Annotated in this window: 51 protein-coding genes (1 of these 51 running past the window's edge); 11 read left to right on the top strand and 40 right to left on the bottom strand. The window is 47.4% G+C overall.

The window, feature by feature from the left end:
• The 7 genes from ilvD to DWX32_RS16080 form a co-directional block, all read right to left on the bottom strand.
• Positions 1-1,602 carry the 5' portion of a dihydroxy-acid dehydratase gene (ilvD, locus tag DWX32_RS16110; RefSeq protein WP_118640710.1) on the bottom strand. Its footprint begins 141 nt before the window's first position, so the window shows 1,602 of its 1,743 coding nt (coding positions 1-1,602); the start codon lies at positions 1,600-1,602; the stop codon falls past the left edge of the window.
• 139 nt (positions 1,603-1,741) lie between these two features.
• Entirely contained in the window at positions 1,742-2,635 is an 894-nt protein-coding gene (locus DWX32_RS16105) for an ABC transporter permease (RefSeq protein ID WP_118660581.1), read from the bottom strand.
• Positions 2,632-3,639, bottom strand: coding sequence for an ABC transporter permease (locus DWX32_RS16100; protein WP_118660579.1), 1,008 nt, complete (start codon positions 3,637-3,639; stop codon positions 2,632-2,634). The genes DWX32_RS16105 and DWX32_RS16100 overlap by 4 nt, the downstream gene beginning before the upstream one ends.
• Positions 3,636-4,541, bottom strand: a complete 906-nt coding sequence (locus DWX32_RS16095) for an ATP-binding cassette domain-containing protein (RefSeq protein ID WP_118601275.1) — start codon at positions 4,539-4,541, stop codon at positions 3,636-3,638. Before DWX32_RS16095 ends, DWX32_RS16100 begins: the two co-directional genes overlap by 4 nt.
• A complete protein-coding gene (locus DWX32_RS16090; protein ID WP_118595823.1) occupies positions 4,531-5,547 on the bottom strand; it encodes an ABC transporter ATP-binding protein in 1,017 nt (338 codons plus the stop codon). Before DWX32_RS16090 ends, DWX32_RS16095 begins: the two co-directional genes overlap by 11 nt.
• Before the next feature lie 64 nt (positions 5,548-5,611).
• The gene (locus DWX32_RS16085; RefSeq protein WP_199671283.1) at positions 5,612-7,213 is read right to left on the bottom strand and encodes an ABC transporter substrate-binding protein; all 1,602 of its coding nucleotides are present in this window, start codon (positions 7,211-7,213) and stop codon (positions 5,612-5,614) included.
• A 219-nt stretch (positions 7,214-7,432) separates the two neighbouring features.
• Entirely contained in the window at positions 7,433-7,906 is a 474-nt protein-coding gene (locus tag DWX32_RS16080; protein ID WP_117510953.1) for a hypothetical protein, read from the bottom strand.
• A 225-nt stretch (positions 7,907-8,131) separates the two neighbouring features.
• Here DWX32_RS16080 and DWX32_RS16075 point away from each other — a divergent pair, with 225 nt between their 5' ends.
• The 3 genes from DWX32_RS16075 to DWX32_RS16065 all read left to right on the top strand — a co-directional run bounded on the left by DWX32_RS16075 (position 8,132) and on the right by DWX32_RS16065 (position 9,361).
• On the top strand, positions 8,132-8,314 hold the full coding sequence (locus DWX32_RS16075; protein ID WP_118660577.1) for a FeoA family protein: 183 nt from the start codon (positions 8,132-8,134) through the stop codon (positions 8,312-8,314).
• Positions 8,314-8,856 (top strand): EAL domain-containing protein, encoded by a 543-nt coding sequence (locus tag DWX32_RS16070; RefSeq protein ID WP_117801887.1) that lies wholly within the window; start codon positions 8,314-8,316, stop codon positions 8,854-8,856. The genes DWX32_RS16075 and DWX32_RS16070 overlap by 1 nt, the downstream gene beginning before the upstream one ends.
• A gap of 85 nt (positions 8,857-8,941) precedes the next feature.
• A complete protein-coding gene (locus DWX32_RS16065; RefSeq protein ID WP_330421837.1) occupies positions 8,942-9,361 on the top strand; it encodes a MerR family transcriptional regulator in 420 nt (139 codons plus the stop codon).
• Between the two features lie 107 nt (positions 9,362-9,468).
• Here DWX32_RS16065 and DWX32_RS16060 read toward each other — a convergent pair whose 3' ends face one another.
• The 5 genes from DWX32_RS16060 to DWX32_RS16040 all read right to left on the bottom strand — a co-directional run bounded on the left by DWX32_RS16060 (position 9,469) and on the right by DWX32_RS16040 (position 12,467).
• Positions 9,469-9,669: a hypothetical protein gene (locus DWX32_RS16060; protein WP_118660573.1), complete on the bottom strand. Its 201-nt coding sequence runs from the start codon at positions 9,667-9,669 to the stop codon at positions 9,469-9,471.
• Between the two features lie 62 nt (positions 9,670-9,731).
• Positions 9,732-10,637: an SIR2 family NAD-dependent protein deacylase gene (locus tag DWX32_RS16055; RefSeq protein WP_226906349.1), complete on the bottom strand. Its 906-nt coding sequence runs from the start codon at positions 10,635-10,637 to the stop codon at positions 9,732-9,734.
• A gap of 52 nt (positions 10,638-10,689) precedes the next feature.
• Positions 10,690-11,472, bottom strand: a complete 783-nt coding sequence (locus DWX32_RS16050; RefSeq protein ID WP_117801884.1) for a protein-ADP-ribose hydrolase — start codon at positions 11,470-11,472, stop codon at positions 10,690-10,692.
• Between the two features lie 79 nt (positions 11,473-11,551).
• A complete protein-coding gene (locus tag DWX32_RS16045; protein WP_118660571.1) occupies positions 11,552-12,025 on the bottom strand; it encodes a pyridoxamine 5'-phosphate oxidase family protein in 474 nt (157 codons plus the stop codon).
• Between the two features lie 46 nt (positions 12,026-12,071).
• Positions 12,072-12,467, bottom strand: a complete 396-nt coding sequence (locus tag DWX32_RS16040) for a pyridoxamine 5'-phosphate oxidase family protein (RefSeq protein WP_117801882.1) — start codon at positions 12,465-12,467, stop codon at positions 12,072-12,074.
• A 265-nt stretch (positions 12,468-12,732) separates the two neighbouring features.
• Between DWX32_RS16040 and DWX32_RS16035 the strand changes: the two genes are divergently transcribed.
• Complete coding sequence (locus tag DWX32_RS16035) at positions 12,733-13,101, top strand: winged helix-turn-helix transcriptional regulator (protein WP_118660569.1); 369 nt, start codon at positions 12,733-12,735, stop codon at positions 13,099-13,101.
• Positions 13,102-13,168: 67 nt separating this feature from the next.
• Here DWX32_RS16035 and DWX32_RS16030 read toward each other — a convergent pair whose 3' ends face one another.
• The 16 genes from DWX32_RS16030 to DWX32_RS15955 form a co-directional block, all read right to left on the bottom strand.
• The gene (locus DWX32_RS16030) at positions 13,169-15,214 is read right to left on the bottom strand and encodes a beta-galactosidase (RefSeq protein ID WP_118595793.1); all 2,046 of its coding nucleotides are present in this window, start codon (positions 15,212-15,214) and stop codon (positions 13,169-13,171) included.
• 18 nt (positions 15,215-15,232) lie between these two features.
• Complete coding sequence (locus DWX32_RS16025; protein WP_117801879.1) at positions 15,233-18,271, bottom strand: glycoside hydrolase family 2 TIM barrel-domain containing protein; 3,039 nt, start codon at positions 18,269-18,271, stop codon at positions 15,233-15,235.
• Positions 18,272-18,368: 97 nt separating this feature from the next.
• The gene (locus DWX32_RS16020; protein ID WP_243001871.1) at positions 18,369-19,175 is read right to left on the bottom strand and encodes a carbohydrate ABC transporter permease; all 807 of its coding nucleotides are present in this window, start codon (positions 19,173-19,175) and stop codon (positions 18,369-18,371) included.
• A complete protein-coding gene (locus tag DWX32_RS16015; protein WP_022461293.1) occupies positions 19,175-20,062 on the bottom strand; it encodes a carbohydrate ABC transporter permease in 888 nt (295 codons plus the stop codon). The genes DWX32_RS16020 and DWX32_RS16015 overlap by 1 nt, the downstream gene beginning before the upstream one ends.
• Positions 20,063-20,249: 187 nt before the next feature.
• Positions 20,250-21,626 (bottom strand): ABC transporter substrate-binding protein, encoded by a 1,377-nt coding sequence (locus DWX32_RS16010; RefSeq protein WP_117801878.1) that lies wholly within the window; start codon positions 21,624-21,626, stop codon positions 20,250-20,252.
• 203 nt (positions 21,627-21,829) lie between these two features.
• Positions 21,830-22,771, bottom strand: coding sequence for an AraC family transcriptional regulator (locus DWX32_RS16005; RefSeq protein ID WP_022461295.1), 942 nt, complete (start codon positions 22,769-22,771; stop codon positions 21,830-21,832).
• 12 nt (positions 22,772-22,783) lie between these two features.
• The gene (locus DWX32_RS16000) at positions 22,784-23,083 is read right to left on the bottom strand and encodes a cupin domain-containing protein (RefSeq protein WP_118660567.1); all 300 of its coding nucleotides are present in this window, start codon (positions 23,081-23,083) and stop codon (positions 22,784-22,786) included.
• Positions 23,084-23,236: 153 nt separating this feature from the next.
• Positions 23,237-23,872, bottom strand: coding sequence for an ABC transporter ATP-binding protein (locus tag DWX32_RS15995; protein WP_118660565.1), 636 nt, complete (start codon positions 23,870-23,872; stop codon positions 23,237-23,239).
• 4 nt (positions 23,873-23,876) lie between these two features.
• Complete coding sequence (locus DWX32_RS15990; RefSeq protein WP_118660563.1) at positions 23,877-24,731, bottom strand: hypothetical protein; 855 nt, start codon at positions 24,729-24,731, stop codon at positions 23,877-23,879.
• The gene (locus DWX32_RS15985) at positions 24,724-25,494 is read right to left on the bottom strand and encodes a hypothetical protein (RefSeq protein ID WP_118640702.1); all 771 of its coding nucleotides are present in this window, start codon (positions 25,492-25,494) and stop codon (positions 24,724-24,726) included. Before DWX32_RS15985 ends, DWX32_RS15990 begins: the two co-directional genes overlap by 8 nt.
• Positions 25,495-25,666: 172 nt before the next feature.
• Positions 25,667-26,920, bottom strand: a complete 1,254-nt coding sequence (locus tag DWX32_RS15980; protein WP_118660561.1) for a hypothetical protein — start codon at positions 26,918-26,920, stop codon at positions 25,667-25,669.
• Positions 26,921-27,073: 153 nt separating this feature from the next.
• Positions 27,074-28,390, bottom strand: coding sequence for a sensor histidine kinase (locus DWX32_RS15975; RefSeq protein ID WP_118660559.1), 1,317 nt, complete (start codon positions 28,388-28,390; stop codon positions 27,074-27,076).
• Positions 28,387-29,103, bottom strand: a complete 717-nt coding sequence (locus DWX32_RS15970; protein ID WP_118660557.1) for a LytR/AlgR family response regulator transcription factor — start codon at positions 29,101-29,103, stop codon at positions 28,387-28,389. The genes DWX32_RS15975 and DWX32_RS15970 overlap by 4 nt, the downstream gene beginning before the upstream one ends.
• Before the next feature lie 180 nt (positions 29,104-29,283).
• Positions 29,284-31,137, bottom strand: a complete 1,854-nt coding sequence (locus DWX32_RS15965) for an ABC transporter ATP-binding protein (protein WP_118660555.1) — start codon at positions 31,135-31,137, stop codon at positions 29,284-29,286.
• Positions 31,130-33,448, bottom strand: a complete 2,319-nt coding sequence (locus tag DWX32_RS15960) for an ABC transporter ATP-binding protein (RefSeq protein WP_118660553.1) — start codon at positions 33,446-33,448, stop codon at positions 31,130-31,132. Before DWX32_RS15960 ends, DWX32_RS15965 begins: the two co-directional genes overlap by 8 nt.
• Positions 33,441-33,938, bottom strand: a complete 498-nt coding sequence (locus DWX32_RS15955; protein ID WP_117510074.1) for a MarR family winged helix-turn-helix transcriptional regulator — start codon at positions 33,936-33,938, stop codon at positions 33,441-33,443. Before DWX32_RS15955 ends, DWX32_RS15960 begins: the two co-directional genes overlap by 8 nt.
• A gap of 202 nt (positions 33,939-34,140) precedes the next feature.
• On the opposite strand from DWX32_RS15955, the gene DWX32_RS15950 reads away from it, so the two are divergent.
• Positions 34,141-34,836 carry a hypothetical protein gene (locus tag DWX32_RS15950; protein WP_118660551.1) on the top strand — a complete coding sequence of 232 codons (696 nt, stop codon included), beginning with the start codon at positions 34,141-34,143 and terminating at the stop codon, positions 34,834-34,836.
• A gap of 74 nt (positions 34,837-34,910) precedes the next feature.
• Here DWX32_RS15950 and DWX32_RS15945 read toward each other — a convergent pair whose 3' ends face one another.
• Complete coding sequence (locus DWX32_RS15945) at positions 34,911-35,849, bottom strand: AraC family transcriptional regulator (protein WP_118660549.1); 939 nt, start codon at positions 35,847-35,849, stop codon at positions 34,911-34,913.
• 207 nt (positions 35,850-36,056) lie between these two features.
• Between DWX32_RS15945 and DWX32_RS15940 the strand changes: the two genes are divergently transcribed.
• The gene (locus DWX32_RS15940) at positions 36,057-37,241 is read left to right on the top strand and encodes an MFS transporter (protein WP_118660547.1); all 1,185 of its coding nucleotides are present in this window, start codon (positions 36,057-36,059) and stop codon (positions 37,239-37,241) included.
• Between the two features lie 62 nt (positions 37,242-37,303).
• Here DWX32_RS15940 and DWX32_RS15935 read toward each other — a convergent pair whose 3' ends face one another.
• The 9 genes from DWX32_RS15935 to DWX32_RS15895 all read right to left on the bottom strand — a co-directional run bounded on the left by DWX32_RS15935 (position 37,304) and on the right by DWX32_RS15895 (position 47,345).
• Positions 37,304-38,758, bottom strand: coding sequence for a serpin family protein (locus tag DWX32_RS15935; protein WP_118660545.1), 1,455 nt, complete (start codon positions 38,756-38,758; stop codon positions 37,304-37,306).
• Entirely contained in the window at positions 38,755-39,315 is a 561-nt protein-coding gene (locus tag DWX32_RS15930) for an RNA polymerase sigma factor (RefSeq protein ID WP_118595764.1), read from the bottom strand. Before DWX32_RS15930 ends, DWX32_RS15935 begins: the two co-directional genes overlap by 4 nt.
• A 123-nt stretch (positions 39,316-39,438) precedes the next feature.
• Positions 39,439-41,121, bottom strand: coding sequence for a phospho-sugar mutase (locus tag DWX32_RS15925; protein WP_055218946.1), 1,683 nt, complete (start codon positions 41,119-41,121; stop codon positions 39,439-39,441).
• Positions 41,122-41,340: 219 nt separating this feature from the next.
• The gene (locus DWX32_RS15920) at positions 41,341-42,009 is read right to left on the bottom strand and encodes an SGNH/GDSL hydrolase family protein (protein ID WP_117761871.1); all 669 of its coding nucleotides are present in this window, start codon (positions 42,007-42,009) and stop codon (positions 41,341-41,343) included.
• A 176-nt stretch (positions 42,010-42,185) separates the two neighbouring features.
• A complete protein-coding gene (locus DWX32_RS15915) occupies positions 42,186-43,217 on the bottom strand; it encodes a TRAP transporter substrate-binding protein (protein ID WP_243037610.1) in 1,032 nt (343 codons plus the stop codon).
• Between the two features lie 16 nt (positions 43,218-43,233).
• Positions 43,234-44,523, bottom strand: coding sequence for a TRAP transporter large permease (locus tag DWX32_RS15910; RefSeq protein WP_118660543.1), 1,290 nt, complete (start codon positions 44,521-44,523; stop codon positions 43,234-43,236).
• Entirely contained in the window at positions 44,523-45,155 is a 633-nt protein-coding gene (locus DWX32_RS15905) for a TRAP transporter small permease (RefSeq protein ID WP_118660541.1), read from the bottom strand. Before DWX32_RS15905 ends, DWX32_RS15910 begins: the two co-directional genes overlap by 1 nt.
• A gap of 104 nt (positions 45,156-45,259) precedes the next feature.
• On the bottom strand, positions 45,260-46,021 hold the full coding sequence (gene aroD, locus DWX32_RS15900; protein ID WP_055226275.1) for a type I 3-dehydroquinate dehydratase: 762 nt from the start codon (positions 46,019-46,021) through the stop codon (positions 45,260-45,262).
• Between the two features lie 109 nt (positions 46,022-46,130).
• Positions 46,131-47,345 (bottom strand): MFS transporter, encoded by a 1,215-nt coding sequence (locus tag DWX32_RS15895; protein ID WP_117510065.1) that lies wholly within the window; start codon positions 47,343-47,345, stop codon positions 46,131-46,133.
• A gap of 281 nt (positions 47,346-47,626) precedes the next feature.
• Between DWX32_RS15895 and DWX32_RS15890 the strand changes: the two genes are divergently transcribed.
• From DWX32_RS15890 to aroE, 4 genes are all read left to right on the top strand, one after another.
• A complete protein-coding gene (locus DWX32_RS15890) occupies positions 47,627-48,574 on the top strand; it encodes a LysR family transcriptional regulator (protein ID WP_118660539.1) in 948 nt (315 codons plus the stop codon).
• A 71-nt stretch (positions 48,575-48,645) separates the two neighbouring features.
• On the top strand, positions 48,646-50,667 hold the full coding sequence (locus tag DWX32_RS15885) for an oxidoreductase (RefSeq protein WP_118660537.1): 2,022 nt from the start codon (positions 48,646-48,648) through the stop codon (positions 50,665-50,667).
• A 102-nt stretch (positions 50,668-50,769) separates the two neighbouring features.
• Complete coding sequence (locus DWX32_RS15880) at positions 50,770-51,660, top strand: quinate/shikimate dehydrogenase (RefSeq protein ID WP_334291836.1); 891 nt, start codon at positions 50,770-50,772, stop codon at positions 51,658-51,660.
• A gap of 201 nt (positions 51,661-51,861) precedes the next feature.
• The gene (gene aroE, locus DWX32_RS15875; RefSeq protein WP_055218962.1) at positions 51,862-52,734 is read left to right on the top strand and encodes a shikimate dehydrogenase; all 873 of its coding nucleotides are present in this window, start codon (positions 51,862-51,864) and stop codon (positions 52,732-52,734) included.
• A 158-nt stretch (positions 52,735-52,892) separates the two neighbouring features.
• Here the strand turns inward: aroE and DWX32_RS15870 are convergent, their stop codons facing one another.
• Positions 52,893-54,680 (bottom strand): ABC transporter ATP-binding protein, encoded by a 1,788-nt coding sequence (locus DWX32_RS15870; protein WP_055267792.1) that lies wholly within the window; start codon positions 54,678-54,680, stop codon positions 52,893-52,895.
• A gap of 11 nt (positions 54,681-54,691) precedes the next feature.
• Positions 54,692-56,479, bottom strand: coding sequence for an ABC transporter ATP-binding protein (locus tag DWX32_RS15865; protein WP_055267790.1), 1,788 nt, complete (start codon positions 56,477-56,479; stop codon positions 54,692-54,694).
• A gap of 201 nt (positions 56,480-56,680) precedes the next feature.
• Between DWX32_RS15865 and DWX32_RS15860 the strand changes: the two genes are divergently transcribed.
• Entirely contained in the window at positions 56,681-57,586 is a 906-nt protein-coding gene (locus tag DWX32_RS15860; protein ID WP_055267788.1) for an AraC family transcriptional regulator, read from the top strand.
• The last annotated feature ends 85 nt before the right edge of the window (positions 57,587-57,671 follow it).

The following is a 57,671-nucleotide window of genomic DNA, read 5'->3' as shown; positions in this document are numbered from 1 at the left end:
CTTGCGCTCACCGGCGATTCCGATGATGTTAAGTTTTCGTTCCTTCACATCAATCTCAATCAAATCCCCTTCCTCGACGAGTGCGATCGGGCCGCCGTCTACAGCTTCGGGACTGCAGTGGCCGATGACCGGGCCGGTGGAGGCGCCGGAAAAACGGCCGTCGGTGATAAGCGCGATGCTCTTTCCAAGCTCTTTGTCGCTGCTGATTGCCTCGGAAGTATAGAACATCTCCGGCATACCGCTGCCTTTCGGGCCTTCGTAGCGGATGAAGACGGCGTCGCCTTTCTGAACCTTATGTTTCAGCACGGCATCGAGGCACTCCTCCTCGCTGTCGAACGGTCGGGCACGGAGGACGGCGTGGAACATTTCTTTCGGGCAGGCCGTGTGCTTGATGACGGCTCCCTCCGGCGCAAGGTTTCCGCGCAGAACAGCGATGCTGCCGTCCGTTCCGATCGCCTTGTCATACGGGCGGATAATATCTTCTTTTATAATCGAAGTTCCATACCGCTCATTGAATTTTGCGAGCCATCCGCTGCACTTCTCATAAAATCCATTTTCACGAAGCTCCGCCAGATTTTCTCCGAGCGTCTTTCCAGTCACCGTCATCACATTGAGATGCAGATGATCTTTGATTTCTTCCATAATCGCCGGAACGCCGCCCGCATAATAGAAGCACTCTGCCGGCCATCTTCCTGCCGGGCGGACATCGAGCAGATACCGCGCATTGCGGTGCAGACGATCGAATGTGTCGCCGGTGATCTCGATGCCGAACTCATGCGCAATGGCCGGGATGTGCAGCAGGCAGTTTGTGCTTCCCGAAATTGCCGCGTGGACAAGAATCGCATTCTCAAAACTCTCTTTCGTCACAAGATCGCTTGGCCGCATATGCTCCATCTGTGCCAGTTTTACCGCCTGGCGGCCTGCCTCCCGTGCATATGCCAGAAGATCCGGGCTTGTCGCCGGCATCAGAGCGCTTCCAGGCAGGGCGAGGCCGAGTGCCTCCGCCATGATCTGCATCGTGGATGCCGTTCCGATAAACGAACAGGCACCGCAGCTCGGGCAGGCATTGCATTTCGCCCAGTCGAGCTTCTCCTCGTCGAGCTCACCGCGCTCAAATTTTGCGCTGTACATGCCAAGCTGCTCCAGTGTCAGCATCTCCGGTCCCGCATTCATCGTTCCGCCCGGCACAACAACCGCCGGAATATCGACACGCGCAAGGCCGATCAGATTGCCCGGCATACCCTTGTCGCAGCTCGACAGATAGACGCCGCCGTCAAACGGTGTCGCATTCGCGTGGATCTCGATCATATTGGTGATCATCTCGCGGCTCGCAAGACTGTAGTTGATGCCGTCCGTTCCCTGGCTCTCGCCGTCACAGATGTCGGTGCAGAAATACCGCGCCCCGAAGCCCCCCGCTTCCGCAACGCCTTTCCGCACTTCCTCGACCAGCAGATTTAAGTGGCCGCTTCCCGGGTGGCTGTCCCCGTACGTACTCTCCACCATAATCTGCGGTTTTTCAAGATCCTCTTTTTTCCATCCTGTTCCAATCCGGAGCGGATCCATCTCCGGTGCAAGTTTCCGCATTTCCTGACTCTTCAGCATTTCCTTCTCCTCCCGCTGTTTTTTAGGTATTAAAAATACTCTTTCTGCTTTTCACTATAGCAATCCCTGTATTTGATTGCAAGACAAAAAAGCTGCAGTCTGCAGGGATTCCCCACAGACCGCAGCCTCTCTGAACAGCTCACAGATTTCTCTGTTTTCTGTTTGCCTGCTTCCGCAGATAATTTCCAATGCTTGTAAAACTAAGCAGCGTCACAATCAGAAAAACACCCGGGATCAGAATGATCCACCATGCCTTTGTCATCAGCGCTTTTTCCGAAAGTGACAGCATGCTGCCCCAGGAAATCACCTCCAGCGGAAGACCGATTCCCATAAAACTCAGTGTGGATTCTGCTACAATCGCACTTCGGATGTTCATAACCACCATAAACATAATAGACGAAAAAAAGTTCGGTGCCAGATGGTGCCATAAAATATAGAAAAAACTGCCTCCCATACAGCGCGACGCAATCACGTATTCACTGTTCCGGATCTGCCGTACTTCGGTCCGCACAACCTTTGCAATGCTTGTCCAGCTTGTCATTCCGATCACGGCAGAAATCGTAATCACATTGGATTTTCCCGCAGCGGCCAGAAGAAAAATGACAAGAAGAAGATTCGGCACCGACAAAAAGATCTCGGTCAGCCGCATCAGAAGCGCGTCCAGCCACGCCGGTGCACATCCGCTGACTGCGCCGAAGAGAACGGCAATCACAGTGGAAATCAGCGTAGAAAGCAGACCGATCGCCAGCGATATTCTGCCGCCGTACCAGATCATCGAGAAAATATCTCTTCCCATCGTATCGGTTCCAAACAGAAATTCCCGGCACGGCATGACGGAACAGTTTTTCAGATCCATATAGGAAGGATCCTTTGTCATGATCAGCTCGCAGAAAAGACAGCCAAGTACAAGAAGGCCCAGAAAAAGCCCTGCTGCCACCGGCCGGTCCTGATACCATTTTTTCTTTTTTTCTGCTTCTGTTTTTTCTGCAGGCCTCTCTCCTGCGAATTGAAATAATTGTGTTTTTTCTGTCACAGCATCATTACCTCCGATGTTTCTGCCGCTTCTTTCTCCCGCATCCGCGGATCAATTCTCTCGTTGATGATCTGTGCCGCCATATTGCACAGAATCACAACGATTCCGGACATCAGGCAAAGCAGCATCAGAAGATTGTAATCTTTGTACCGTGCGCTCTCATACGCCAGCGTTCCGATACCGGGATACGAGAAAACCGTTTCTACAATATAGGTTCCCCCCAGCACATGCGGAACAGAAATGGCCATGATGCCAAGATACGACGGAATCGTATTCCGCAGGCAATGCCGGAACAGAACCGTCTTTCGTTTCAGCCCCTTGGCTCTTGCCAGAAGCACATACTCTTCCCGCACTTCATCCAGAATTTTATTGCGGATCATGTATGCGTAATACCACAAATGACTCAGCACTACGACCGTCATCGGCAGGATCAGATGACAGACACGGTCAGAAAAATCTGCCTGTTTTCCAACAGAGTAGGCACCGGAACTCGGCAGCCATTTGAGCTGCATGGAAAAAACAAGAATCAGAAGCAGCGACAGCCAGAATTCCGGAATACATCCCGTGATGGTTCCCACCTTACAGATGATGCGGTCCAGCCATGTATCTTCCTTCCATGCACAGAGAATTCCAAGAAGCAGCGCGAGGGTGAAAATCAGCAGAAATCCAATGCCGCCAAGCACCAGCGTATTTCCAATTCTTCCCTCGATCACGCGCGTTACATCCATTTTATATTTGTACGAAATTCCGAAATCCCCATGCAGCGCATTGCCTGCCCAGCGGATATACTGTACGGAAATGGGATCCTTCAGTCCCAATTTTTCTTCGGCCCACGCTCTTTCTTCGGGCGTCATTTTTTCCACGCGGTCTCCGTAATATGATACCAGCGGATCTCCCGGCGCAAGCCTTGAAATATAAAATACGAGCACAGACAGCAGCAGAACACTTGCCAGAAATGCCGCTGCTTTTTTTCCATAGTAAAGCACTCTGTTCCGGCTTTTCATCCTGCATCGCCTCCCTCCATCAGCACAAAATGATCTTTTTCCACTTCCCGCAGTGTTCCCGTCCGGGGAAATTCTGTATTGGAAAAATCCGGTACAGCTCGCGCTCTTTCCCTTCGCGGATCCGGAATCGGAATGGCCGCGATCAGTGCTTTCGTATACGGATGCAGCGGATTTTCAAACACGGCTCGCGCCGGGCCGGTCTCCACCAGTTTTCCATGGTACATCACACCTACTCTGTCACACAGAAATTCGACCATATCCAGATCATGCGCAATAAACAGGAACGAAAAACCGTGCTCCTTCTGCAGATGACGGAACAGATTCACAATCTGTGCCTGTATCGACGCGTCCAGCGATGCAATCGGTTCATCCGCCACCAGAAGCTCCGGCTCCATCGTCAGTGCCCGTGCAATCGCAACGCGCTGCCGCTGTCCGCCGGACAATTCTCCCGGATATTTTTTCAGATATTCCGGATCCAGCCCCACGTATTTCATCTGGAATCTGGCTTCCTCCTCATAGCTTCCCCGCAGCGGCCGGATTTTCTGCACGCGCATCGGCTCCTCAATAATGTCGCGGACCTTCATCTTCTGATTCAGACTGGAACCGGAATCCTGAAAAATCATCTGGCGTGTCGTCTGCAGCATTTTTTTATTTTTCCGGAACTGGCCTCTGTCGCAGGTATCAATCCCTTTATAATAAATCTGGCCGGCATATGGCTGATAAATATTCATCACACAGCGTGCAGCGGTAGATTTTCCGGAACCGGATTCTCCTACCAGTCCAAAAATTTCTCCTCTTCGAATCTGAAACGATACATCATCGACTGCCTTGACTGCTGTTTTCCGGGACAGTGGAAAAATATGGGTCAGATGACGCACATCCAGCAAAATCTCATGTTCCATCTGTGTTTCCTCCTATCGGCGGCACAACCTTCGGTGCTCTCTCATCCAGTAGCCATGTTGCCGCATAATGGCTGTCTGTAACCCGGAACATCGGCGGCTCCTCCTCAAAATCAATTTCCAGCGCATAAGCATTGCGGCTGGCAAAGGCATCGCCCTTCGGCGGATGGAGAAGAGACGGCGGCATTCCCGGGATAGACGGCAGGCTTTCTTTTCCCCTCGAAAACGCCGGTATGGAACGCAGCAGTCCCCACGTATACGGATGACGGGGATCATAGAAAATCTCATCCACGGTTCCAATCTCTACTATTTTTCCCGCATACATGACCGCTACCCGGTCTGCGATCCGCGCTACAACGCCAAGGTCATGTGTGACAAAGACCGTCGCCGTTCCCAGTTTTTTCTGAATTTCCCGAAGCAGGTCCAGAATCTGTGCCTGAATCGTCACATCCAGCGCTGTCGTCGGCTCATCAGCAAACAGAATTTCCGGATCGCCCGCCAGCGCAATCGCCAGTACGATCCGCTGCCGCATTCCGCCGGAAAAGTGATACGGATATGCCTTTTTCCGCTCTTCTGCCTGCTCGATTCCCACCAGCTGCATCAGTTCTGTCACTCTCTGTTCCACTTCTTCTTTTCCCATGTCTTTCTGATGCGCCCGCACTGCCTCTGCAATCTGCGCTCCGACTGTCATCGTCGGATTTAAGGAAGTCATCGGATTCTGGAAAACCATCGAGAACAGTTTTCCCCGCAGTTCCCGCATTCTTCGCTCCCCGTATCCTGCAATTTCTTCTCCATTGACCAGAATTTTTCCGTTTTTGATCTTTGCATTCTCCGGCAGCAGCTTCATAATGCTTTTGCAGAGCACACTTTTTCCGCAGCCTGACTCGCCTACAACAGCGAGCACCTCACCTGCATTCAGGGAAAAGCTGACATCGCGGACCGCCTGTACTTCCCCCTCATCCGTAAAAAAGCTGACGGAAAGATGTTCCACTTTTAATCGTTCCTTCATTCCGTTTTTCTCCTGTACAGACAAAAAGGAGGTAACCATACCTCCTTCGTCTGCTTTTTTGTTTTTATTCTTCGATTGTCCAGTCCTGAATATTCCAGAAAATACCAACGCCGTGGTGGCCCAGCACCGTGTCTTTGGAAATTCCCTGAATACCGGAATCTGCCACATAATTTGCATCAATATAACAGATGAATGCATAGGCCGGATCTTCTGCCAGTTCTTCCTGGAATTTTCCGTAATATTCTTTCCGCACTTCCGGATCGTCACTCTGGCGGGCAAGAGACAGATACTCATCTACTTTTTCATTGGAATAGCTCGAATAATTCGCCCCTTTGTCCGTGCCGAAAACCTTATATGTATGATCATCCGCATCGAACGGGCTTCCCCAGCCGATCAGGCAGGCCATCTGTCCGCCCCAGTCCATCTGTGCCGGAATTTCTACGGTACAGTTGATTCCGGTTTCCCGGAGCTGCTGTGCTGCTGCCTGGGCAATATCAATACGGTCCTGCTCGCCGGACATTACGCTGATCACAAAGCCGATTTCTTCTCCGTCACGTTCATAGAAACCATCGCTGTTTCTGGTGCATCCGGCCGCTTCCAGAATTTCCTGTGCTTTTTCCGGATTGTAATCATAATGTTCTACGTTTTCGTTATTGTAAATGTTCCGCTGCAGCGGACTGTATGCCGCCATTCCCTCGCCAAGAAGCACAGAATCGATAATGGCCTGGCGGTCAATCGAATAACAGACGGCCGGAATGATATCCCTGTTTTTCGTCCAGTAATCATTCGCAAAGTTAAATAAGATTCCGCGGTAATCTGCCGTTGTCATGTCGTAGCAGGTAAAACCGTCTTTTTCTTTGAAATTCTGCGCATTTTTCGGGTCAAGCAGCGCCAGATCCAGTTCGCCGGATTCCAGCTGCATCGCCTGTGCATTATCATCTGGTACAATTTTGAAAATGACCTTGTCAATCTTTGGTGCCCCAAGGTAATAATTTTCATTTTTTGTCAGAACGATCGACTGGCCTTCATCCCAGCTTTCCAGCTTGTACGGACCTGTTCCGACCGGTGCTCGGAAGAAATCCGACTCCTGCATATTTTCACCTTCCAGCAGGTGCTTCGGCAGGATGGCCATCGTCATGTATTCCAGGAAAGCCACGTTCGGCTCGGAAAGGCGGAAGGAAACGGTGCTGTCATCTATAACTGTAATCTCTTCTACATCCTCATAATTTGGTGCATTTTCAGATCCGTTTTCCGGATCCATGATCGCTTCGATGGTGAATCTCACATCATCCGCCGTAAATTTTTCTCCATCATGCCATTGGATGCCGTCCCGGATATGAAAGGTGTAGGTGCAGGTTTCTGCATCGTACTCCCATTTTTCTGCCAGACCCGGAACAATGTTGTCATCCGCATCGTGTGCGGTCAGTCCGTTGAACAGCAGCAGATTAATTTCACCGTGCTCATCCATCGCCGGATTAATCCTGGTATAATCAGCAGAACCGTAAACTAGGGTCGTCTCTTCCTCCCCTGTCTGGCCGGAAGAAACTTCCGTCTCTGTTTTCGACAAATCTGTACTGTTGCTGTTTTTCCCGCTGTCCTGACCGCATGCCGCAAGGGATGCTGCAAGAGACACCATCAGCATCAAAGATAATATTTTCTTTTTCATCCTTTTCCTCCCATTTTCAGACCGTTTTTACCCGGACTGACCGCTTTTTTGCTTTGTACTCCCATGATCTGCGCGCCTGATCCATGTACTGTTCGTTCATTATATTTGATATTTCAGGCTCTCACAAGCCGGGTGGGGGGATATTTTTTTCTTTTCTTGTAAAGTTAATCGTCTCATGCAGAGGGAGTTGCCCGTTTCTTTTTTGTTATCCTATTTTCTTTACCCTATCACATCCGTAACCGCATTCACCGCTTTCGCCACAAAGCTGATCGTCTTTTCATTGAACACTTCCCCGTCTTTTGAGATCGAAACGTGTGCGAGTCCGATCTCATCTTTCTCGCTCGCTTCGGTGCTGCCCATGAGGGTTGTCCATTTGATATGGACATCGTCGGCAGTGATGGCGTGGTCGCATATTACGATGTACTGTGCTTCATCGAACAGCGGCGAATTGGATTCCGCATAGACGATGATGTCGTTGTTTTTTTCCTGATAGACGCGCACGGTATAATTTACCAGGTCTTTTTCATCCGTAATATAGTCCTTGTTCGGCGATACGGTTTCTTCGCAGATCAGGCTTGCATCTTTTGGAATGGTATTCTTCTCTTTCGTTTTGGTCATCCCGATCATCAGCATACAGTTGCAGAGCGCTGCGATCAGAACTGCAAGCAGCAGGATTTTTATTCTATGTTTCATTGTTTTCTCTTCCTCTTCCCATGTCATAGTTTGTCACTGATGTTTCATTTCCATTATATATGATTCCCCCAAAATAAGAAACGCAAAAATGCATCCGCCCCCGTAAAACCTTTTTGAAAAAATTTCTCAATGAAAAAGTTTTCTATTTTGTTCCAAATATGTTATGCTATACTGTCCGTTAGGCAATTCTAACTCGATGTACTCTCGTAATAAAGGAGGAACTGCATGCCTTTAAATTTAACCGATTTCAATCAGTTTTACGTCATCAATAAAATCTGCGGCCAGGAAAAACAGCGCCATTATCTGGAGTCGCTGGGGTTTGTTCCCGGGGCCAGGATTTCGATTCTAAAGAAAAAATTTTTACGCTTCTCAATAACAGAAGCGAAGAAAAACAGTACGCCTTTCTGATGACGGATGTCGACAATTTTCATCTGCTCAACGATTACTGGGGTTATGAGACGGGTACGAACATTCTGAATTTCATCCTGAAAAAGCTGGAACTCTTTCCGCAGACACTCTTTGTGAACCGCTATCACTCCGATATCTTTGTCGGCATTATCGATATCACCTGGCAGGATCCGGCCGTGGTGCGGGAAAAGATTTCCGCCTATCACAAGCAGGCGATCCGCTTCTTCCACGACCGGAATATCCGCATTTCCATGGACGATTTTGGGTCTGGATATTCGTCCTTAAATTCGCTGAAGGATATTCTGTTTGATGAAGTTAAAATTGACAAACATTTCCTCTCGGCGGGCCTCTCCGAAAAAGGAAAAATTGTGCTGGAAGAGATGTTCCATCTTTTAAAACGCACAGACAAATGGATTGTCTGCGAGGGTGTGGAGACGAAAGAGATGGTAGATTTTCTGATCGCCGAAGGATGCGACGAGCTGCAGGGATTCTATTATTATAAACCGATGGAACAGAAAAAATTTGAAGAGCTGATCGCTTGACAAAGTTCGAATTCTATACTATGGTTATCTTACCCGGTAGTTACTACCGATTCAATTCTGTTATGAACTTTGTTGGGAGGTATGCATGATGTATTCCATGAAAGAAGCCTGCGTTCAGACAGGCATGTCGTATGAAACCCTGAAATTTTACTGCAAAGAAGGCCTCGTCCCGAACGTAAAACGTGACAGCCACAATTACCGCGTTTTCGACGACCGCGACATCAAATGGATCCAGAGCCTCGGCTGCCTGAAGCGCTGCGGCATGACGCTGGCGGAAATGAAAGAATATCTCGCCTACTGCCTCGAAGGTCCATCCTCCATTCCGGAGCGTAAAGAAATTCTCGCGGTAAAAAAAGAAGCGTTGCTCGCATCGATGGAAAAACTGCAGAAAGCCATCGATTATATTGACTGGAAACAGAATTTTTACGATGATGTCCTGTCGGGAAAAATCGAATATCACAGCAATCTGATTTCCGATGAAGAGATTGCACAGAAGGCACAGTAGTCCTTCCTATCCTATGCAAAAAACGGCGCCGATCTTTTTACAGATCAGTGCCGTTTTCTCATTTTTTCTCTTCTTTCCTCCACCGTCTCCATGCGTCGTCTGTGGAGCTATTCATTTACTTCGGCTGCGGTCCGCATACTCTGTCCGAAATCGACGATGTGCCACAGGATTTTTGCTCCCAGGATAAAGGATCCGTAGATGGCTGCATCCAGCGGGCCGTACCAGAAATGCCAGTAATGTGCCAGCGGCAGCAATGTGATTTCCAGCAGGCAGGTATGCAACTCTGTTGAATTTATCTCTTCAATCATGTCATCATCTCGTCACGTAAGTGACGTGATTAATTTTCTCGAATATTATATGTTTTTCCGTCTCAGATCCGATCCAGCACTTCCCCAATATCCCCTTTAATGCACACCGCTCTGTCACGGATCAGATCCGGGACACGCATATCGCTGGTGTTGATGCAGACATAAAGATTATCTTTATCTTCTGCTGTCATGCTGAAAAATGGATATTTGATGATTCCCGGCGTGTTGTATCCCACGCCGAGTTCCAGATACAGGATATGGCCTCTGTTGTGACGAAGCAGGAAATCGATGCGTCGGCTGGATGCCTCATGCCAGCCTTTATCTTCCACAAACGTGTCATCCGCGCGCAGATTCATGCTCATCGGTTTTCCGCAGTGTGGGCAGTACGGCACCAGTTCGGATGGGATCCGCATGCTCAGGTTTCCGTTCTCCGGCGGAACAAGGCTTCCGTCTTCCAGGATCTGATACCCCTGGGCAAGCAGCATCTTTCGAATGATTTCTTCATTGTCATACTTTTCCTTGCAGCACGGCTCAGAGCACTGAAACAGGCCGTAATCTCCCTGCGTGTAAAACAAACGGTTTTTATCAAATCCGGCTTTCTGGAAGCAGTGGTCTACATTTGTGGTGATGACAAAATAGCTCTTATTTTTCATCAGGCTGAGCAGTTTCTGGTAAACCGGTTTTGGCGCGTCCTGATAACGGTTGATGTAAATGTATCTGCTCCAGTACGCCCAGTATTCTTCCAGCGTATCATAAGGGTAGAAGCCGCCAGAATACATATCGTGGAAACCGTATTTCTGTTCAAAATCTGCAAAATATTTCCGGAACCGCTCACCGCTGTAGGTAAATCCGGCCGATGTCGAAAGCCCAGCCCCGGCTCCTATTAAAATCGTGTTTTTTTCCTGCAGTGCGGTGCGAAAACGCTCCATCTTTTTTTCAAATTCTCTTTCTTTCCAACTTTCAAACATCACAAATTCACCTCTTCTTTTCTTTCTGCTTTTGTTCCCCATTCTTCAGCGATTACTTTTCTCCCAGCAGCTCCTCATAAATCTCCCGGTCGCGGTCCTTGAACACGTTGAAAATGACCTTCTCCACGCTCGTCTCTTTCTGCGCCAGAAACTCTTTCACCGTCGCAACGGCAGTCTCCGCTGCTTTCTCGTTCGGAAAATGAAATTCTCCAGTGGAAATGCAGCAGAACGCCACGCTTTTCAGTCCGTTCTCCGCCGCAAGTGACAGGCACGACCGATAGCAGTCCGCCAGCTGCCGGCAGTGTGTTTCCGTCAGATGGCCGCCCACAATCGGTCCAACCGTGTGGAGCACATAGCGGCACGGCAGATTATACGCCGGCGTGATTTTCGCCTGCCCCGTCGGCTCCGCATGGCCCTGCGCTTCCATCATCTCCTCGCAGTACAGCCGAAGCTGCACACCCGCAAACGTATGGATGCAGTTGTCAATGCACCGGTGATTCGGCACGTAACAGCCGGTCATCCCGCTGTTCGCCGCATTCACAATCGCATCGCACCGGAGCGCGGTGATATCGCCCTGCCAGAGATACAGCCCCTGCTGCACCGGCGTAAGGTCGTCGACATTCGTCACGCCCTTTTTTGCCGTCTCCTCCTGCAGATACGCATCCTGAATGTTCAGAAATTCTGCACTGCTCTTTTTCACCATGCGCACATTCATCAGCCCCCGCAGAAGCTGTCTCTGCCCGGTGCTGTCAGACGGAATCTGCATTCCGCGGTACTCCCGGCTCTCTTCCAGCAATGACTGGATCAGAAAATTTCTTCGTTCACTCTGGTTCATGTTATTCCCTCATTTCCATCGTTTCTATAGACTTTATCTTATCACTATTCCCATAAAATCTGTAGCTAAAATAAGGGGACTACTGCCCTCTTTTGCGAATCGTTCCTCTCGGACACGTCTCCGCGCATCGGCCGCAGTGCAGGCACTGGTGCTGGTCGATGACGGCCGGGATGCGGGTGATGTCGATGCATTCTCCCTCGGCCTCGTACACGCGGAACACCTCAAGTGCCGCGCGTGTATCGCCGGGATAAATTTTCTGCATGTATGGATTTTTTCCGAAAATTTCATCCAGCTTTTCACTGTGGATGTTCTGGATTCTGCCGCGGAGAGAGACTGCTTTTTTATCTTTCGTCGCAGAAATTGCCACATAGCCCTGCTCCATGAGCTGTGCATAAAAGGCTTTTCCTTTTGCCGTCAGAAAATACACTCCTTTCTTGTCCCACAGCATCATATCGATCACACGGGTCTGTGGATGACCGTCTGCACCGATCGTCGCCATCGTGGTTGAGTGCATCTCCTCTACTAACATCTTCAGATAATCATTTCTCTCCATAGCGGCAGATTCCTTTCTCTTTTTACTTCAAATTCATAGCGACAGATTAAAACTCGTACGGCGGGTTTCCGGAAAAGTCTGCGATTACACCGTGTGCATTGTTCAGATAGAATACCTCGAAAATCGGGTTGTCAGCGGTTTGGTACTGGCCTTTTACAATCGGATTTCCCATGCACATTTCTTTTGCAGCCATGTTGTTTTCAAATACAGCTTTTCCGTTCAGACGGATCCATGCATAGGATGGGCTGGAAGTGGAAATTTCAATTTCCGGATTTGCCAGCATATCTTTATAAACATCTTTTGTGTTGTTGGTACAAAACCACAGTTTTCCTTCCATTTCGCCAATAAACATAAACGGACGGCATTTTGCTTTTCCATCGCGCCCTACAGTTGCTAAATACTGTACCGGGTTTTCTTTTAAGAATTCTACTACTTTACTCATGATGATGTCCTCCATTTTCGTTTTTTGATTTTGTTTTTGAGCTTGTTTCTTATGATTTGGTTTCGGCCTTTTTCGAATGCGCTCCAGACCTTTTTTCTCGAAAGGATTGCTTTTTTCTTTCGATGGCTTTATAATAAGCCCAAAGCGTCTTAACGTAAAGCAAGCACAATATTGTGCTGTAGTTACCAAAAGGAAACTATTGTGTAAATACAAGGTTTTCCGTGCTTACTTTTACAAGAAAATCTTTATGAAATGGAGGTTTTTTATGTCAGTTTCTGAAAAAAACGCAACATCTTTAGCCGATCTCCCGGCCTGCCCGGTAGAGACTACCTTAACCTTAATCAGTGATAAATGGAAAGTCCTGATTCTCCGTGATCTGATGCCAGGCACCAAACGTTTTGGCGAATTAAAAAAATCCATCGGTCACGTTTCCCAGAAGGTTCTGACGAGCCAGCTCCGTCAGATGGAACAGAGCGGGCTCGTCAGCCGTAAAGTTTATGCAGAAGTTCCGCCGCGGGTAGAATATACCCTCACCGACCTGGGCTACAGCCTACAGCCAATCATGGATGCCATGTGGAGCTGGGGAGAAAATTATAAGAAAAAACTCTCCGCCGAAGAATCCGAAACCGCCTGATATTCATTTGTTTTTTGCAAAAAAAATGTCTCAAAACCAGTCTTTTGTTTTGAGACATTTTTATTTTTTATTTTTCCCGGAAATTCGGACTGTTTTCTTTCAGCACCACTGTTTCCCAGCTTCCGATTGTTCCATCATACTGTCCGTTCCACACCGGATACTGTTCGACCGGAAGTTTGATTTCCACGGCATTCCGATTAAAGTTCTGTACGAACACATACCGGATTCCATTCTTTTCGCGCGTTGTAACCTCCACGCCATCCGGAATCTCTTTCACCACCGATGTGACACCTGCTTCTTCTGCCAGTTTTCCGCAGAGCTCATCGTACAGACCCTGTTCAAAACCGGCACAGATCTGATATGCTTTTCCTGCGCCATACTGGTTTTCTGTCAGTGCAGGCATTCCTGCATAAAAATCTTTTCCATAAGTCATCAGCACTTCTGCTGTCGATGGTTTCACCAGTTCACAGAGATTGCTGCACCGGTACGTCCGGGTCAGATGCAGACGGTTTTGCGGGACCGGAACTCCTTCGTTCCATTCCCCATCGTACAGGCCGTCAATCTCCATGCTCCGAAGTCCCATTACATCCAGCAGTCCGTGCGGCGTTCCGCCAAGGAAACAAAGATCCGTCTCATCTACAATTCCGGACCAGTACGTTGCCAGGAAAGTGCCGCCTCCGGCCACAAACTGCCGTACTTTTTCCACCCATCCTTCCCGCTGCAGATAAACCACAGGCGCTGCCACGATCTGATAGTCCGAAAGGCCCTGCGTTTCATCGATGACATCAACATCCAGGCCGAGTCTGCGGAAGGCGCGGTATGATTTTTCCACGGTTTCTTTGTAAAACAGGCCCTGATTCCGTGGCCCTGCCGCATCTTCCAGTGCCCACCGGTTTTCGGTGTCATAAATCACAGCCACTTTCGGACTGCAGATGGCACCGGAAAGTTCCTGCATCTGCGCCAGGGTTTCTCCTACCTTTGTCACTTCCCGGAATACACGGGTGTCATCTCCTCCATAATGGTCTATCACCGCTCCATGAAACTTTTCGGAAGCTCCACGGCTCTGGCGCATCTGGAAATACAGGACGCTGTCTGATCCGTGCGCCACGGCCTGCATGGATGCGGCATGCAGCATGCCCGGCTTTTTCAGTTTGCTGACCGGCTGCCAGTTTGTTGCGGACGGACAGCTCTCCATCAGATAAAACGGCTTTTTCTGGATACTGCGCATGATATCATGCTGCATCGCCGTATCTGCTGCCGTAACTGCTTCCGCTTCTTTGTGCCAGGTCGGATAATTGTCCCAGGAAACAAAATCAACAATGTCGGCAAACTTGTGATAATCCAGTCCCTTGAAATCATACATCATATTGATGGTCGTAGGCTGTTTGGCACCGGCATCCCGCAGCGCGCTGATCTCCCATTTCACAAAATCGGCTGTCTGATCTGTTACAAATCGTTTCCAGTCCAGATTCAGTCCGTGCAGCGATGCGTCTCCTTTTGGCGACGGACTCTCCACCTGATCAAAACTCTGGTATGTATGACTCCAGAACGCCGTGTTCCATGCATGGTTTAAGGCCTGTAAACTGCCATATTTTTGTTTTACCCAGTTCCGAAATGCCTCCTGGCAGAGCGGACAATGGCACTCTCCGCCTAGTTCATTCGAAATATGCCATGCAATGACGCCTGGATGATCCCTGAACGCTTCTGCCAGTTTTGTATTGATCTTTCTCGTTTTTTCCCGGTACACCGGCGAGGTATAGCAATGGTTATGACGCTCTCCGTACAGATTTCTCTGCCGCATCGCATCCATGCGGAGTACTTCCGGATATTTCTGTGCCATCCAGCGCGGTCTTGCCGCTGTCGGTGTAGCCATCATGACGGAAATTCCATTTTCATACAGACGGTCTACCATTTTTTTGAGCCATTCCAGATCAAACACACCTTCTTCCGGCTCCAGGAATGCCCAGGAAAAGATGCCGAGGGAAACTTCATTTATTTTCGCTTTTTTGAAATACGCAAGATCTTGTTCCAGAATTTCCGGATATTCCAGCCATTGTTCCGGATTGTAATCTCCGCCATGCAGAAGTTTTCCAAAATTTATATTCTGTCTCATGAAAATCTCCTTTTATTCTCAAATGCCTCGGAATGTAAAGGTAAATTCCAGTTTCTGGTCAACCGGAATCAGGTATTCCGGATGGGTCTGTGCACCCCAGCTGTCGTCTCCTCCGACACCCATCTGCTGTTTTGCCACGCGCACAACCGTATAATGTACCTGCGGCAGTTCATATGGATGCATCGCATTTTCCAGCTCGTGCGGCGTATACGGCAGTGCGGAAAATTCCATCTTGTCGCCGCTGAACATCATACCGCGGCCTTTGCGGTTCGTCACGGTTGCCCAGCGTACACCAACCTTGTTGCCGCACTCCTGCGGAACGAGATATTTCGCCATATTGTCTTCGACTTTATTCTTATAAACGCCAAGCTTTGCTCCGGCGCAGCGGTCCACATACGTCTCCTCCGGTCCCATGCCGTACCAGGTAACGTGGTCGTAATCGGCATCCAGCTTGAACATCACGCCGAATTCCGGCATATCGCCGAGCTCTTTCACCGGATCATACGTCAGCGTCGTCTGAATACTTCCATCGCCGAAGACACGGTAGGTCAGACGGCACTCACTCGCCGGTGTGGTCGGCATTACATAGCGGTAGCTGACTTCTGCGCAGTCCTCGTGTACTTCGATTTCCGGCGCATACAGTCCCGGATAATGGCTGCCGTTCGGATATTTGTGGGACAGATACATCGAAGCAATCTTCCACTGGCTGTAACGCATCGGCATCAGGCTTCCGCAGTCATTGTCGATCGGCGCACGCCAGAAGTTCGGTTTCGGAATCATTTTGATCATCTCAACGCCGCCGTAACGGTACGATACGAGTCCGCCGTTCAGATCGGAGAACATCACATCGAAATTCTCGCCGCGCACACCAAAATCATGGTTGGAACGGATCACTTCAAATTTCGCCGGTTTTTCTGCTTTCGCCGGTGCTTCCACTTCATAAACGCCCTGTCCAAATGCAACTTCATGGCCGCGCTTGCCCCATACGGTATCTTCTTTCAGGCGGAAGGAAACGGTCACCGCATACTCTCCCGGAAGTGTCTGTACCGCGATCGGCAGCTCCACCGTTTTTTCCGAAAGCGGCTCCACCGAAACTTCCATCGGCACTTCTTTCAGTTTCTTTCCTTCTTTTTCGAGAAGTACTACGCATGCAAATGTATCGGTATTCACAAACAGGTTTTTATTTTTTACAACCGCCTTGTCTTTCTGCACGTCAATGGAAATATTCTGATAGCAGAATTTTACTTCCTGCATCTTCGGAGACGCGTCGCGCTCGCCGCCGTATACGATACCATTTCCACTGAAGTTATAATCACACGGATGGTCGTCAAAATCACCGCCATACGCCTGGAACTCTTTTCCGTAGCGGTCTTTTTTATAAATCGACTGATCGATATAGTCCCAGATAAAGCCGCCCTGGAACATTGGCTCTTCCTCGGTCAGATCCATATATTTCTTCATCGCGCCGCAGGAATTTCCCATGGCATGGGCATACTCACAGCAGACGTACGGTTTTCTGCGGTCTTTCGCTAAAAATTCCCGGATCTCGTTGACCGTGGTGTACATCCGGCTTTCCATATCGCTGGTGTCGTTGTATCTGCGGTCATCGTTCACTCCCTCATAATGGACAAGGCGGGTCGGATCCATCTTCCGGTATAACTGAGACATTTCAAAAATAACCTTTCCGCCGAACGATTCATTTCCGCAGGACCAGATCAGAATCGCCGGATGGTTTTTGTCTCTCTGATACATCGAGTTGACACGGTCCAGCATGCAGTCCATCCACTCCGGACGGTCGCACGGTACGACACCGGAGAAATCCCCGTTCCGTACCGCATCCGTATCTCTCGTTCCATGGGACTCCATGTTGCACTCCGCGATCATGTAAAGACCGTATTCATCGCACAGATCATAAATGCCGACCGCATCCGGGTAATGGCAGGTACGGATTGCATTGATGTTGTTCTGTTTCATCGTTGTCAGGTCTTTGATCAGCTCTTCTCTCGAAACGACACGGCCGGATACGGAGCTGAACTCGTGGCGGTTGACGCCTTTAAAGACAATGCGTTTTCCATTCAGCATCATGATGTGGTCTTTCATCTCAAAGCGGCGGAATCCGACTCTCTGCGGAATCAGTTCCTGCACTGTTCCATCCTCTGCGGTGACTTCCAGCAGAAGATCATACAGCACCGGTGTCTCTGCGGACCACAGTTCCGGGTGATCGACTTTCAGAACAAACTGTGTTTCCCCATCCAGCACACCTTCGGTGCTCTGCAGTGCCGTTCCGTCTTTTGACAGGGTAATTTTTACTTTTCCTTTTCCGATCGTTTTCGTATCAATGACCAGATCTGCCTTCGTAAACGTATCATCCAGCAGCGTCTGTACTTTCAGATCCGAAACGTGAACCTCCGGAATCGTGTACAGATACACATCACGGTAAATACCGGAGAAACGGAAGAAATCCTGATCCTCGCACCAGCTTCCGCTCGTCCATTTGAAAACCTGCGCAGCCAGTTTATTTTCGCCCTCTTTCAGATACGGGGTCAGTTCAAACTCGGACGGAGTAAACGTATCCTCGCTGTAGCCAAGGAACGTTCCGTTCAGCCATACGGCAATACCGCTCTCTGCTCCCTGGAAGGAAACAAAAAGCCGTTTTCCTTTCATCTGATCCGGCACTTCAAAATATTTCACATAGGAAGCCGTCGGATTGAACCGCTCCGGAATCTCGCCCGGCTGGATTTCTTCTCTTCCTTCCCACGGATACTGCACATTGGCATACTGCGGTGCGTCGTATCCCTCCATCTGGATATGCGCCGGCACGCGGATATCATCCCATTTTGTGCAGTCATACTCCGGTGTCTCAAATCCCGGAATCGTGCTCTCGTAGTTCTTTGCATAGTGGAATTTCCACAGTCCATTCAGACTGTGACGGAAGTTTTCCACATGCTGCTCCATTTCTTCCACCGATCCATAATACCTGTGATCGGAATGCGCCGGTACCCGGTTCTCTCCATAATACGTCGGGTCCTTCACTTTTTCATACTGAAATACACCCATTTTTATTTTCCTCCTTCTGGAATTTTATTTTCTTTGATCTTTTGAAAAAAGGTGGATATTCATCCAAATATCCACCTTTTCTGTTCGATTCTTTTTCTTATTTTACAGCACCTGTGATACCTTCTGTGAAGCTCTTCTGGAAGCAGAAGAAAATGATTGCTGTCGGGATCGTACAGATGAATACGCCGAGCATCAGCACGCCATAATCTACAGTGTAGCCGCCGAGCAGGTTCGCTACCAGCATCGGCATGGTAATGGAATCATTGTTCTGCAAGATAACCTTTGGCCACAGATAGTTGTTCCATGCATTCATGAAGGTGATAATCGTTGCTGCCGCATAGGTCGATTTCATGGTCGGCATATACATGCGGAAGAAAATTCCTGTCTCGCTTAAACCATCCAGTCTTGCCGCTTCGATGATATCGTGCGGGAAAGAACGGGAAGCCTGACGGAACATCATAATCATAAACGGAGTGGAAATCGAAGGAAGCATAAATGCTACCATCGTGTTGACCATTTTTAACTGTGAAAACATGCGGAACATCGGGATCATGATTGCTGCAAACGGGATCATCATCGCAGTCAGAAGCACGGTAAATACCGCATCTTTCGCTTTGTCATGATAAATTTCAAATCCATAACCTGCGATTGAGCAGACCAGAAGACAAAGGACCGTCAGTACCGTTGCATTCCGGAACGAGTTCCACAGTGCAAGACGCAGGTTCTGCTGCGCAATCAGTGACTTGAAGTTTTCCATCAGATAAGTACCCGGAATCAGTTTTCCGGCAATAACATCAATACTTCTGTTCGTAGACGCGCAGAACATATAGTACAGCGGAAATACAGAAAGGAGGGATGCTACCGTTAAAACCAGATACATGAAGAATTTCTTTGTTTTTCCCATTATCGCTCGTCACCTACTTTCATCTGAAGCAGTGCCAGAATGGCTACCATGATCAGGATCAGGATGGACATTGCTGCCGCATAGCCAAAGTTCGGGCTCTGTACAAAGGACATATTGTAAATATAATGAGACATGGTCATGGTTGATTTTCCAGGACCTCCGTTTGTCAGGTTCAGGGACTCATCGAACAGCTGCAGAGTACCGTTGGTAGAAGTAATTGTGGTCAGCAAAATCATCGGTTTTAACAGTGGAACGGTGATCTTGAAGAAAGTCTGCAGCGGGCTTGCGCCGTCGATTTTGGCTGCTTCGTAGATCGAATATTCAATGTTCTGCATACCGGAGAGATAGAAGACCATGTTGTATCCGGTCCATCTCCAGATCAGGGCGATGATGATAACCGCACGGGCTGTCCACGCATTGGAGAACCACATGATCGGGTTCATGCCGAGGCCGCGGAGAACGGTGTTGATAAAACCGTCATTTGCAAACAGGGAACGGAAGATCATCGCGTAAGATACGAGAGATGTTGCGCACGGCAGGAAAATGCAGGTACGGAACAGTCCCTTAAAACGCAGATCTTTGTTGTTCAGCATGGAAGCAAACATCAGGCCGAGGATCAGCATGATCGGCACCTGAATAATCAGATAAAAGAAGGTGTTGCTTAAGGTCTGTTTAAAGGTCGGGTCTTTTAAAATACGGGCATAGTTTGCAAATCCGTTGAATTTCAGGTTGATGCCCATACCTGTCTGTAAAGACAGGATGAATGCCTGAATCATCGGATAAAAGCTCATCCATGCGATCAGGATCGTTGCCGGCATCAGGAAAGCCCAGCCGGTAAGATTCTGTTTTCTTTCCAAGTTCATTCCTTTTTTCTTCTGACTGCTCATGGAATCTTCCTTTCTTTTTTTACCTGGCGTGTGTTTGAAAAAATCTTTTTGCAGACAACATTTCATGTTCTCCTGCAGAAATCATTTTTCAAACACACACCGCATAGATACAGAACGGGCCTGCTTCTGTCTGTCCAGGAAGCAGACCCGTTTCTTATCGTCCTACTTTTTTATGTATTGCAGGATATCAGCCACCCATGTTGAACTCTACAGTTTCCTGTGCGGTCTGAAGTTCGCTGTCCATATCTGCTCCTGTCTGGATGATATTGGAAAGTGCGGTTCCGACAGCATCACGTGCATCGTAGTAGAATGCTCCAGTGATGTTGGATGGAGTCTTGGTTGCGAAATCAACGATTTTTGCATAAACCGGGTCATCACTGAAGAATGCAACTGGCTGTGCATATGCTTCGGAATCTCCTGCCGGTGCCCAGGTTGCCAGAGCGCCTTTTGCGATGATGTCATCGTAAAGAGCTGTGCTGCCTGCGAAGGTAGATTTCATAAAGTCAATGGCAAGATCGGTTTTCTTGCAGTTGGAAGAAATTGCCCAGGAAGAACCACCGTTGTTGGAGTAGTTGGTTGCTCCGTCGATGCCGTCCAGTTTTGGCATATTGGTGAGCGCCCATTTACCGGACTGATCTTCGTTTGCTGTGATGGAAGCCATAATCCAGCATCCGTTGATAACGCCTGCTGTGGTTCCGTTGTTGATGGATGCAATGTACTGATCCCAGTCAGTAACCTCTACAAGAGTGCCATCTTTTACCATCTGGCTGTAAATCTCAAGGATTGGTTTCAGTGCTTTGTTGTCTACGATGTTGACAGATCCATCTTCGTTGAAAAGGGACTCACCGCAAGACTGCAGCATTTCCATAACAAGGTCCGGAGATCCGGCCTGAGATGTCAGGATCGGCTGGCCTGTTTTCTCTTTGACAACTTTTGCTTTCTCCATAAAGTCATTCCAGGTGATATCTGTGAAATCATCTACGGTGAAGCCTGCCTGCTCCAGCATATCAGTACGCAGGCACTCGATAACGGCACCATTGTCGAACGGAATTCCGTAGTTCTTCCCATCCAGAGTAGAGTAAGCAACTTTTGCGGATGAGAATTCGCTGAAATCAATTCCGGAATCGGTCAGATCGGTGAAGATGTCCGGATAGTTGGTTGCATATTTCTGGAAGGAGTTATCCTGCATCAGGAAGATATCCGGCAGAGTGCTTAAGTCTCCTGCGGAAACTGCTGTGGTCAGACGGGTTTCAATGTCGTCGGACTGTACTTCGCTGACTTCTACTTTGAATCCTTCGTGATCCTGTGCATAAATTTCAGCTGCTTTCTTGATCGCGTAAACGTTGAAGTTCGGGTCCCAGGTCCATACGGTTAAGGTGTTGTCATCATCAGAGCCGCCCTCTACTACGTCGCTGCTCTCTGATTTTGCAGTGGTTTCACTTGCTGCTGATGCATCGTTTCCGCCGTTGCTGGAACTTGTTGTAGTTCCTCCGCTGGAACCACATGCAGCCAGTCCAAATACCATTGCTGATGCCATTACGATTGATACAATTTTTCTTTTCATATTGCACATCCTCCTTAAGATGTTATTTTACAACCGGAACCTCCGCACTTTTTACAGCACAGAAATTTTTTGGTTGTTTTGTACATTTTTTATGTTTTTATTCCCTCAACATGTACAAAGTATAACATATTTTCCCGTCGTTTGTGCGCATTTTTAACTCTATGTTATGCATTTTCAACCATTTATAGGCATTTTGACGGACATCACCATCCTTCCTGTGTTTTTATATCAAAATTCAACAATTTTCGTTCATAATGTTCCGGTGCACTTCGCCACTGCTGTGGAGATACACCAAGAATCCGGCGGAAATTACGGTTAAATGTAGAAATTGTTGTGAATCCGCTTCGCATTGCAATCTCATTTACAGAAATATTTGTTTTCCGCAGTTCCTTACATGCCGCCCGGATCCGGACCCAGTTAATGTACTCAACCGGCGTCATCCGCATGGATTCCTGAAAAATACGGCGCAGATGTGTTTCGCTGATATGACATACCTCTGCCAGCTCCTCAATTCGAAGAATCTCTTTATAATTTTCTCCAATATAATCCAGCGCAGGCAGAATCAGAGCGATACTGGCATCATCTACAATAGAATTCTTTTCCTGCTCCTCGTCCCTTTCATTCCATCTGGCAATCTGCATCAGAAGCGCTCTGGTCAGTCCTTTCACTTCCTCGAGATAAAATTCCCGTTTTTCACCCATGCATTTAATGATCAGTTTGATCATCTCCGCGACCTCCGGCCTTTCCTCATTTTTCACAAAATGGGCCTTCTGGTTAATACGCGCAATCAGCTTTTGTGCCATGCGCATATTGCCCTTATACAGCTCTGTAATAAATCCTTCCACATCCACAAACACCCATGCCCAGGAACATACACTGTTTTCTTTTGAGTTTGTTGTATGCGGAAAGTTTTTCGGCACCACCGTAAACATACCGCCATGATACGGCAGTTCCTCATCTTCCAAAACAATCGTTCCCTCACCGTAATAGCAGAAACCGATCTCCATCAGGTTATGAAAATGCAGATAATCAATCTGGTACCCATAATTCTGCAACCATTTTTCTCCCTGCAGCACCAGCACCGGGCATTTTTCCGGCACTTCGTAATAGCGGTATTCCATTCTGGGCTTTTTCTTTCTGCTCATATCCGTACCTGCTTATTCTACTTTTTTCTGAATCATCGCCAGAAACACGAGCGGTTCTTCCCCTGCGCAGGAAACCGCATGGCCGCTGCCGTCCTCGCAGAACGTCGTCATGCCCGCCTGCACCGGGTAGGTTTTGTCGTTATCCTGATACATACCCGCACCGGACAGGATGTGATACGCTTCTGTCTCCCCATGATGCTCATGATACGGAAGCTCATCACCCGGTAAAATCGTTACTTTTGCAAAGAGTGTCACCTTTCCGGAAAGGCGTTCGCCCTCCAGCAATTTTTCTATTGTGTGTCTGTCTGCCATTGTTCATGTCCTCGTTTTCGTAATCTTTTTTTGTTTTCCCTGTCTCCATCCTACACCAAATAGCGTAAGATTCGATCTTCTCTGTGTTTTTATTATATTCTCTGCTTCACCGGAAGACAATGAGATTCACCAAAAACGAGCAACTTTTTTCCGTCAGCCTACAATCTTTCCTCTGTCAATCTCCACCGTCGTATCGCACAGTGCTGCGATGTCTTCCCGGTTGTGGCTGGCCAGAAGAATCGTTTTTCCTTCCTCTTTTAACTTCAAAAACAGCTGCCGCATCTCCTGCACGCCCTGGTTGTCGAGACCGTTCATCGGTTCGTCCAGGATCAGGAGGGAAGGTTCTTCCATAATCGCCTGTGCAATGCCGAGACGCTGGCGCATGCCGAGCGAATACTTGCCGACATGCTTTTTCGCTTCCGGATCCAGTCCGACTTTTCGGATAGCCTCATCGATCTCCTTTTTTCCGATCTTCCTGCGGATACCGGCGAGAAACTGCAGATTCTGTCTGGCGCTGTATCCCGGAAGAAAGCCCGGCGTCTCGATGATGGCGCCAATACTCTCCGGCGCTTCGATCTCTTTCCCGATCTGCTTTCCATCCACAAAAACCGCGCCATCATCCACCCGGAGAAATCCGCAGATGCACTTAAACAGTACCGTCTTCCCACTTCCGTTTCTTCCGATCATTCCGTGAATTTTTCCTTTTTCAAAGCTCAGGCTGATCCCGTCCAGCGCCGCGTAGCTGCCAAACTTTTTTGTCACGTTTTCTATTCTTATCTTTTCTTCCATTCTTTCAGATTTCCTCCACAAAGTTCAGATCCTTTTTCCGAATCCCGAGATACGAGAGGATCGTGCATGCGCCGATGACAATCGCAAAGACACTGTAAACATATGCCATCGACGGCCCGTTTCCATACCCCTGCCACTTGTAGCTCGCAATGTTCATCCAAAGCGGCGGCGCGCAGTAATAGCCGATTGTGATGTTGGAAAATTTGCTGAGCAGAAGCGCGGTGAGTGCGATGCCGCAGTTGATGACGATTCCAAATCCCCTGTGTACCAGAAAATTTCCGGCATAACTCACAACGCCTGTCATAACCGACAGGCACCAGATTGCAAGCATTGTGAGCCCCATTGCCTCCTGCGGCGAAAATCGCGAAAGGATCAGATAATCCAACGGTTCCTGGTCAAAGGTATATGCCGCATTCGTCTGAGCCAGCGTACTGATCACCTTCCCCCATCCGGTTTCCCACCCTACATTCGGAAACACAAGCAGTACCGGAATCATACTTAAGCATATGGTGTAAAAAAAGGAAACAACCACAATGTATAGCATGTTTCCCCAAAACCAGCTTTTCCGCCCGACCCGCAGAATCTGCCACCCGCTGTTCGGTTCCAGAAACGGAGCATCACAGAAAAGCAGCAGAGCCCCAAGAACGATGATAATCTGGTCTCCATTATATCTGGTCATAAACGGCAGCATCCAAAAAGTCACATCAACTCCGGTCTGCTCGCAGAAGCCTCGAATACCCGCCGTCATTACATGAAAAAGGATCGCAATCCACAACAGCGCAACATAAAACCGTGGTGTTGTGAATGTTTTCCGCAAACGTATCTGACATACCCGAAGGCTCATCCGTATTCTATCCATTCTGCGCCCTCCTCTTTACCACTCGCACGAAAATTACACCTTCCATTCCTGTCAGAATAAGGAAATAACCAGCTATCACAAAAAAATCCTTAAAATTCCGGATACTTCCCCCATGGAGCTGGTACCATCTCATCTGGCCCGGCAGCTGCAGCGCTTCTGCTACAAGCTGGCTTGCATAATAAAAAAGAGCCGGTGTGCTGACCAGCACAAACAGATTTTTTATTTTTCCCGATATCATAAGCGCAAAAACTGCCATAAATGCATACTTGACAGCCTCAACTCCAAATCTTGCGGCAAGGTAAAACGGCAGAACGAGTCCATTTCCATAGCTTAAACTGCCTGTTAATGTTTCAAGCTCTTCTTTTTTTATCCACGGTATTTTTAATGCCAAAACGCCATAAACAACTGCCATTCCCAGAAAAATACTGATCACAGAACCGAAAAAGGCAACCACCAGATGCGACCAGCAATATGCTGTTCTCCCTATGCGTGTCTCAATGCATCTAAGATAGCCATTTCTGCTGTCTTCCCAATAGCTCAGCGCAAACGGCAGCACAGCCAGCACAGAAAACACTTCAAAAAATGCACCCACACCATGGCTGCTGACAACCAGGTAATATACCGATACATTCCACCGGCTCTGCATTGCTTCCTGACTGATGTTCAACACGGTAACCAGCATCGCACCTGCAATGGCAAAATAAAATTTTCCTGATAAAAACATTCTTTTAAAATCCATTTTTATCATTCGAAAAAACTTCATGAAAGATCACCTTCTTTCTGTTTTGATTTTCGAGATGGTTTTACCGGTTGGTACATTCCCTCTCTCGAAACTTCTCTTCGCCTCTATAAAAGATGTGACCCCGCTTAGCCCGGAGCCACATCTTTCACAAAAATAATTTATTCTTTGAGTAAATCATAAAGCTCAGACAAACTCACCCTGCAATTTCCCGTCCATCCAGTGCATTGATGTAAACATACTGTTCGATCTCATCTTCTATAAATCGAAACTGCCACGCAGGAATCATATCGCACATCCAATGCCCCGTTTCATTTCTTCCCGTTGTCATCGGGTAATAAATCAGTTTCATCTGATCCAGCGTAATCGGCTCAGCAATTGCCAAATCATACTTATTTCTCAGCGTTTCCAAGATAATATCTTTTTCCGCAAGAGATACCGGTTCCTTTTCCCGAATAGCATAGTGATTAACTGCTTGAAGATATTGAATTCCGCCCTCCGTTATAACAGCCTGTATTTTAGATGACGGAATATAAAGATCATCCTGCCGGTTAATTTCATTGCATAATACAGGAACCCCATTCAGATAACCCTGAAAAAACAACAGGAAACAATCATCTGCTTTTGACCACTCATATTTCTGAATCTTCTGAGGCTTTAGCAATTCTCCATTCTCGATTGCCTGTTCCATTAATTCCTGCTGTTTTTCCATCTGTTCATACGAAAAACTGTATTTACTGGTCAATTCAACTTTTTCCCAGTCTCCAATCCATCTAACAAACTCTTTTCCTTCCTCTATCAGCTTTTCTTCGTCTTCCAATGAAATTTCCTGCTCATTGTCTCTGACCAAAATCCCTTCACCATAGGCTGATGTAATATATTCAACAGGCAAATTATAATAAACTTTTTTTCCTTCTTCCGTTTCCACTCCTAATATATTGCTGACAGACACCGTTCCATTTTGATTTTTTAATTGTTCGCCAAGTATTCCCTCATACGAATAACAAACGTCCGGCTCTCCTGTGTCTCCTTTTCTTGTTTCCAATCCACTTTCCGGAAGTTTCCCAAGTATTTTATTGAACACACTTTCTCCTTGAAATCCATCCACTTCTATCACACATTTTTCAAACTCATTCCATTTTTTGTCAGGCATGTCAACAATCGCATCAATTTTGGCCTGACTGCCAAGCTGAAAACGGATGTGCTCACCATTGCTTAATTCCTGATCATTTTCAGGTGTCACATTTGTTTCCGTTTCATCATTGCTGATAGAACTATTCCGTTCTTCTCCATTTTCTTGTTTTTCTACCTGCTGCAAATTTTCTGACTCATTTCCCATATTCTGACAACCTGTAAAGAACAGTAATATTACCATAATTCCCAATACTTTCTTTCCCATATATCCCCTCTTTTCAAAATTTCGTTCTTTCTCTTCTGTTACTCGAAGCATAGCGAAATTTTTCTCCATCGTCAACGGATCTGGGATATCATGCTCTATCTGGGATAATCAGTACAGATAGCAAAAAATAAAACTTTGTTCTTTGAAATCCGCATTCTTTTTGCTTCCTTCATACAAATAAAGTCTTTTTTATTACGTTTTATCTTATTTTATCGGAAATACTGCCTCTGCGCAAAACAAATCTCCTGTCTCATAATACTTTAACGCGCCACCTACCTTTTGCATCGTCCGTTTTACACTTTTGTGCCCAATCCCATGGCTGCTTGTATCTTTCTTCGTCGTATTCAAACTTGAATTTTCATTTAAAACAGATTTCTCTATTTTATTTTGAATCTCCAACCGAAGATATCCCATTTTTTCCTCTACAAAAATTATAATTTCTTTCTTCCCTGTAACTTTCCGCTCTGCTTCAATCGCATTATCCATGAGATTTCCAAACACAGTGCAAAACTCCAAATCATCAATTCCTTCCATTTTGCTCAGAATCGTACATTTCACATCTACTTTTTCACTTCTCGCAAGAGTAATTTTTGTATTAATCATAGAATCCACATAACTGTTTCCGGTCTGAATCAGTGTCTGCACATCTTCAATTTTCTGATTAATTTTTTCCCATACCTTTACCATTTCCGACTGCGGCATGGTCTCCATTGCCTCTTGCAGAGGTAAAAGATAATTTTTCAAATCATGTTTAAATTCTCGTAATTCTTCATTACTTCTCTTAATAATTTCCATACTTTCCTTTGAATATTTCTCTTTTTCTTTCATCAGTTCATATTCTAGCTTTGTTTGATTATCCTTGCTCATTTGCTGTACTATAAAGTACATAATCAGGCACATCAGCCAGATACAGCATACGCACAGCAAAATCCATTTCTGTTCCTGCATCTGCACACTTGGCAGATCTCTTACTACCAAAATCATAGTATCTCCCGCAATAATTGAGAAAACAAGGTTGCATCCCATGACAATCCATTGCCAGCTTATCAGATTCTCTCGTTCAAACAAAAGACTATTTAGTAATTTACCAACAAAAAAATAAGAAATTTTTGATAATAGCACGAGCGCAATTCTTACTGTATCCTGATCTTGAATAAACGATGCAACACTTTCTTGAAGGATAAAACTGCCGCCGAAAAGGATCGCTGTGTTTACCATCATCAATACTGCTCTCGCAACTACCGCTGCAGTAACCTTTCTCAGAACACTTCCCTGTGTACCCACCATCAAATAGACAAAAAGCCAAATCAATGTGATCCACATTTCCCACCTGTCATATAACGCAGGATACTTTTCCAACGCAGGAAAGATTAGCCCAAATAGCACTGCAATTCCCCACAAAACTTTACCTTTTTTCCCTCTGGGTTTCTGCTGCATAAAATCCATGCAGAATTCCAACAAAAGTATGTTTTCCCAAACAGAAATTGCAAGTTCAAAGACCTTCCAAAATGCTGCACTCATTCCATCACCACTCCCATAATTTTCATTCGAACCTGATTCAGATAATTTCTGCTGACAGGAATGCTTTTCCCGTTCAATAGCAGAAGTTCTTTTTCGCGCAACCGATATACATAGTTCATGTTAACCAAATATCCTTTATGGGTCCTTACAAATTTATGCGCTTCTAGTTTTTTCTCCGCTTCTGACATTTTCATCCTTACGCGAATCGCCTCATCCCTCGTATCTTTTTCCCGATAAAAAAGCAGATAGTTCTTCTCGCTCTCCACAAACCAGATATCACGCAATGCAAGTTTTACACTCTGACGCCCTGTCTGCAGTTCTATTTGGGGAACTTTCTTTCCTGCCTTTTTCTGCAGTTCCAGCAGCTGCGGCTCCAGTTCCTCATCCAGATGTGCCTTGCGGATAAAAAAGAATGGATGATACACCAATGACTGAAACACCAGATCATCCTTATTCGATACAAACACAATGCAACATTCCCTGTTCCACTTTTTCAGATACGATGCAACCTCAAATCCATTCACTTCCGGCATATCGATATCAATAAAAAAAACAGAAATCTCATCAAGATTTTTGATTCCTTCCAGCATCTCCTTCGCAGATACGTAGCACTCCATTTCCACTGCAATCTTATGTTTCTGACATAAACCTCGAATTCTGATTTCCAGTTTATCTAAAAATGCTTTATCATCATCGCATAAAATTAAATTCATTATTTTCCCCCATACTCTTCTTATCGAAGATTCTACTTCTCAACAGCATACCAAATTTTTTCTTTTACCTCAAGCAATCTGGGATAACCCGCAGTATTTGGGATAAGCCGCAACGTAAAACAGCACCCGAATCATTTTGACTGATGCAGGTGCTGAAATGTATGGATTCTTTTTTCTGTGTTACGCCACGACATCCTCGAACTGCGAATTGTAAAGGTTTGCATAGAACCCATTCTTCGCGAGCAGCTCTTCATGGTTGCCCTGCTCGATGATATCTCCGTCCTTCATGACAAGAATCAGATCCGCATCGCGAATCGTAGACAGCCGATGGGCAATGACAAAGCTTGTTCTGCCCTTCATCAGGTTATCCATTGCTTTCTGGATCTCGATCTCTGTTCTGGTGTCAACGGATGAGGTCGCCTCATCGAGAATCAGGATCTTATTGTCTGCAAGAATTGCTCTTGCGATCGTCAGAAGCTGTTTCTGTCCCTGGGATACATTACTTGCATCCTCATTCAGCTCCATCTGGTAGCCGCCCGGCAGGGTCTGAATGAAATGGTGTGCCCGCGCAGCCTTCGCCGCTGCAATAACTTCCTCATCCGTGGCATCTGGCCGGCCGTAGCGGATATTTTCCATGATACTGCCTTTGAACAGCCACGTATCCTGCAGCACCATACCAAAAGCATCGCGAAGCTCTCTGCGGTTGAAATCCCTGATATTGTGGTCATCCAGAAGAATGGCTCCGCTGTTTACATCATAATAACGCATCAGCAACTTAACCATCGTTGTTTTTCCTGCTCCGGTCGGGCCGACAATGGCAATTTTCTGACCCGGTTTTACCTTCGCACAGAAATCATGAATGATGATCTGATCCGGATTGTATCCGAACTGCACATGATCAAAGGTTACCGCTCCTGTTACCGTCCCGATATCAGCCGGATTTTCTGTGGTCTGGTCCTCTTCCTCTTCGTTCAGGAATTCAAAGACACGCTCGGATGCCGCCGACATCGACTGTACCATGTTGATCACCTGCGCAATCTGCTGGATTGGCTGGGTAAAGTTTTTTACATACTGGATGAATGCCTGGATATCACCGATTGTAACCACGTTTCGGATCGCCAGCAGACCTCCGGTCAGTGCCACACAGGCGTAGCCCAAATTCCCGACAAACATCATAATCGGCTGCATCATACCGGATAAAAACTGCGATTTCCATGCGGAATCATAGAGAATGCTGTTGGTTTTCTCGAACTCCTCAATGGTATCCTTTTCACGGTTAAATGCCTTAATTACAAGATGGCCGCCGTAAACCTCCTCAACCTGTCCATTGATATGACCCAGATATTCCTGCTGGTCACGGAAGAATTTCTGGGATTTCTTCGTCACCAGTCCGATCAGTCCCATAGAAATTGGCAGGATCACAAGTGCGATCAGTGTCATCAGTGGGGAAATACTCAGCATCATGATCAGAACACCGACCAGCGTTGCCACGGATGTGATGATTGTGGTAATGCTCTGATTCAGTCCCTGACCCAGCGTGTCGACATCGTTAGTAATACGTGAGAGCACTTCGCCATAGGTGCGGCTCTCAAAATATTTCATCGGCATGCGGTTGATTTTCTCCGAAATTTCCTTTCGGAGCCGATAGCATACTTTCTGGGTAACGCCGGTCATGATCCAGCCCTGGATGAAGCTGAACAGGGCGCTCATCAGATACAGGCCAAGGGTAAACAGCAGAATTTTTCCGATTTTCGTAAAGTCAATGCTGCCTGTCCCTCTGATTTTTTCCATCAGTCCCTCGGACAATGCCGTTGTTGCTTTTCCGAGGATTTTTGGTCCCGCAACGTTGAACACGGTCGAGCATGCGGCACAGAGCATAACGACAAAAATCGCAATTTTATATTTTCCGATGTACTGTGCAAGCTGTTTGATCGATTTTTTCAGATTTTTCGGCTTCTCGCCCGGCTGCATGCCGCGGCCCATGCCTCCCATCGGTCCTCTTTTGCGCGGCTGCTGATTTCTCCTGTCACTCATGGCCAGCCACCTCACTTTCTATTCCAAGCTCCTTCGCCGAAAGCTGGGATTTTGCAATCTCCTGATAAACCTTACAGTTCTTCAGCAATTCTTCATGTGTTCCTTTTCCGACAATCTTTCCGTCATCGAGCACCAGAATCTGCTCCGCATGGAGAATTGTACTGATTCTCTGTGCCACGATGATCACGGTGCTGTCTTTGACATTCTCCGCCAGTGCTTTTCGAAGTGCCGCATCCGTTTTCAGGTCAAGTGCAGAAAAGCTGTCATCGAAAATAAAGATTTTCGGATCCTTTGCAATCGCACGCGCAATCGCCAGACGCTGTTTCTGTCCGCCGGACACATTTGTTCCGCCCTGGGAAATCGCGGTCTCATATTTATCATCTTTTGCTTCAATAAACTCTGTTGCCTGCGCAATCGCTGCTGCTTTTTCGATCTCGGCATCGGTTGCATTTTCTTTTCCGAAGCGCAGATTCGATGCGATCGTTCCCGAGAACAGCACGCCTTTCTGCGGCACAAAGCCAATCTCGTCGCGCAGCTCCTTCATGGTAATGTTTCGGATATCTTTTCCGTCCAGGGTAATCTGTCCGCCCGTCACATCGTAAAGACGTGGAATCAGGTTTACCAGCGTTGATTTTCCGCAGCCGGTACTGCCGATAATTGCCGTTGTCTTTCCCGGCTCCGCCACGAAATCAATATCATGCAATACATCCTCTTCCGCTCCCGGATACCGGAAATTGACATGGCAAAAGCGAACAACACCATTGTGTACGTCTAATTTTTCCGGCGTTTTAGCATCCTGAATCGAAAGCTCTGTCCGGATAACCTCATCGATACGACCTGCAGCAACCGCAGCACGCGGCAGCATGATAGACATCATCGTCAGCATCAGGAAGGACATAACAATCATCATGGCATACGTAATGAACGCTGTCATTGCGCCGACCTGCATCGTACCCTCATCGATTCTGTGTGCACCAAACCAGACAATTCCTACGGTCAGTACATTCATAATCATCATCATGCCGGGCATCATAAAGGTCATGACACGGTTGGTAAACAGTGTCGTATCGGTCAGCTCCCGGTTTGCCGTATCAAAGCGTTCTTCTTCTTTATCCTCTCTTCCGAATGCACGGATAACGGAAAGTCCGGTCAGGATCTCACGGGAAACCAGGTTGATGTTATCGACCAGCTTCTGCATCTTTTTGAATTTCGGCATTGTAATAGATACAAGCAGCATGACATAGCTGATAATCACAATAATTGCCAGTACAATAATCCAGCCCATGCCGGCCCCTGTTTTTACCACCTTGACCACACCGCCAATACCAAGAATCGGCGCATACGCAATCATGCGCAGCAGCAGCACCGATACCATCTGGATCTGCTGGATATCATTTGTACTTCTCGTAATCAGAGATGCAGTGGAAAATTGATCCATTTCCGCATTGGAAAACCCGACAACCTTTTTGAATACCTGATCTCTCAGATCACGACCGATTCCGGCAGCAACACGGGATGCAAACAGTCCGACAAAAACCGTTACCACACCCATCAGAAGTGCCATGCCGACCATCTTAAGACCCGCCGTCAGAAGATACGACTTCTGAATCCGGTCGATATCAAGTCCCGCCGCTTTATCTGCGGAAACTGCATAGGCAATTCCCATCGATTTTACCAGTGAGCTTCCCATCGTATCGAGCGTTTTTTCCATGCCATCGCGCATCGAAAGCACGTCATCTTTCTCCATTTGTCCACTCTCGAGCATGGATGCAAAAATCGGACGGACATCTACACAGGTCACTTCTGCCTTGTTTCCATCCTCATCTTCCTTTTCCTGCCGGAAGCTCTTCAGCTCCACATGCATCATCTCGCCGATCTGCTCTATCGTCATGTTTTCAAACGCGGAAGCATCCTGACCGGTCTGCTGCGCCATGAGCTGTTTGAAGGTGGTTTCCTCCATCGCACCCATCTGGTAATTCATAAGGAGTGCAACGGTCAGCGTGTCATCCGCTGCATCGAGCTCTTTTTCGGAAGCTTTGTTCCGCTCATAATAGCCGTCCTTTTTCGTATAAAGACTCTCCCACAAGTCTGCCTCATCATCCGTCATGATAAACTTTGCTGTCTGAAATTCTTCCTCTGTGATCCTTTTGGGCGTAACGTGCTCAACACCGCTGTTCTGAATGCCCACGTCAATGATATCAGATGTGTACGACGGAAGCGACAGGTCGCACCACGCCTGGACAAACAACAGCATAAGAATCACAAGAATCGATTTCCAGTACGGGAGCATATTCTTGAAAATCTTACTCATTTTTTCCCCTTTCTTCTTTCCGGTGTACCAGCTTGCCGGCACACGAATTCTGTCGTTTTCGGGTTTCAATTTCTTTTTCTGCAATCTCATAGATACGATCTAGATAAGCAACCAGCTGATCTACATCCTCTTCCTTTAACTGTGACATCACAGAGCAGCCAAAATCATGCATTCTGTCCCGTACCTCTTCCCCCTTTTTCCAGCCCTGCTCTGTCAGACTGATATACGTATTTCTGCGGTCTTTTTTGTCAACGGTCCGCTCTACATATCCTTTTTCCTCCAGTCCGCGCAGTGTCCGCGACACAGCCGGCGGAAGCGTTTTGGTCTTCGCTGCCAGCTCTGAGCTTGTAATTTTTCCGTTTTCTCCCATCTGCAAAATCGCACCCATGACGGAAAACTCGGAACTGCTGAGTCCCGGAATCAGGTCTGATACGTTCAGTTTTTTAAACTGGTGCATCGCACGAAACAGTTTTTCAAATGCATCTTTCACGGTTTCCCCCTCCTTTTTGTGTAAATACTTAACAGTGTTATTTATTTACGTGTGTTAAATAATAACACCGGCAAATTTCCATGTCAAGAAATCTGCCGGTGTTTATGTTTTTTTTAGAAATCAGGCCACTCAAATAGAATTTGACAAACGCTGCCATTTTGTTTAGATTTAGAAGCAAATACGAAAGGACATCTTCATTCCCATGCCAGGTTTTATTTTACATCTCACCGCAGCCCAAATGCTGTTAAAGTACCTCCCGTCCCACCCGGATTTTCCATATCTGATTTCATCGGTAAATGATTTTCTAATCGGAAATCTTCTGCCGGATGCGACGCAGCAGAAAGAATCCTCCCATTTCCGCGATCCGCTTTACCGCGAAAAAATGATGGTATTCCCGGATCTTACACGGTTTACAGCGAAATACCGTTCACTTCTGGCAGATTCGAGCGCACTGGGATATTATTTTCATCTTTATATTGACCGGAAATTTTTTAAGGATTTCATTCCTCAGATTGTGGAATTTTATAATGCGGATGGGGAAATTACAGATATGAGAGATGAGATTGCAACGGTTTATATCAAAAAATCGCGGACATCCATTCCTTTTTCCAGATATCTCACGGAGGAGTATTATTACGGGGACTATACACGAATGAATACATATCTTGTCAACCGCTATTGCATCCCGCTCGATCTCAATCCTAACGTCACGAACCCTGGAATCACAGAAATTCCGTATGAGAACGTCCAACAGGTACTTGACCTCCTCCATCACTTCCTCTCCGTCCCGCCGGAAGCCGCGCAGGATCTGAAGGTCTTTCCGCTTGAAGAGCTGCTTGCGGCACTGGAGCAATATGTAGAAGAGTTTTTGGCTGTGCCGAATAAGTATATTCCATAATTTTCCATTTAAAAAGGAGCAGAACCCACACCGGATTCCGCTCCTTTTTCAGAATGTAATTTTTCCGTTTTCTCTTACACTACCTCTTGAACGATCCCTTCTCTGTCATCCGTATCCATTTGTTTTTTTCTTCGATATTCCGTCGGTGTCCTCCCATAATATTTCTTAAATGTTTTGCAAAAATAATCCATATTTTCAAATCCCGTCTCGCCGGAAATTACAGTTATCTTTTTCTCCGTCGTGGCCAGAAGCTTTGCAGCCTCCTGCAGACGATACTTCACCAGATAATGCACCGGCGTATCGTGAAGATATCTTCGGAACAGATTCAATGCCGTACTTTTGCTCACCATAGCCTGCCCGGCGATATCCTCCAATGTAAGATCTTGTCGGAAATTTTGATGAATATATTGCATCATCAGCTGTGTTCTTCCCTGTGAGGATGCCGTATTTTCTCTTTTTTTCTGCAGCACTTCCGAATCCATGTGCAAATAAAGCAAGTGCCACAATTCCTGCGTCAGAAATAAAGTAACCAGTTCCCGGTCTTTGTCTGATTCCTGCGCTTTGAGAATTTTCTGCATGAGCTCCAGTGCTTCTGCCTGCCATTTTATTTCCCTGCAAAAGACAATGCAGTCCACCTTACACGCCTGTATCGGTGCAATGTATTTTTTGTAAATCAGGCTGTCTGCCGGAGCAAGAAATGTCGGTTTCAGAACGAAATTTGGCACAATCGCATGGCCTTCAGAAAAATAGCGATGCAAAATCTTTGAGTTAATAAAAATGCCCGTTCCCTGTCCCAGTGAAAACTGCTTTTCGCCAACCCAGAAGGTTGCTGTTCCCTCCTGTACAAAAACAAACTCAAACTCCACATGCCAGTGCCATTCTACACAATGAAAATCAAACAACGCAAGATCGTCGTAATACAATTGAAACGGATATTCACTGTTTCCATGCTGTATCGTTTCCATCATGGTTTCATCCGTTTGGATCTTGTTATAAAATGTATTAAACTCCATCTTTCCCCGCCTCCGTTTTTCAGGCACGACCCTCTCTATTTTGCGATATTATACAATAAACAGACGATATATTCCAGTGAAAGCGACACCATTTTACGTTATTATACAAAAAGAATCGTTGTCGCTCCATGGAACACGGTGAACGGCAACGAAACGAACACTACGGCCGCAGCAGTTCTGCCATTTTAAAAAACGGAGTATATCATCATGAAAAAGAACTACCACAAAACCTTAATTGCCTGTTATCTTGGATTTATCACGCAGGCAATTTCTGCAAATTTTGCACCTTTACTATTTCTTACCTTTCACAGAACTTACCATATTTCTCTTGGAAAAATTGCGTTTATCTCGACAATATTCTTTTTCACACAACTTCTTGTCGATTTGTTCTGTGCCAGATATGTCGATAAAATCGGTTATCGCAGGTGTGTCGTTGCTTCTGAGATTCTTTCCGCCTGCGGCCTGATTGGACTTGCCTTTCTGCCCAATATTCTGCCAAATGCCTATACAGGAATTTTGCTCAGTGCCATGATCTATGCCGCCGGAAGCGGACTGATTGAGGTTCTTGTCAGCCCAATCGTAGAGGCTTGTCCGTTTGACAATAAGGACAGCGTTATGAGTCTGCTTCACTCCTTTTACTGCTGGGGGTCTGTAGGTGTCATCTTACTCTCCACTGCTTTTCTGGCAGTTTTTGGTATGGAACGCTGGCCGATCCTCGCATGTATCTGGGCTGTACTTCCACTGTACAATACGTTTAATTTCCTTTCCTGCCCGATTGAATCACTCACCGGAAGCGAAGAAGGACTTACCATTCGTCAGCTGTGCCGTCTTCCCATTTTCTGGATTTCCCTTGTTCTTATGGTCTGCGCCGGAGCAAGCGAGATTTCGATGGCGCAATGGGCTTCCGCTTATGCCGAGTCTGCATTAGGTCTCTCAAAAAGCATTGGAGACATTGCAGGACCGTGCCTGTTTGCTGTGATGATGGGCATCAGCAGAACCTTCTATGGTAAATACGGGGAAAAAATTGACTTAACAAAATTTATGATCGCATCCGGTACACTTTGCCTGATCTGTTATCTGGCTGCAGCTCTCGCACCATATCCTCTTTTAAATCTTATAGGCTGCGTTGTGTGTGGTTTCTCTGTAGGAATTATGTGGCCGGGAACCATCAGTATTTCATCCTCTAAAATTCCACTCGGCGGAACTGCACTGTTCGCACTTCTCGCCATGGCCGGAGATATGGGTGGTTCCATTGGCCCATTTGTTATTGGATTTGTCACACAAAACACCGGCGACGATCTGAAGGCAGGTATGCTGGCCGGCTGCATTTTCCCTGCTGTACTGATTTTGTCTGTTTTTCTGCTCCGACAAAGGAACGCAGAGCAAAAATAAGCACCGAAGAGATACTGTAACGTGTCTCAGACACAGGAGCCGGACAGTCCGACTCCTTTTTTTCATGTCTCTGCAATATTTCTCACAACTCCCGAAAACAGAATCGATCCGTCCTGCCCCGTGACAAGAAACAGGAATGGACGATCCAGTACAAAGTCGATTTCGTCGTCCGGTATTTCTGCTGCGGCTTCTGAAACGCCAAGTTCTGTATACGCTGCTCCGGTTACTCCGTTTTCGTCGATTTCAAGCATGGCGGCGTGGTCTGCTTTGCTCAGGTATAAATTCTCTTTGTCCCCTGTTAATGGACTGAAATCTGCCAGATCTGCATCCAGCGCATCCGTTACACCTAGTGCGCGCACCGTTTCGATCAGGTCTGTTTTTTCCGATACTTTAAATTTAGGAACAGACAGGTTCACCATAGGGGAATACCAGTTATCACTGCTTTCATCCCGCCGTATAACCTTCATCAGATCCGGATCCGATACCAGTTCATTGACATCGGTATTTTCATCCGGAAGCAGGAAATACATGGAGCCGCTGTCCTGAAGGCTAAGGCTGACTGCACGGAAATGTTCGCCCTGGTAGACATCCATCCATTCCGTTTTCTTCATCATGTCCACAGTGGTATCTCCCGCAGCTCCGTGGAAGGTTTCCTTCTCTGTATTTACTTCCCAGAAATTCTCCCGCCACATCGCCTTATAATAGATGGTTGATACCAGTTCAAATACCGTTTCCGGGGCGATCGCCATATTTTCGGTGTATTCTTTTAAAAGCCCTCCGGTATTATCATCCGTCCAGGTCCGCAGAGCCTGATTCATCTCTTCCGATCCAGGAGTCCCACGGAAGGTCGATGCATAATACTGTTCCGCCAGCCGCTGCAGCGTTGTGTCATTGTATGTTTCCTCACCATCCAGCCACAGCGAATTTGCCAGCACACTTTTCAGCGCGGGCGTGTCTGCATAATTGCTTTCCCAGAGTGAAGAAACATTTTCCCGTAAGGTGTCCATGTCCTGCGCACCAAGCATATCCAGAATCTGCTGCCGCGTATTTCCATCCGAAGTTTCCGCCAGCATCGCAAACGCGATATACAGATTGATCGGCGAGCAGACGGTATTTTCATCCTCTGAAACCAGCATTTGTTTCATCAGGTTCTGATAATATGCATCTATTCCCGACTGCAGTTCTGCTGATTTTGCTGTCAACTCCCGGTACGAATCCCACCAGTCCCAGTGTGCATCGCTTTCCATGAATTTCTGCGCATCCATCGTCCGAGCCACAGATGCCGGATAAGCCGCCAGAACCGTCGTCACCCCTGACGGACAACGGACTACAGAACCCTCCCGACCGTTTCTCCATGTCGTAACCCCCAGCACAGCTCCGCCGATGATCACCGCGCAGGCTGCGGCGGCCGTCCATTTTTTCCATACGCCTCTCCGCGGGTGGCGATCACTCCGTGCTTTTTCCACCATACCAGGATCCAGATTTCCCAGCGTTTCAAATAATTCTTCTTTCTTCATACTTCGAACCCCCTTTCCGTCAAGTGTGTATGCAGTTTCCCGCGGATCCGGTTCAGCGTAACTGAAACATAGTTTTCGCTTCTGCCCAGACGCCCCGCGATTTCGCCGATACTGTCCACATACCAGTACCGCAGGACAAACATGCATCGTTTCTCCTCCGGCAGCTTCTGCAGAAACTGATTGATCTCCGCGATCAGTTCTTTCATCTCCCACTGCCGCTCAATATCATCTTTCCCCGAAACACATTCTTCCAGCTCGTCCAATACTGCATCCATCTGACTTCCTCCGCGTTTTTTGCGATGCATTTTTCGATACAGATCAAACGAAAGATTTCTCGTTATTTTTCCAAGAAATGTGGATAACAGAGACGGCCGGTGCGGCGGCATAGCGTTCCACGCGTGAAGCCAGGTGTCGTTGACACATTCTTCTGCATCCGCCGGATTCTGCAGAATATTCTGTGCAATGGACGTACAGTATGTACCATATTTCATCGCAGACTCGCTGATCGCTGTTTCGTTCCTGTCCCAGTACATTTGGACAATATGAGTATCCTCCATATGGAAATCCCCCCTTTCATCTATCATCACGCCATTTTGCAGAAAATCTTACACTTTTCAAAAGAAATTTCGGTTCAAAAAAGGGCGTGACCAAAGCCACGCCCTTCCATTCTTTTATTTTCTTTATGCCAGAATCGGTTTCAAAGCCTCTGCGAGTTTTTCTTTCTCTGCTTCTGCCTCTGCCAGATCCTTACCAAGTGTTGTGTAGTATACTTTGATTTTCGGCTCTGTTCCGGACGGGCGGACGATGACGGTTTCACCGTTTGCCAGTTTGTAGATCAGAACGTTTGCGGATGGGAGTCCTGTTTCTTCCGGTTTCTCGTAATCGGTTACTTTGACAACAGCGGAACCTGCGATCTCGGTCAGCGGCTCTTTTCGAAGGCCATCCATAATACCGGCCATCTTGTCCATTCCGCTAAGTCCCGGGAACTCGAAGCTGTCTACTTTGTTCAGGTAACGGCCATACTCGGCATAGATCTCTTCCAGTCTCTGTTTCAGGGAGCTTCCGATGCTTCTGTAATAAGCTGCCATCTCGCAGATCAGCATAGAACCAATGACTGCGTCTTTATCTCTTACGTACGGACCAGCCAGGTATCCATAGCTCTCCTCGAATCCGAAGATGAAGCGGTCTACTTCGCCGTCTGCTTCCAGGTTTGCAATCTGATCGCCGATCCATTTGAATCCGGTCAGAACGCTGCGAAGCTCAACACCATAATGCTCAGCAACAGCATCTGCCAGCGGTGTGGATACGATGGATTTTACAGCAACCGGTTTCTCCGGCATGGTGCCTTTCTCGATGCGGCCTGCGCAGATGTAGTCGAGAAGCAGAACGCCGACTTCGTTTCCGGTTACCAGCTCATAGCTTCCATCCGGGCATTTCATGGCGATACCAACGCGGTCTGCATCCGGGTCGGTTGCCAGCATCAGGTCTGCGCCGGTCTCTTTTGCAAGATCCAGGCCTTTTTCCAGTGCTGCAAAGATTTCCGGATTCGGATAGCTGCAGGTGGTGAAGTATCCGTTCGGATACTCCTGCTCCGGAACGATGGTGATATCGGTAATTCCGATGTCTTTTAATACACGGGTAACCGGTACAAGACCAGATCCATTCAGCGGGCTGTAAACGAGTTTCAGTCCAGCGGTCTTGCAAAGACCTGGACGAACCTGACGGGATTCGATGGCTTCGTACAGTGCATTCTTGCAGTCATCGCCGACGAAACGGATCAGTCCCTCTTCTACTCCCTGTGCAAACGGCATATATTTTACGCCGGTCAGGATATCGGTTTTCTGAATCTCTGCGTATACGATTGCAGCAGCATCGTCAGTCATCTGGCATCCGTCCGGGCCGTAGGCTTTGTAGCCGTTATATTTTGCCGGGTTGTGGGATGCAGTTACCATGATACCTGCATTGCAGTTATAGTAACGGGTTGCAAAGGAAAGTGCCGGTACCGGCATCAGTGCATCGTAAATTCTGACTTTGATTCCGTTTGCAGCCAGAACGCCTGCTGCTGTTTTTGCGAAAACATCGCTCTTGATACGGCTGTCATAGCTGATGGCTACGGTCTGGTTTCCGCCCTGTGTTTTTACCCAGTTTGCAAGGCCCTGTGTTGCCTGACGCACTACATAGATATTCATACGGTTTGTTCCTGCGCCAAGTACACCACGAAGTCCTGCGGTTCCGAATTTCAGAGATACAGCAAAACGGTCCTTGATCTCCTCATCGTTTCCTTCAATCCGTGCCAGCTCCGGGTTCAGATCTGCGTCTTCCAGATCAGCTGCCAGCCATCTCTTATACTCTTCCAGATACATGTGTTTATCTCTCCTGTTCTCTTTTATTTTATGTCCTGCTATGTAATGTCCATCCTAATGCAAGCATAAGTACACTATAGTCATAATATACCATAGCCAGCCCAAAACAGCAATTAAATTTGGTCATTTAAGCAGAATTTTACCGTTCTTTTTCTCTTTTTTTCGACTGTATCGGCTGTTTTCAGACAGAACAGGAGCAAAACAGATTTATCAGCCTTTTTATTCCTCTCCCGGTCTGTGATGATAATCAAATCCACATTTTTCCAGAAATGCCCGAGCGATTACCGTCGCACCGATCTGGTTCGGATGGATTCTGTCCCAGGCGATGTAGGAAGAATGGCGGTACTGGAAATAATCATTGAATACGGCCTGCAGGTCGATGAAGCGGCAGCCGTATTTTTCAGCCAGCTCACTGCAGATGGCCCCGTAGGTGTCCATGCGTTTTCTCATCCAGTCCTCTCCATTTGGCTCCATGTAGTATGGGGTCATAAGGAAAATACCTTTTACGTTGTCTTTTACGGAAAGAATCATCTTTTCGACGTTGAAACGGTACTCCTCCGGGGATACCTGCTCGTCCGGGATAGCCGGGCTGTCGAACTGTCTCCAGACATCGTTGATACCGATGCAGATGGAAACCCAGTCCGGTTTCAGAGATACCACATCGCGGTCAAATCTCTGCAGCAGATCGCGGCTTGTGTTTCCGCCAATACCGGAGTTTGTCACACGCAGATACACCTCCGGGTAAAATGCCGCAAGCATATTCTCGACGATTCTGACATAACTCTTTCCAACATTTTCAAATAAACCTTCCCCCACCGGCTGTGCGCTCTCCATATCCGTTACGGAATCTCCTGCAAATACAATCCGGTCCATGTGTTCAAAAATCATTTCTGTACCTCCTCTGGTCCTAATTTTTTAAATCTTCTGAGCCCCATTATAGTCTTGCCGTTTCGACTGTGCAAGGCAATCTTTGCGAATCCCCCCCACTTGGCGGACGCAAAAATTCCCGGCGGCAAAGCGTCGTTTTTTGTGCCTTGCTGTCGGGAATTTCATCTTTCTTTTTCTTACTCAATGCCATCCATATAAGCATTGTAAATTGCCGGGTCAATATTCTCCTCGATCGACTCATACACGCTCTTCGACGCCTTTCGGATCTCCGCTCTTGTCTGGTCATCAAGAGTCAGGATCTTCGTTCCGCTCTCCTCGATCGTCGCAATTTTATCGGCGATACGGGCATCGGACTGCTCTCTTGCGTACTCGGTCGCAATCTTTGCGGCCTCTGTCATGATCTCCTGCTCGTCCTCCGGCAGATCTTTGAAGAAGTCATCGTTGACGATCAGGGAAATCAGATGCGGCAGATGGTTCGTTTCCACTACGTAATCCTGCTGCTCATACAGGTTATTCGAAACGATGACCTCATACGGGTTCTCCTGCGCATCAATCGTGTGCTGCTGCAGGCCGATGTAAACCTCACTGAAGCTCATCGGCGTCGGGTTGGCACCGATGGCTTTCCAGAATGCCAGATGGTAGCTGTTCTCCATGGTACGGATCTTCTGGCCCTTGAAATCCGAAAAGCTGTAAACCGGCTTATTCGTACTCATGACACGAAATCCCTGATCCGCCATACCGAGCAGGTGATAGCCGCCCTCTGTGTAAACATTGCTGATCAACTCGTAAAACTCCGGATTATCAATCTTCTCACGGCATTCATCGAGAGAATCAAACACACACGGCAAATCAAACACGGCAAGATCCCCCATAAAAGAAACCTGCGGTGCCGTATTCTGTACGACAAACGGAATATCGCCGTCAGCACACGTTTCCAGCAGATCGCGGTCGCCGCCAAGCGTTGAGTTTGCGTAAACCTGAATTTTCATCCTTCCATCGCTCAGCTCTGAAATCTCTTCCGCAAACTTCTCAGCGAAGATCTGCGTTACCGTGTCCTCCGGGCTCGCCGTTGCCAGCGGCCAGGAATAGCGCTGTGTCGTCTCTCCATCGGAAGAGCCGCAGCCGGCAAGCGATGCGCCAAGCGCAATGACAGCGGCAAGTGCCGTCACTTTTCGGAAAAGCTTTTTCTTTTTTGTCATCTTTTTCATTGTCCTTCGCTCCTCCCTATAAAATTCCAATCGAAATCGCCGGAATAAACGTAATCAGCAGCAGTGCCACAAGGAAGAAACCGATCATCGGCATAGCCTTCTTTGCGATCTGCATGACCGGAACCTCGGTCAGGGAGCTTGCCACGAACAGGTTGACGCCGATCGGCGGTGTTACGAAGCCGATCGCCAGGTTGACAACCATGATCACACCAAACTGAATCGGATCCATACCGATTGCCTGTACGATCGGCAGCAGGATCGGGGTCAGAATCAGGATTGCCGGTGTGGTATCCATCACCATTCCCACAATCAGCAGGAATACATTGATGATCAGAAGGATCGCAACCGGGCTGTGGAAGTTGTTCAGGATAAACTCGCTGACCGTCTGCGGTACCTGCATCAGCGTCAGCACACGGGAAAATGCCGTCGATGCCGCCAGAATAAACAGGATCTGGGTGAAGGTACGAATCGCCTCAACCAGAATGGACCAGATGTCGCAGATGCGGATACTCCTGTACACAAGAAGGCTGATGATCAATGCATAGAATACGGAGATAACAGCCGCCTCAGTCGGGGAAGCGACACCGCTGTAGATACAGCCAAGGATGATCACCGGACTGAGCAGTGCAAAAAAGCTCTCTTTTAAAACGCGAAGCAGGCCTTTGTCATGCAGCACTTTGACTTCCGCATGGATCTTCTCTTTGTCCTCCCCATACCGTCTGCAGTGATAGATGGCATAAAGCATCAGCAGCAGACCGATCATCAGACCCGGTACAATTCCGGCAAGAAACAGGTCGCTGACGGAAGCGCCGGAAGCCATACCGTACATGATGAACGGAATACTCGGGGGAATGATAACGCCAAGGCCGCCGGCAACTGCCACAATCGCTGTGGAGAATGTCAGATCATAACCAAGGGTAGTCAGAATCGGGATTGTCATGCTTCCGACAGCAGCAACGGTCGCCGGAGCGGAACCGGAAATCGCACCGTAAAAAAGGCAGGTGACGATAACGGCGCACGGCATACCTGCGGTGAATTTTCCGAGAAAATAGGCAAAGACATCAAACAGTTTTTTGGAGATGCCTCCCTTAGCCATGATGATACCGGAGAGGACGAACATCGGAACTGCCAGCAGAGGGAAGGAATCGAGTCCTCCGAACATGGCACGGATCAGATATTTGGCTCCTACCGTAAAAGACGGGTCAAACACCGACGGAAGCACAGATGTGATTCCAAGGGTAATCGATACCGGAACAGCGATGACCAGCAATGCAACAAAAATCAGAAATAATACTACGACTGGCATTAGCGTTCCTCCTCATTCGAATTTTTAATCGTATGGATGCGGTTGTCGATACCCGCGTTCAGGGCATTTTCTGTGGCGTTATCTGCTCCGGCATTTGCCTCGATGAAGGATTCCGGCGTATTTCGCTCCGGATGGGCCGGGTCGAAAACGTTCTCACCGCGTGCCACACGGAACTCGATCATCCACCGCTGCAAAACACGGAATGCAACCAGCACAAAGGAGACTAGCGGTGCTGCCTGGACAAAATACATCGGGATCTTGCAGGCCGGGGAAAGCTGGCCGCTTTTAACTGACGACATCATATAAGAAAAAGCAAACGGAATCATATAGATGAAAAAAATCAGTTCAAACGTATGATTCACAATTTTGAAGATGGCTTTTCCTCTCCGCGGGAAAATCGCAACAAACTGCTCGATCTTGATGGAAAGGCATTTTTTGCTGCAGTAGCTGACGCTTAAAAAACCGCACCAGATAAAAATATATCTGGTCAGCTCTTCCGACCACGACAGCGACATGCCAAGGACGTAGCGGCAGAAAACCTGAATTCCCATGATCAGCGTCATGGCGATCAGACCGATCACAAGAAGAAATTCTTCCAAGTTTTCATCCAGCCAGTGAAATACTCTCTTCATAAAAGGCATACCTCCGTTAAATTTATAACAGAACAATAATACAAAAGGGACATCGGCATCAACAGCAAAGCTAAAAATACCGGTGTCCCCCAAAGAAAAAACGGTTACATGGCTTTGTGAAGCAGATCCAGAACGGTGCTCAGATCATTCACACCCATCTGACCCGGTGCGGATGCTTTCTTCGCCGCGCCGAAGGTCATGGAAGAACCAAACACCTCACCGCAGAGACGGCTGATTACACCGGTGCCTGCCATAGACATGGTGATGATCGGTCTGTCCGCATAATTGGTGGTCATTTCCTCTGTTGCCGCAAGCAGGGTCAGAACATCTTTCTTATTCTGCGGCATAACAGCGATCTTCGGAATGTCTGCGTTCATATCCTGCATCTTGCGCAGTCTGTAGATGATGTCTGCTTTTGCAGGAGTTTTGAAGAAATCATGGTTAGAAGCAACAACCTTTACGCCTGCAGCGTGTGCGCCGTCGATGATTTTCTTTACGATCTCATCTCCGGTGAAGATCTCAACGTCAATCAGATCAACGTATCCGGTCTGTGCTGCCTTGATGTTCAGCTCAGCGTATGCTTCCGGCTCGATAGCTTTCTCGCCGCCCTCTTTGGAGGTACGGAACGTCATCAGAATCGGAATATTGCCGAGTGCTGCACGAAGGTCTTTTAATGCATCTTCTACCTGTGCGAAGTCGAATACGCCTTCAAACCAGTCTACACGCCACTCTACAACGTCAACCGGAATCGAATGGAAGGTTTTTGCTTCTTCGATGATATCGTTTTTGGTAACTCCTACGATCGGAACGATGATCTTCGGTGCACCGGCACCGATTTCAATATCACGAACTTTTACTGTATTCATGTGTTTTTCCTTCTTTCTTCAATATTAACCCTGACTTTTCTTTTGCAGGCTTTTCTTTTTCACGCCCGGATTACTTGGCTCTTCGTACTCCGCAATCCTTAATCTCATTTTAGTTGTCCTGCTGCGCAAGTTCAACCATTTTTTTATAGCGAATGTTTACAAACAGTCCAAGTGCAACGCCAACTGCGGTCAGAACGATGTTCATGGTCATAACGCCGGACGGCTGCATTTTAGATGCTGCGGTCAGGATGGTGTAGTTGCAAAGAGAAGATGCAATCATAACCAATGCGGTTACGGTTCCTTTGATTTTCGGGAACAGCATATTGCAAACGGAAGTTGCGATCTGAAGCAATCCGCCTGCGCCTGCCCATCCGATGATGAAGGCACCGGCGATCATCAGCGGTTTGCTCTGTCCCATCAGGACTGCGATCATGGTTACAAGGCAGATTGCCGGGTAAACAACGATGAAACGAACGTCTTTGATTTTTCTGGTCAGGAATGCTGTTACGATCAGTGCCAGCATGGTTCCTGCAGAATAATAGGTCTGCATGATGGACGGATCAGCCCAGCCTACATTCTCTTTTGCAAAGTTCTGTGCACAGTTCAGCCACAGCTGGAATGTACCGGTGCAGGTGAATCCGATCAGGATCATGGCGATGGATTCGAAGGAGAAATGTGTATGTTTCAGACTGTCGATCAGACCCTCTTTTTTGCCGGATGCTTTCTGGTCAGCGTCTGGCAGCGGGAACAGGAATACCAGTACAAAAAGTACGATATAAGCGATTCCGCATCCGTAGAATAACGGATTGTAGGAGGTAAGGCCTGCTGCTGTAGAAGTAACAGCTACACCAAGAACAAATGGAAGCAGCATCTGAGCGATTGCGATGAAGAATTTGATTCCCATGGTAGCAACGCCAGGAGCTTTGTAAATAATCTCGGATACTGCCGGGTAAATACCGGTATCCAGGAAGGAGTTTGCGATACCGCCGATGATGGCGCATACGTAAGCGATGGTGTAACCGCCGTGTGTTCCTGCATGAAATGCAAGAGCAAGGCCGATCAGGTAAATTGCATAGGAAGCACTTCCGATTGCGGTGGAAATGCGACGTCCGAGCTTGTCGGACAGAGGACCTGCAAATGGCAGTGCGATCAGACGGCCAAGACCGAGTGCTGCGGAAATTGCGGTAATTGCCATTGCTTCCACTCCCCATGCTGCTGCCAGAGCCTCTTTGATGACTGCCTGGCCCAGAATAGAGCATCCAACACCGTGGATAAAGTAGTTCAAGTACAAAATTAATGCACTTGGCAGGTATTTCTTGTTCATGGTTTCTCTCCTTTTTAAATAGATCATGTGTTGAGGTCAAATTGTCTTTTTCCTCTGTTCGGTTCATCCTTTTGTTTTGTCACAAACAACAGATTACCAGTTTCGTGAATGTTAAAAAAATAACATTTGTCTTTATTTTAGCAGTGAAAGCGTGTACGGTCTAATGCTTTTAAAGGAAAAAACCAATGCATTGAATGCATTGATATGGTATACTTGAGTTATCATAATAAGAGGAAGCAAAGATTTTCTTACGGAACCATTTTTTCAGGAGGAAAAACCACATGACACTGAATCAGATTCTCTATTTCCGAAAGGTCGCCCGGCTGGAAAATTATCACCAGGCGGCAGAGGAGCTTTATATTTCCCAGCCATCCCTGAGCCGTTCGATGGCCGCCCTTGAAAGTGAGCTTGGAATCACGCTGTTTGAAAAGAAAGGGCGCGGTGTTGTCCTTACCAATGCCGGCCGCCTTTTTCTGGAGCATGCAGACCGGATCGCAGGTGACTGTGATATTGCGACAGGCAAGATGAAAGAGCTCGCCTCCGGTGGCGGAAAAATCAATATCGGTTATATTTTTCCACTTGCCGGACATTATATTCCGCACAACGTCCGCACCTTTCTGGACAAAGAAGAAAACAAAAACGTTGCCTTTAGCTTCTGGCAGAACCATACCCCGGCCATTGCACAGAAGGTGAAATCCGGCGAACTCGATCTTGGGTTTGGCGGCTTTTTAAAGCGCGACGACATGGAGTTTTTTCCGTTGATCCAGCAGCCGCTTGTCATCGTATCCCCGGAACATCATCCGCTTGCCGATGAACCGGAGGTTCCGCTTGTAATGCTTACCCGTTATCCGGTGATCGGCTACGACCGCGCATCCTGGATGGGGGCCTACACTGGTCATCTCTACCGAAAATATCAGCTTCATCCGAATATTATCATGGAATGCCCGGATGAATATTCGATTGCGGCATTGGTGCGCGAAAATTTCGGTATCGCGCTTATGCCGCGAACCGATATTCTGGAACAGGCAGACGGCATCCGTATCCATACGCTGAAAGGTCTCGAGATTTATCATCAGACCTTTATGTTCTGGATGAAGAACCGCTACCGGCTTCCGGCTGTCGAACGGTTTACCGAATATATGAAACAGCACGCTGACATTATTGAAGAGACCGAAAATGATAGCGAAAACGTATCGAAAGTTTATCTGAAAGATATTGTTAATTTTTAGTCGAAAGAGTTATGATGGATTTGTCACAAACAGAGGATTACCGCTCATGTAATGAATAAGGAGAAATTTTCATGAAGAGTGCTTACCCAAAAATTTTCGAGCCAATTACCATCAAACGAACAACGATTAAAAACCGTATTGCAATGACCCCGATGGGAACCAACTACGGTGAGACAAGCGGTGAAATGAGTAACCGTCATATGAACTACTACTCTCTCCGCGCAAAAGGCGGCGTTGGTCTTATTATTCTGGAGAACGCCAACATCGAGTACCCGGTCGGTTCCAACGGAACCAGCCAGATCCGTATCGACCACGACAGCTTTATGCCGCGCTACTATCAGTTAGTCGAAAACCTTCATAAAAACGGTGCTACCGTAGCGATCCAGATCAACCACGCCGGAGCTTCCGCATCTTCCGCAAGAACCGGTATGGAAACCGTTTCTTCTTCCAACATCCCGACAAAAGCCGGCGGAGAAACCCCTCGTCCGATGACAAAAGAAGAAATCATGACAACCGTAAAAAAATACGGCGAGGCCGCAAAACGTGTGCAGGCCATCGGTTTCGATGCCATCGAGATCCACTGCGGCCATTCCTACCTGATGAGCCAGTTCATCTCCCCGTATTACAATAAGAGAACAGACGAGTTCGGCGGTTCTGTAGAAAACCGTCTGCGTTTCCCGCGTATGGTACTGGAAGAAGTACGGAAAAACGTTGGACCGTGGTTCCCGATCATCGTTCGTATCTCTGCCGAGGAGCGTGTTCCGGGTGGAAATACGCTGGAAGATACGCTCGAGTACCTGGAGTACCTGGATGAGTTCGTAGATATGTACGACGTATCCTGCGGTCTGAACCCATCTCTTCAGTATCAGATCGACTCCAACTTCCTGCCAGATGGATGGCGTTCCTACATGGCAAGAGCCGTAAAAGACAAATTCAAAAAACCGGTCATCAACGCTGGTAACTACCGTGATCCGAAGGTCGTTGAAAAAGTTCTCGAAAGCGGCGATGTAGATATCGTCGGCATGGGACGCGGCCTGATCGCTGAGCCGAACTGGGTAAAGAAGGTGGAAAACGGCGAGGAAGATATCCTTAGAAAATGCATCTCCTGTAACGTCGGATGTGCCGGAAATCGTATCGGTGTCAACCGCCCGATCCGCTGTACCGTAAACCCGGCTGTTCCGGAAGGCGATGTTTACAAAGCACTGAAAGTGAACAAAAACTGTAACGTTGTTGTTGTCGGCGCCGGTACTGCCGGTATGGAAGCAGCCTGCACCGCAGCAGAAGTCGGATGCAACGTTTTCGTACTCGAGAAAAACGACCACATCGGCGGTCTTTCCACTTTCATCTCCGATCTTCCAAGCAAGACCCGTATGAAAGATTTCCCGAAATACCTTGAGGCAAGAGCTGCAAGACTGAAAAACCTGTATGTATTCCTCAACACGGAAGCTACCGTAGATAAAATCAAACAGTTCAAACCAGACATCGTTGTCAATGCTACTGGTTCTGTTCCGCTTGTTCCGCCGATCAAAGGCCTGAAAGAGAACATCGAAGCCGGAAACGTAGATACCATCTTTGGTATGATCAACAACGTAAACGCTGGAAAATATCCGGAAGAAGCCTGTCAGGGCAAGAAAGTCGTTGTAGTCGGCGGCGGTTCCGTAGGACTTGACGTTATCGAGTACTTCGCACCAAGAGGAGCTGAGTGTACCATCATCGATATGCTGCCGCAGATCGGTATGCTTGCAGACCCGATCACCAAATGCTCCATGCGTGAGACCCACGACAAATACGGTGTAAAAGAATATGTCAACACTGCTCTTCAGGAAGTAAAAGAAAACGCATTCACCGTAAAACTTCCAGACGGAACTATTCAAGATCTTAAATTCGATTACGGATTCAACTGCCTTGGAATGCGCTCCAACAACCCGGTTCTGCCGGAGATCCAGGAAGCATTCGCTGATACCAATACTTATGTATACACCATCGGCGATTCCGTACGTGCACGCCGTATCATGGAAGGTACCATGGAAGGCCGCGCGATCCTGAATGTACTGGAGTCCCAGGGATACCTGCATCTGGAGCCGCTTGAGTAAGTATCGACTTTAAGCAGCCCGACAAAAAACTGTATATCATCTGCTGCGCTGCCTCTTTTTCAAACCGAAACAGCGCAGCATGAAAAAAGAAAAGAGGAAAATATCATGCCAAATATTACAGGACATACCGAATTAGTTGGATTAATGGCTTACCCGATCCGTCACACCCAGTCTCCGACAACCCACAACCTTGCATACGACAAAAACGGAGATGACGTCATTCAGCTTGCTTTCGAAGTTGATAACGATTCTTTAAAAGATGCTGTGCAGAGTATCCGCGCGCTGAAAATGCTCGGTTCCAATATTTCCATGCCAAACAAAACTGTTGTCCACAAATATCTGGACGAGGTAGATGAAGCAGCTAAGTTATGCGGCGCTATCAACACCGTAGTCAACCTCCGCGACGAAAACGGTCAGGTAACCGGCAAACTGAAAGGCTACAACACCGATGGTATGGGATACTGGCAGGCACTGACCGAAGAAGGCATCGATTTCAAGGGAATGAAGATGGTCCTGATCGGAACCGGCGGTGCTGCTACTGCAATTGCAGTGCGCGGTGCTCTGGATGGAGTTGCAGAAATTGAAATCTTCAACATCAAAGACAAATTCTACAGCCGTGGAGAGGAAATTGTTGATCTGATCAATAAGAACACCAACTGCAAGGCTACCATGAACGATCTGGCAGACAAAGACCTCCTGAAAGAAAAAATGCACGCAGCTGACCTGTTCTGCGATGCTACCGGCGTAGGAATGCATCCACTCGAAGACCTTTCCAACATTCCTGATCCTTCCTTCTTTAAAAAAGATCTCATCGTAACGGATACCGTTTACGCTCCGCGCGAAACCGTTATGATGAAACAGGCAAAAGAAGCAGGATGTGAGAAAGTATTCAACGGCATGGGCATGATGCTGTTCCAGGCACTCATCGCAATCAAGCTGTACACCGGAAAAGATACTCCGGTTGACTACATGAAAGAGAAACTTGGAATCTGATTTCCGGGCGAATCTTTTCCATCTTAAACCTTAATCAAAAACCAACACGAAAAGAGGAAATGAACTTTGCGTCATTTCCTCTTTTTTTCTTGCTTTCTTTCGGCATCTGGAGTATAATTCACTTCATATAGTAGCAGTTTAAAGTGCTACAGCACGATTTATCATCATGCGGAAATACGAGGAGAGAGAGGATTTCAAATTATGTCAAAACACATCACAGGACACACCGGATTATTATGTTTACTCGGAAGCCCGGTTGCACACAGTGTTTCTCCGGAAATGCACAACGAAGCATGCGACCAGCTCGGCCTTGATTATAGCTACCTTGCCTTTGATGTACCGGAAGACAAAATGCCGCAGGCAGTCGAAGGACTCCGCACCATGGGTGCAAGAGGCTGGAACATCACCATGCCTGGCAAAAATATCATGTGCAAATTGGCAGACAAGGTTTCTCCTGCTTCGGAGATCTCCGGCGCATGTAATACCATCGTCAACGACAACGGCGTTCTCACCGCTTACACCACCGACGGCGTCGGCTTCATGAGAGCAGTTGCAGAAAACGGCGTAGACATCATCGGCAAAAAGATGACTCTGCTCGGTGCCGGCGGCGCTGCTACTGCAATCCTGGTACAGGCAGCCCTCGACGGCGTGGCTGAGATCAATGTATTCAACGTCAGAGACAATTTCTTCGGAAGAGCCGAGGAAATCGTTGCAAAACTCAATGAGCGTACTTCCTGCAAGGTTACCCTGCACGACTTCTCCGATCCGGAAGTCCTTCGCGCATCCATCGCAGACAGCGCCATTCTTGTCAATGGAACTTCCGTCGGAATGGCTCCAAAAACCGAGAACACCATCATCACCGACACAACGATGTTCCACAAAGACCTCTTCGTTTTCGATGTGATCTACAATCCGCAGGAAACCCGCCTGCTGCGTGAGGCAAAAGAGGCTGGATGCAAGACCGGAAACGGTATGTACATGCTGTTATACCAGGGAGCTGCTTCCTTCAAACTGTGGACTGGCGAGGATATGCCGGTTGAGATCATCAAAGAGAAATACTTCTCCGGAAAATAAGAAGAACTCCTGCTTTGCCGAATTTTCCGCCTGCGGCGGGTCGCTTCGGCGACACGCGCAAAAAGCGACACGAACAAGAAACGGCAAAAGGCTTCTGCCACGGATTTTTATCCGCTGGCAGAAGCCTTTTTTATAATCTTTTTTATGATCTTTTTTGATCAGCCCGCTTTCTGTACTTCATCAAGCTGTGCTGTATACAGTTTATAATAATGGCCTTTCTTTGCCATCAGCTCATCATGTGTTCCGCTCTCCATAATACCGCCGTTATCGATATACATAATCTTATCGCAGTTGCGGATCGTAGACAGACGATGCGCAATGATAAATGAGGTTCTGCCCTTCAGCATGGCATTGAGTCCCGTCTGCAGTGCTTTTTCGGTCTGTACGTCAATGCTTGAGGTCGCCTCATCGAGAATCAGAATGGCCGGATCGGAAAGCAGGGTACGCGCAAACGAAATGAGCTGCTTTTGTCCCTGGCTCAGCATGGAACCACGCTCCCTTACCTCCGTCTGATAGCGATCCGGCATTTTGCTGATAAACTCGTCCGCACAGACAGTTCTGCTCGCCTTCACAATCTCCTCATGCGTTGCGTCAAGCTTTCCGTAACGGATATTATCCTCAATATCTCCCGAGAAAATAAAGCTGTCCTGCATCATAATACCCATCTGCTCACGCAGGGAATGAATGGTCACCTGCGAGATATCCTGTCCATCGATCAGGACGCGACCGCCATTGACATTGTAAAACCGTGAAATCAGATTGACAATCGTACTCTTTCCGGCTCCGGTCGGTCCGACAAGCGCCACACTCTCACCCGGTTTTACCGTAAACGAAACATCGTTTAAGATCTGTTTTGACGCATCGTACGAGAAATTTACGTGATCGAAGGTCACCTCACCGCGGATTTTTGGCATTTCAACGGCATCTTTTGCATCCTTTACCGTCACCGGCTCATCCATCGTCTCAAAGATACGTTCCAGATACGCAATGTTGTTGATAAAGTTATTGAAGATGTTTCCAAGGTTCATGATCGGCTGCCAGAAATACGATGCATAGCTCGAAATCGCTACAATCGTACCAACCGACTTATTTCCCTGCCCGAAAAGGATCAGACCGGACAGAAAAATGGCAGCACGCACGCAGACGGAAATTGAATCGATACCCGGCCATACCAGGTTGGAATAGCGAACTGCTGTATTCCATGTTCTGCGGCAATCCTTGGAAAGATCTTTGAAAATCTCCGCATTCTCATCCTCTCGTGCAAAGATCTGCGTAATGCGGGCTCCGACAATATTCTCCTGCAGATAGGCATTCAGGTTTGAGTTCTTGTTCGAAACTGCCTGCCATGCACGTCTCTGTTTATTCTTGATCCAGACCATGAAAACGCACAGCACCGGCACGCCGCAGAGCACGACAAATGCCATCTGCACATCAACCAGAAACATGAAAATCACGATAAACAGAAGGTTGAAGCTCTCCAGAACGATGTTGATCAGACCATTTGACAGCATATCCGACACCGAGTTGACGTAATTGACAACCCGAATCAGGATCTTGCCGTGCGGGCGGTCATCGTAATACTGGAACGGCAGCTCCTGCAGATGTGCAAACAAATCTTTTCGGATATCATAGATGATACTCTGACTGACATCCACCATAATGCGGCTTCGGATTGTTGTGAAGATCACGCTCACCAGATAGATGCCGACCAGCATTCCCACAAGAGAAAATAAAAGCCTCTCGTTTTTCTCCGGAATTGCAAGGTCCAGCGCCCGCTGGATAATCATCGGCGCCACATAGCCGGACGCACCGCCGATGCCACTCAAAAGGATCGCAAAAACCATCCGTTTTGCATATTTTTTGATATAGGATGAAGCTCTGAGCAGATGCTTGATGTCAAACGGCTCTTCGAGCACTTCATCCTGCTTGTATGTATTTTTTGCCATTGCTTCCCCTCCTACAGTTCATCCACACCGGTCTGCAGCTTCACCAGTTCATAATAGTAACCCTTCTTCTCCATCAGTTCCTCATGTGTTCCCATTTCTTCAATATAGCCATTTTGCAGAACAATAATCTTGTCCGCTGTTTTCGTTGTCGAAATTCGCTGTGCAATCACAATCTTGGTACATGGAAAATCAAGCTCCCGTAAGGACTGCTGAATCTGTTTCTCTGTTTCCATATCAACCGCCGATGTTGTATCGTCAAGAATCAGAACCGATGGACGGATCGCCAGTGCTCTTGCCAGAGAAATTCTCTGCTTCTGGCCTCCGGAAAGACCAACACCGCGCTCTCCGACCAGGGTATCGTAGCCCTCCGGCATCTTTGAAATGAAATCTGCCGCAGCGGAATACCTTGCAAACTTGACAACCTCGTTCATCTTGATCGAATCATCGCCGTAGGCAATGTTTCCCTCGATCGTGTCAGAATACAGCAGAACATCCTGCGTGGCAAGTCCGATCTGTTTTCGGAGATCATACAGCTTCAGCTGTTCTACAGGAATTCCGTCAATCCGGATCTGTCCTTCTGTCGGCTCATAAAACCGCGGGATCAGATTGATCAGCGATGTCTTGCCGCAGCCGGTCTCGCCCATGATCGCAACCGTCTCGTTCGGATGGGCCGTGAAGGAAATATTGTGCAGAACCGGCAAATCACCATCCTCGTATTGGAAGGAAACGTTATCAAACTCGATTTTGCCTTCAAACCGCTCCGGATGGGAAACGGCATTTTCTTCGTCCCTGATTTTCGGTTCGGAGTAATACAGCTCCATGACCTTTTTCGACGCTGCTGAGAACCGCTGAAATTCGTTCATGATATTTCCCATCTGACGCATCGGATTGGCGATTGCCCAGATGAGGCCTGAAAATGCCACATAGTCTCCCATAGTAAGCTGTCCTCTGATCATAAAAACACCGCCGACTGCGAGCAGGACAACCGGCATCAGGTTCGCAATACTCTCGACAATCGGGAAAAATTTCAGCCATACCATTCCGGTTGCCTTATTCGTCTCCGCATAGTCGGTATTGGCACGGTCGAATTTCTCGATTTCGTAATCTTCTCTTGCAAACGCTTTGACAACGCGGTTTCCGGAAATATTCTCCTGTGCGCATGTATTCATCTGTGCCAGTTTTTCACGCAGCGCCGCATGCATCGGGGCAACGCGGTTCCGGAACAGATAGATAATCCAGAATACAAACGGTGAAATCACAAGAACGCACAGTGCCAGCTTCCAGTTCGTATACAGGAAGAAAACGGCCGCTGCAGCAAACAGAGAAAATGACTCAACCACCATTCGTACAACCCATGCAACCATGTGACGCACCGCATCCAGGTCTCCTGTCTGCCGTGTCATCAGATCTCCTGTCCGATAGGTACTGTAAAACGTCATATCCTGACGCTGAAGCTTGTCGTACAGATAATTCCGCACCCGGTACAGAACACTCTGCGACACCGTCTCATAGATCATACAGCTGCCATAAACAACGATAACACGCAGGAACGTAAAGCCGACCATCGCAAACAGCAAGCGGTAAAGCAGGTCACGGTGTACCTGAAGATTTGTCGCCGCGTTCTCCCCCGTTAAAAACAGATCCACAATTTTTCCCGAAAAATAGGGAATCGTAAGCTGCAGAATATTGTACAAAACGGTTCCGAGAATACCGACAAAGTACAGCGCCCGTTTTCCCTCCATGTTTTCCCACAGCCACGCAATTTTGTTTTTCGGGAATTGTTTCGTGTTGCTTTTCATGTTTTCATATCCCCCCTTATCTTAGGAAATTGAGTTACCAAATTCAGCATTAATTTTCTTTCAAATGCTTTCGCCATTGTATCAATTTTCATTTGGATATGATATAATGCGACTGTACAAAAATAGAATGTTTCTATTTTTCCGAAACTGATATTCCCAGAAAAATACTGAATATTTTTTACCTGAAGGGGGACTTTTCCGTTGAAGAATCTTTTTGAATACAGTGACATCCTGCACTCGCCGATTGAAGCCTTTTCCTGCTGCTCCGACAGTTTTTCCATGCCGGTCAAATCCCACTGGCACTATTTTACGGAGGTTCTTTATCTGCAGGAAGGTTCTCTTCTCGTGAGCTGCAACGATTCCGTCTACCACATAAAACCGGGCTCTTTCATCCTGTTTCCTCCACAGACGGTCCACGCACTTGCCGCAGACCAGGATCGGCCATTCCGCTATTTCTGTATCAAATTCAACCTGAACCGCATCCAGCTCACCGGAAGCTACCTTCCGAACCTGAGCTTTGCTTTCCATAAAATCGCCACGATGACCTATCCTTCGCTTTTGTTTACGCAGGAAGATCTCTCAGAGCTGAATCTCCATGATTTTTTTGTAACCCTTGAGAGGGAGGCTCTTGAAAAGAAATACGGTTATGATGCCTATATCTATTCTCTCTTTTCCACACTGTTTCTCCGGCTTCTGCGTATCTGGCACTGCCAGGGAATCTGTTTCAATCCCGAATCGATTTCCGAGAGTGAGGAACAGAGTATGCAGGATATCCTCGTCTATCTCGACCGCCATTCCCAGGAAAACATCAATATCGAGGCACTGGCACATAAATACAACATGAGCTACTCCTATTTTGCCAAACTTTTTCTGAAGCATTACGGGCAGAGCTGTAAGCAGTATATCGAGTTTATCCGCCTGAACAAGGTTGAAAACCTGCTTCTTTTTACCGACTATGACCTGAACTATATTGCAGCCGAGACCGGCTTTGCGGACTGCAGTCATCTGATCCGCACCTTTAAAAAGCGGTACCAGATCACCCCGCGGCAATTCCGTCAAAAGCACCAGACCACGGTTTCCTCGTCTCTCCCGGCGAAGCTGGGATAATCTGAAAATGAAAAAACCCTGCAAAAGCACAATGTCATTAACTTAAAAGCAGAAGATATTTATTCCGAAATGGATTAGATATCTT

The sequence above is a fragment of the Blautia sp. AF19-13LB genome (genome assembly GCF_003479105.1).
GTDB lineage: Bacteria > Bacillota > Clostridia > Lachnospirales > Lachnospiraceae > Fusicatenibacter > Fusicatenibacter saccharivorans.
This window is presented reverse-complemented; position numbering and strand designations above follow the sequence as displayed.

Bases quoted from the DNA above. Each gene is read 5' to 3' on its own strand.
- DWX32_RS16100 (WP_118660579.1), bottom strand. From the start codon at position 3,639: ATGAAAAGCCGGAACAGAGTGCTTTACTATGGAAAAAAAGCAGCGGCA.
- DWX32_RS16095 (WP_118601275.1), bottom strand. From the start codon at position 4,541: ATGGAACATGAGATTTTGCTGGATGTGCGTCATCTGACCCATATTTTT.
- DWX32_RS16090 (WP_118595823.1), bottom strand. From the start codon at position 5,547: ATGAAGGAACGATTAAAAGTGGAACATCTTTCCGTCAGCTTTTTTACG.
- DWX32_RS16085 (WP_199671283.1), bottom strand. From the start codon at position 7,213: ATGAAAAAGAAAATATTATCTTTGATGCTGATGGTGTCTCTTGCAGCA.
- DWX32_RS16080 (WP_117510953.1), bottom strand. From the start codon at position 7,906: ATGAAACATAGAATAAAAATCCTGCTGCTTGCAGTTCTGATCGCAGCG.
- DWX32_RS16075 (WP_118660577.1), top strand. From the start codon at position 8,132: ATGCCTTTAAATTTAACCGATTTCAATCAGTTTTACGTCATCAATAAA.
- DWX32_RS16070 (WP_117801887.1), top strand. From the start codon at position 8,314: ATGACGGATGTCGACAATTTTCATCTGCTCAACGATTACTGGGGTTAT.
- DWX32_RS16065 (WP_330421837.1), top strand. From the start codon at position 8,942: ATGATGTATTCCATGAAAGAAGCCTGCGTTCAGACAGGCATGTCGTAT.
- DWX32_RS16060 (WP_118660573.1), bottom strand. From the start codon at position 9,669: ATGATTGAAGAGATAAATTCAACAGAGTTGCATACCTGCCTGCTGGAA.
- DWX32_RS16055 (WP_226906349.1), bottom strand. From the start codon at position 10,637: ATGTTTGAAAGTTGGAAAGAAAGAGAATTTGAAAAAAAGATGGAGCGT.
- DWX32_RS16050 (WP_117801884.1), bottom strand. From the start codon at position 11,472: ATGAACCAGAGTGAACGAAGAAATTTTCTGATCCAGTCATTGCTGGAA.
- DWX32_RS16045 (WP_118660571.1), bottom strand. From the start codon at position 12,025: ATGGAGAGAAATGATTATCTGAAGATGTTAGTAGAGGAGATGCACTCA.
- DWX32_RS16040 (WP_117801882.1), bottom strand. From the start codon at position 12,467: ATGAGTAAAGTAGTAGAATTCTTAAAAGAAAACCCGGTACAGTATTTA.
- DWX32_RS16035 (WP_118660569.1), top strand. From the start codon at position 12,733: ATGTCAGTTTCTGAAAAAAACGCAACATCTTTAGCCGATCTCCCGGCC.
- DWX32_RS16030 (WP_118595793.1), bottom strand. From the start codon at position 15,214: ATGAGACAGAATATAAATTTTGGAAAACTTCTGCATGGCGGAGATTAC.
- DWX32_RS16025 (WP_117801879.1), bottom strand. From the start codon at position 18,271: ATGGGTGTATTTCAGTATGAAAAAGTGAAGGACCCGACGTATTATGGA.
- DWX32_RS16020 (WP_243001871.1), bottom strand. From the start codon at position 19,175: ATGGGAAAAACAAAGAAATTCTTCATGTATCTGGTTTTAACGGTAGCA.
- DWX32_RS16015 (WP_022461293.1), bottom strand. From the start codon at position 20,062: ATGAGCAGTCAGAAGAAAAAAGGAATGAACTTGGAAAGAAAACAGAAT.
- DWX32_RS16010 (WP_117801878.1), bottom strand. From the start codon at position 21,626: ATGAAAAGAAAAATTGTATCAATCGTAATGGCATCAGCAATGGTATTT.
- DWX32_RS16005 (WP_022461295.1), bottom strand. From the start codon at position 22,771: ATGAGCAGAAAGAAAAAGCCCAGAATGGAATACCGCTATTACGAAGTG.
- DWX32_RS16000 (WP_118660567.1), bottom strand. From the start codon at position 23,083: ATGGCAGACAGACACACAATAGAAAAATTGCTGGAGGGCGAACGCCTT.
- DWX32_RS15995 (WP_118660565.1), bottom strand. From the start codon at position 23,872: ATGGAAGAAAAGATAAGAATAGAAAACGTGACAAAAAAGTTTGGCAGC.
- DWX32_RS15990 (WP_118660563.1), bottom strand. From the start codon at position 24,731: ATGGATAGAATACGGATGAGCCTTCGGGTATGTCAGATACGTTTGCGG.
- DWX32_RS15985 (WP_118640702.1), bottom strand. From the start codon at position 25,494: ATGAAGTTTTTTCGAATGATAAAAATGGATTTTAAAAGAATGTTTTTA.
- DWX32_RS15980 (WP_118660561.1), bottom strand. From the start codon at position 26,920: ATGCTTCGAGTAACAGAAGAGAAAGAACGAAATTTTGAAAAGAGGGGA.
- DWX32_RS15975 (WP_118660559.1), bottom strand. From the start codon at position 28,390: ATGAGTGCAGCATTTTGGAAGGTCTTTGAACTTGCAATTTCTGTTTGG.
- DWX32_RS15970 (WP_118660557.1), bottom strand. From the start codon at position 29,103: ATGAATTTAATTTTATGCGATGATGATAAAGCATTTTTAGATAAACTG.
- DWX32_RS15965 (WP_118660555.1), bottom strand. From the start codon at position 31,137: ATGAGTGACAGGAGAAATCAGCAGCCGCGCAAAAGAGGACCGATGGGA.
- DWX32_RS15960 (WP_118660553.1), bottom strand. From the start codon at position 33,448: ATGAGTAAGATTTTCAAGAATATGCTCCCGTACTGGAAATCGATTCTT.
- DWX32_RS15950 (WP_118660551.1), top strand. From the start codon at position 34,141: ATGCCAGGTTTTATTTTACATCTCACCGCAGCCCAAATGCTGTTAAAG.
- DWX32_RS15945 (WP_118660549.1), bottom strand. From the start codon at position 35,849: ATGGAGTTTAATACATTTTATAACAAGATCCAAACGGATGAAACCATG.
- DWX32_RS15940 (WP_118660547.1), top strand. From the start codon at position 36,057: ATGAAAAAGAACTACCACAAAACCTTAATTGCCTGTTATCTTGGATTT.
- DWX32_RS15935 (WP_118660545.1), bottom strand. From the start codon at position 38,758: ATGAAGAAAGAAGAATTATTTGAAACGCTGGGAAATCTGGATCCTGGT.
- DWX32_RS15930 (WP_118595764.1), bottom strand. From the start codon at position 39,315: ATGGAGGATACTCATATTGTCCAAATGTACTGGGACAGGAACGAAACA.
- DWX32_RS15925 (WP_055218946.1), bottom strand. From the start codon at position 41,121: ATGTATCTGGAAGAGTATAAGAGATGGCTGGCAGCTGATCTGGAAGAC.
- DWX32_RS15920 (WP_117761871.1), bottom strand. From the start codon at position 42,009: ATGATTTTTGAACACATGGACCGGATTGTATTTGCAGGAGATTCCGTA.
- DWX32_RS15915 (WP_243037610.1), bottom strand. From the start codon at position 43,217: ATGAAAAAGATGACAAAAAAGAAAAAGCTTTTCCGAAAAGTGACGGCA.
- DWX32_RS15910 (WP_118660543.1), bottom strand. From the start codon at position 44,523: ATGCCAGTCGTAGTATTATTTCTGATTTTTGTTGCATTGCTGGTCATC.
- DWX32_RS15905 (WP_118660541.1), bottom strand. From the start codon at position 45,155: ATGAAGAGAGTATTTCACTGGCTGGATGAAAACTTGGAAGAATTTCTT.
- aroD (WP_055226275.1), bottom strand. From the start codon at position 46,021: ATGAATACAGTAAAAGTTCGTGATATTGAAATCGGTGCCGGTGCACCG.
- DWX32_RS15895 (WP_117510065.1), bottom strand. From the start codon at position 47,345: ATGAACAAGAAATACCTGCCAAGTGCATTAATTTTGTACTTGAACTAC.
- DWX32_RS15890 (WP_118660539.1), top strand. From the start codon at position 47,627: ATGACACTGAATCAGATTCTCTATTTCCGAAAGGTCGCCCGGCTGGAA.
- DWX32_RS15885 (WP_118660537.1), top strand. From the start codon at position 48,646: ATGAAGAGTGCTTACCCAAAAATTTTCGAGCCAATTACCATCAAACGA.
- aroE (WP_055218962.1), top strand. From the start codon at position 51,862: ATGTCAAAACACATCACAGGACACACCGGATTATTATGTTTACTCGGA.
- DWX32_RS15870 (WP_055267792.1), bottom strand. From the start codon at position 54,680: ATGGCAAAAAATACATACAAGCAGGATGAAGTGCTCGAAGAGCCGTTT.
- DWX32_RS15865 (WP_055267790.1), bottom strand. From the start codon at position 56,479: ATGAAAAGCAACACGAAACAATTCCCGAAAAACAAAATTGCGTGGCTG.